Genomic DNA, 56,233 nt, shown 5'->3' on the forward strand with positions numbered 1-56,233 from the left:
ACGCAGAGCGCCCAGGGCGGCATTCCCACGCAGAGCGTGGGAACGATCAGCAAACAGCGCGGGTTCTGATCCGGCTACTGCCTCAAGAACACTGGAGTTCCCATGTGGGCGCTGGCTTGCCTGCGATAGCGGCGTATCAGCCAGCCATTTGTTGCCTGACCCTCCGCTATCGCGGGCAAGCCCGGCTCACACTTGGGTTATGCGTCGTTTATCGAGGCTGTGGGCACTCCAACGCCTGGCCCACCATCCCCTTCGCCATCTCCACCCAACGCATCTCATCACTCCGTCCGATGCGTGGGCCTGGGCGTCGGACTTGCACGTCCGGTCACCAAGCATTCGATGACAGGGCGAGACTGGCTACCGAATCCGACGCAAACAAGGCACCTGAGCGCTGAATGGTCGGTAGGTCAAATCCGGCTATGAGTTAGGACCTTTCTGGTTTTCTTCTTTACTCATCCATCACGTTTTACTGCGACCTACCATTCTGTGTGTCATTCACGCACAGGGACAAAGAACATGCAGGAAAGCGACCTTCATACAGCGATCATGCGAAGCAAGTTGGAACTTGAATCAAATGGCATTGATCTGGGTTCCAGTTCAAGCATGGCGTTTCATGTGGGCAATACGATGACAAGCTGCCCGGCAGTCATGGTGTTGCCGAGTTTGCCAGGTTGGAGTCATGGCCCTCATTACCAGTTACTCAAGCCGATTCACGCTGACCCAGCTGTGCCCGATACGACGTTTGATGAACTCTGGAAATGTACACAGCAACACTACGGCCTCACGGCAGCCAGAGTGATCGCTGGCGCGGCGGGCATACCCATAAGCAAAATTGTGGTGGGTGCTTGGGTTCACGTCGGCTCCAGCAAAACCACGAACCTGGCTAGCCTGATCGGAATGCGCTTTTTCCCTCGTACGTTGATCAGGCAACCCACCATGGACAGAATGGCAAAGGCAACGTTTGGCACGGTGCGGGTATTCGGCATCATCGGGCGGGGCATGCCCTTCGTCGCTGCCGGGCTTGCAGTCTTTGACCTGGTCAGTATTGGTAAGTGTGCCTATGAGGCGAGAAATGGAAGGTAGCTTGGCAAGAGCCGACATCAGCGAAAAAGTGATCCAGCTATTCGTCGATATCATCGGTTTTATCGACCGAAGCGAAGTGACGGAGCACACCGATTTCATCCATGACTTCGACATCATTGATGACGACGTGACCTGCTTTGTCATGTAGATCAAGTGGCAGTTCAAGCTGCAAGCGACGCAGGAGGATTGGGATCACATCACGACCATCGAGCAGATAGTCGATTTGATCGTCCAGCGTTCGACTCTTCGGTGAGGCCACTGACGCCATCGCAGGCAAGCCAGCTCCCACAGTTGACCGCGTCGCTCGGGCAGTACGCGATCCCTGTGGGAACGATCGCTCAGCCAGCATTTTTGCCATTGGTGTCCAACTGCCCCAACGGCACCCGCCGCTCTATGGCGCTGGACAGAATAATCGAGGTCTTGCTGAAGCCGAACTTCGCTACCCGATTAATCAGGTTTTCCAACTCGGGCATCGAGCCCACCGCCGCTTGCATGATCACGCATGGGTCGCCCGTGACCCGGTGGCATTCGGTGAGTTCGGGTATCTCCGCCAGGGCGTCGTACACCTTTTGGCTGCCATGGTTGGTCAGCCGCAACTCGATCACGCATTGAATCGGCAAACCCACTTTGGATAAATCCACCTTGGCCTGGTAGCCGGTGATCACGCCGCTGGCCTCAAGCTTGGCCACGCGTTCGGCCACGGCGGGTGCGGAGAGGTTCACGGTGCGCGCCAGTTGCGCGTAGGAAGCACGGCCATCTTCAAGCAGGGCGCTGAGGAGCATGCGGTCGTATTTGTCCATGATAAGGCTCCGGTTGCGCATGGCTTTCGAAAACACGGTTTATAGCCTTGATAACCATGGTTTGAGAAGTGTATTGGCGTTTTAAACAGGTTTTGTAACTTAAGTTTATCCACCTTCGTTTCTAGAATAAGTCTCCCATTTCCTGCCATAGAGCCGCCCAATGCCTGGCCCACGTCGCTTTCCCTTACCGTTGATCGCCGCCTTTTTTGCGTTGTATGTGATCTGGGGTTCCACCTATCTGGTGATTCGTATCGGCGTGGAGTACTGGCCGCCGCTGTTGCTGGCGGGGATTAGGTTTTGCACGGCGGGGGTATTGATGTATGGCTTCCTCAGATGGCGCGGGGTGCCGGCGCCGACCTGGCCGCAGTGGAAGGCGGCCGGGATGATCGGCATTTTGTTGCTCACCGTGGGCAATGGTGGCGTCAGCGTGGCGGAACATATGGGCGTGTCGTCCGGCGTCGCGGCGCTGGCGGTGGCGACGGTGCCGCTGTTTACCTTGCTGTGTGGGTTTTTCTGGGGCGCGCGTAATACGCGGTTGGAATGGGCCGGGGTGCTGCTGGGGATCATCGGCATCGCCATGCTCAACATGGGCAGCACCTTGCAGTCGAGCCCACTGGGCGCGGTGTTGCTGTTGATGGCGGCGGCGTCCTGGGCCTTCGGCTCGGTGTGGAGCCGCCATTTGCCGCTGCCCCAAGGCGCCATGGCCAGCGCCGCGGAAATGCTCGTGGCCGGTGTGGCGCTGCTGATCGTCAGCGCGCTGTCCGGCGAGCACCTGCAGGCCATGCCGCCGCTGGAAGGCTGGCTGGCCCTGGCGTACCTCACGGTGTTCGGCTCGATCATCGCCTTCAACGCTTATATGTACCTGCTCAAGCACGTACGCCCGGCGGCGGCGACCAGCTACGCCTATGTGAACCCGGCCGTCGCCGTGTTGCTGGGGATTGTGTTCGTGGGTGAGAGCATCGGCCTGGAAGAAGCCTTGGCAATGCTGGTGATCATCAGCGCGGTGTTGCTGATCAGCCTGCCCCAATGGCGCAAGCCCAAACCCGAAATAAGGTAAACTGCCGCGCATTACGCCCTTGCGCTGAATTTTTCCTACGGTAACTACATGACTTTCGCCACCCTTGGCCTGATCGAACCCTTGCTGCGCGCCCTTGAGACGCTTGGCTACCAGACCCCGACGCCGGTGCAGGCGCAAGCCATTCCGGCAGTGCTGGCCGGTCGCGACCTGATGGCCGCGGCCCAGACCGGCACCGGCAAGACCGCAGGTTTCGCCTTGCCGCTGCTGCAACTGCTGACCATGGAAGGGCCGAAAGTCGCCGCCAACTCGGCGCGTGCGCTGATCCTGTGCCCCACCCGTGAACTGGCCGAGCAGGTTCATGCCAGCGTTGCCGAGTACGCCCAACACCTGCCGCTGACCACTTACGCGGTGTACGGCGGCGTGAGCATCAACCCGCAGATGATGAAGCTGCGCAAAGGCGTCGACATTCTGGTCGCCACCCCTGGCCGCCTGATCGACCTGTTCCGCCAGAACGCGCTGAAGCTCAACCAGTTGCAAACCCTGGTGCTGGATGAAGCCGACCGCATGCTCGACCTGGGCTTCTCCGAAGAGCTTGCCAACATTTATCGCATGCTGCCGAAAAAGCGCCAGACCCTGCTCTTTTCCGCGACCTTCTCCGATGACATTCGCCTGCTCGCCGGGCAGATGCTCAACGACCCGCTGAGCATCGAAGTCAGCCCGCGCAACGTTGCCGCCAACACCGTCAAGCAGTGGGTGGTGCCGGTGGACAAGAAGCGCAAGCCGGAGCTGTTTGTGCACCTGATGCGCAAGGGCCGTTGGAAGCAAGTGCTGGTGTTCGCCAAGACCCGCAACGGCGTGGATGCGCTGGTGGACAAGTTGCAGGGCCTGGGGATCAACGCCGACGGCATCCATGGCGACAAACCCCAAGCCACCCGCCAACGCGCACTGGACCGCTTCAAGGCCAGCGAAGTGCAGATCCTGGTGGCCACCGATGTGGCGGCCCGTGGCCTGGATATCGAAGACCTGCCGCTGGTGGTCAACTTCGACCTGCCGATCGTGGCCGAGGACTACATCCACCGTATCGGCCGTACCGGGCGTGCGGGCAACACCGGTGAGGCGATTTCCCTGGTGTGTGCCGATGAGGTGAACATGCTCTCGGCCATCGAGATGCTGACCCGTCAGACCCTCACCCGCAAGATGGAACCGGATTTCGAGCCGGAGCACCGCGTGCCGGACACCGATGCCAGCGGGCAGGTGGTGAAGAAACCGAAAAAGCCGAAGAAGCCGAAGGCGTCCGGCGGTGGCGGCAAGCGCAACCTGGGCAAGTGGGTGGACAGTGGGGAAGTAGCCCCGGCTGAGCCGTCGATCAAGCCGGTGCGCAAGGTGCCGGTGTTTAATACTGGGCCGCGTAAGAAGAAGTGATTGATCGTTCCCACGCGCGTGGGAACGCATCCTGTGACGCTCTGCGTCACGAACCTAAAGCGGGACGCAGAGCGTCCCTGGCGGCATCCCCACGCAGAGCGTGGGAACGATCAGCGTTGGAGCCATTCCAACATCCCCATCCCAGCCGCCCGGCCACTGGCAAAACACCCGGTCAGCAAATACCCACCGGTCGGCGCTTCCCAATCGAGCCTTTCCACTGCACAAAACACCCCAGGCAATGGCTTGAGCATTTGATCGTTCCCACGCTCCGCGTGGGAGCGCATCCTGTGACGCTCTGCGTCACGAACCTAAAGCGGGACGCAGAGCGTCCCTGGCGGCATCCCCACGCAGAGCGTGGGAACGATCAGCGTTGGAGCCATTCCAACATCCCCAGCCCAGCCGCCCGGCCACTGGCAAAACACCCGGTCAGCAAATACCCACCGGTCGGCGCTTCCCAATCGAGCATTTCCCCCGCACAAAACACCCCAGGCAACGGCTTGAGCATCAACCGCTCATCCAGCGCTTCAAACGGCACACCACCCGCCGTGCTGATCGCCTCATCCATCGGCCGCGTTTTCACCAACGTCAGCGGCAACGCCTTGATATCCACCGCCAATTGCGCCGGGTCGGTGAAGTGTTCAGCAGGCGTCAGCTCGCGCAACAACGCCGCTTTCACGCCATCCAACCCCAGCTGACTGTGCAAATGCTTGCTCATCGACCGCGAGCCACGGGGCTTGGCCAATGCGGCCTGCACCTTGTCCAGCGGCTTGCTGGGCAGCAAATCGATATGCACCGTGGCCGCACCGTCGCGGTTGATCGCTTCGCGAATCGGCGCCGATAAGGCGTAAATCAAGCTGCCTTCGATACCGGTGGCGGTGATCACGCATTCGCCCAGCCGAGGCTTGTCATCCCCCAGGCCAATGGCGACGTTTTTCAACGGCGCGCCAGCGAATTTGCTGACCATCAACTCGCTCCATGCCGACACTTCAAACCCGCAGTTGCTCGGTTGCAGCCTCACATAGGGCAGGCCTTTGCCTTCAAACAGGTTGAGCCATGCGCCGTCGGAGCCCAATCGCGACCAGCTGCCGCCGCCCAGGGCCAGCAGCACAGCGTCGCTGTGGACAACTTTTTCGCCGTCCGGGCTGTGGATAAGTAAATCGCCCTCGTCATTCCAACCCGTCCAACGATGCCGGGTGTGGATAACCACACCTTGCTCCCGCAGACGCTTGAGCCAGGCGCGCAAAAGTGGCGCGGCTTTCATATCGGTAGGAAATACGCGGCCGGAGGTGCCGACAAAGGTCTGGATACCCAGGCCATGGATCCATTCGCACAACGCCTCGGCGCCAAAGCTGCGCAGCAGCGGCGCCATGTGCGGCGCGCGTTCGGCGTAGCGCGACAGGAACGCCGGGTAAGCCTCGGAGTGGGTGATGTTCATGCCGCCCACGCCTGCCAGCAGGAACTTGCGCCCCACCGACGGCATGCCGTCGTACAGGTCCACGCGCACGCCAGCCTGGCTCAAGACTTCGGCGGCCATCAGCCCGGCGGGGCCGCCGCCGATAATGGAGACGTGGTGGGCAGAAGTCTGAGGCATGGGCAGGGCTACGGTGATGTGAATAGGCCGAGCATTCTACCCGACCACGACGCCGCTGCCTGATCAAAAAACGTACACTTTCCTACAGGCCATGCGGTCAAACGCTTGTAGCCGCTTACGCTCAAGTTATCCACAGGCCGTTCCACAGGCATTGTGGGTAACGCTCACACTTCAATGACAGCCTGATGACGTCCATACCCGCTGCGCGCTGTGGTGCAGGATGCCGTGGCGGCGGGCGAGGGCAGGGCGGTCCTTGCTATAGCCGCCACCGATCACGCCCATCACCGGTATGTCGCGGCCCAGGCAGTGGCGCATCACGCTTTCATCACGGGCGGCGACGCCTTCGTCTGTCAGCTTGAGGTAACCAAGGGCGTCGTCCTTGTGCACATCCACGCCGGCGTCGTACAGCACCAGGTCCGGCTGGTAGAGCGGCAGTAGGTAGTTGAGCGCGTCATCCACCACCTTGAGGTAGTCGGCATCGCCCATGCCCATGGGCAGCGGGATGTCCCAGTCGCTCTGGGCCTTGCGTGCCGGGAAGTTCTTTTCGCAGTGCAGCGACACGGTGATGGCGTCTGGCGTGTTGTGCAGGATGCGTGCGGTGCCGTCGCCCTGATGCACGTCGCAATCGAAGATCAGCACGCGATTGACCCGGCCGCTGGCCAGCAGGTAATGGCTGATCACCGCCAGGTCATTAAAAATACAAAAGCCCGCCGGATAGTCGTAGTGGGCGTGATGGGTGCCACCGGCCAAATGGCAGGCCAGGCCATGTTCAAGGGCCTGTTCGGCCGCCAGTATCGAGCCGCCCACCGCACGCACCGTGCGCCGGGCCAGGGCTTCGCTCCACGGCAGGCCGAGGCGGCGTTGGTCCTCGCGGGACAGTTCGCCGCTCATGTAGCGTTCGATATACCCAGGTTCATGGGCCAGGGCCAAAATGTCTGCCGGGCACAGCGGCGGGCGCAGCAATTGGCTGTCTTCGGTGAGGCCGCTGTCCACCAGGTGGTCACGCAACAGGCGAAACTTGTCCATGGGGAACCGGTGGTCCGCCGGGAACTCAGGGCTGTAGTCTTCGTGGTAGATCAATGGCAAGGGCATGGGATTTTCTGACGGGAACCTGCGACGGATCTTAACAGCGCTGTACACTCACGCACATGGCAAGGCAGGGGGACCCATGGAGCCGATACTGGAATTGGAAAGTGCACGCTTGGTGCTGCGCCAATGGCGCGACAGCGACCTGCCGGACTTTGCGCGCATGTGCGCCGACCCGCAGGTAATGCGTTACTTCCCGGCTCAATTGAGCCACTTGGAGAGCGCAGCGTTGATCGGCCGGATTCGCGGGCATTTTGCTGAATATGGCTTTGGGTTCTGGGCTTTGCAGCGCAAGGACACCGGTGAATTTATCGGCCTGACGGGCCTTGCGAATGTCAGCTTCGAAGCCGGCTTTACCCCTGCGGTGGAAATTGGCTGGCGCCTGGCCCGCGAACATTGGGGCCTGGGTTATGCCAGTGAGGCGGCCTGGACGGCGTTGCGCTGTGGTTTTGACCGCTTGCAACTGGACGAAATCCTGGCCTTCACCACTGAAGCCAATCTGCCCTCACAAAAAGTCATGCAGGCCATCGGTATGCATTACGATCCGCAGGCAGATTTTGAACACCCGAAAGTCGCAGCCGGTGACCCGCTGCGCCCTCACGTGTTGTACCGCATCACCCGCGCCCAATGGTTGGACACGCTGCACGGATAAGCAGGCGGTCATGCTCAACAGAAACCCGTAGGAGCGAGCTTGCTCGCGAAGAACGCAAGAGCGCTGCGGTAAACCAGAAGCGCTGCGTCATCGTTAACGACCTTCGCGAGCAAGCTCGCTCCTACAGGTAGATACCGTTTTGCTTTGAGGAGAGTTTCAATGAGCCAAGTATTGGAAGATCTGGTGGACTTGCTGACCCTGGAGCCGATCGAGGAAAACCTCTTTCGCGGCCGCAGCCAGGACCTGGGCTTTCGCCAACTGTTCGGCGGCCAAGTGCTCGGCCAGTCGCTGTCGGCGGCCAGCCAGACCGTAGAAGAAGCGCGGCATGTGCATTCCCTGCATGGTTATTTCCTGCGCCCTGGCGATGCCGCGTTGCCGGTGGTGTATTCGGTGGACCGCGTGCGCGACGGTGGCAGTTTCAGCACGCGTCGTGTCACCGCGATTCAAAAGGGCAATCCGATCTTCACCTGCACGACCTCGTTCCAGTACGACGAAGCAGGCTTCGAGCACCAGACCACCATGCCGGTGGTAGTGGGCCCGGAAAACCTGCCGTCGGAGCTGGAGCTGACCCAGCAACGTGCGCACCTGATCCCCGAGCACATGCGCGACAAGCTGCTGTGCCCCAAGCCCATCGAAGTGCGCCCGGTCACCGAAAAAGACCCGTTCAACCCGCAGCCGTCCGACCCGGTCAAGTACGTGTGGTTTCGTGCCGACGGTGCCTTGGCGGACACCCCGGCGCTGCATAAGTACCTGTTGGCCTACGCCTCGGACTTCGGCCTGCTGACCACCTCGCTGCTGCCCCATGGCAAGACCGTGTGGCAGAAAGACATGCAGGTCGCCAGCCTCGATCACGCGCTGTGGTTCCACGCCGACCTGCGTGCCGATGACTGGTTGCTGTACGCCATGGACAGCCCGTGGGCCGGCAATTCTCGGGGTTTCTCCCGGGGCAGTGTGTACAACCGCGCCGGGCAACTGGTGGCGTCGGTGACCCAGGAAGGTTTGATCCGCCATCGCAAGGATTGGGCATGAGCCTCGGCGACGTGAAGCACTGGGTGTTCGACATGGATGGCACCCTCACGGTGGCGGTGCATGATTTTGCCGCTATCCGCGTGGCGCTGGACATTCCACCTGAAGACGACATCCTCACGCACCTGGCGGCCTTGCCGGCGCCGGTTGCAGCGGCCAAGCACGCCTGGTTGCTGGAGCACGAGCGTGAGCTGGCCCTGGGTTCGGTGGCGGCGCAAGGCGCGGTGGAACTGGTACGCGAATTGGCCGGGCGCGGTTATCGCTTGGGGATCCTGACCCGTAATGCGCGGGAGCTGGCCCATATCACCCTGGAGGCGATAGGCCTGGCGGACTGCTTTGCCATTGAGGACGTGCTGGGGCGCGATGATGCGCCGCACAAGCCGGATCCCGGTGGGTTGCTGAAACTGGCGGCGGCTTGGGACGTAGCACCCCGCGAAATGGTGATGGTGGGGGATTATCGCTTTGACCTGGATTGTGGCCGGGCAGCGGGCACCAAGACGGTGTTGGTGAACTTGCCGGAGAACCCTTGGCCGGAGTTGGCGGATTGGCATGCCGAGGATTGTGCGGCGCTGCGCCGAATGATCTAAGCCGGGCGACAGAGAGCAAATGTGGGAGCTGGCTTGCCTGCGATAGCGGTGGGTCAGCTGACACTTTATCAACTGACAGTCCGTCATCGCAGGCAAGCCAGCTCCCACATTTTGATGGGGTTCCTTCAGGTGCTACTGAGCGAACAGTACCTTTTCTCCCTCTGGCGAGGTAAACATCTTATCCCCGTCATGCCCCACCCCCGGCACTTCTACCAGCCGGTGGCCCAACTGCGGATGCCGCTGCTTGAGGTAGTCAAAGTAGTTGTGGCCACGAAGCAGCCGATACGCACCCTGGGTTTCGGCTTCGCAGCTTTTATCCAATGCCGGGTGGTTGGGGTCGGTGTCCTGCTGGCCCAACAGGTAAGTGATGTCGCGTGAGACGTAGTCTTGTTCCAGTTGCTGGGCACCTCGGTCACCCACGTAATCCGGCAGGTTTTGCATGCCGTACTTCCAGTCGTTGAAGCCTGGGCAATTGGCGATGTCGAACTTCACCGGGCGTTGCGGACTGAAATACGCATAGGACGACGGGTTAGCCACCACATACCGCAGGCGGATGCCCTCGGAATTCAGCAATGGGTGGTCGTGGCCGGTGAGGGCGAAGCGCTGCACCACTTGGCCGCCACCGGAATGCCCGGCGACCACGATTTCTTTCAGTGCCGGGAACAGTTTGCGGTTGCCCAAGTGCTTGATGATCTGGTCCAGAGTGCCATAAGAGCTGATCTGCCCTGGGCCGGTGGACGCTTCGCCGGCCATCCAGTCGTTACCCTTCCAACGCAATACCTCGTGGCCCAGGTGGTTGCGCTTCACGTCGGCTTGATTGAGAAACTGCGGCGCGATCACCAGCGTACTGCCGCCCACCCCGGCATGCTCGGCGGCGTCGATGCCGCTTTGCAGGTAGGTTTGTGCATTGCGCAGGCGGCCATGCACGATGATCAATGCGCGTGTGACCTTGGGCAGTGGTTGGCGCCAATCCTGGCTCAGGCCCAGGCTGAGGTCTCCGGCCTCCAGATGAAGGCGATCGGGGCTGACCACCTTGACGCCGTGTTCAGCCGCGAAGGTGCAACAGGACACGAGCACACCCAGCAGTAACCCCAACCGTTTGATCATTTAGAGACTCTTGGCCGCGAAGGTATCGCATTGAGTGATCTGGCCCTGGGCGAAGCCGGTCTTGAACCAGCGTACGCGCTGGGCCGAGGTGCCGTGGGTGAACGAGTCTGGTACCACGCGCCCCTGGCCCTGTTGCTGCAAGCGGTCATCGCCGATGGCATTGGCTGCGTTCAGGGCCTCTTCGATATCACCGGGTTCCAGCCAGTTCAGGCGTTTTTGCGCATGGTTGGCCCACACGCCGGCAAAGCAATCGGCTTGCAGTTCCTGGCGAACCAGCAGGCCACCGTCGCCTTCCATCTGCCGACCCTGTTGGCGCGCTGCCTGGATCTTGGACGAGATGCCCAGCAACGTTTGTACGTGGTGCCCGATTTCGTGGGCGATCACGTAGGCCTGGGCGAAATCACCGGCGGCCTGGAAGCGTTGCGACATTTCCCGGAAAAAATCCAGGTCCAGGTACACCTGCTGGTCAGCCGGGCAGTAGAACGGGCCGCTGGCCGAGGTGGCGCCACCACAGGCTGAGTTCACCCGGCCACGGAACAGGATCAGTTTCGGGTTCTTATAGGCCAACCCATTTTCCTGGAACACCTGGCCCCAGGTGTCTTCGGTATCGCCCAGCACGGCGCGCACAAAGTCGGCTTGCTCATCGTTGGCTGGCGGCGCTTGACGCGGCTGGGTGCTGACCGACGGCGCCTGTTCCATCTGGCCGGTCAATTGGCCAAGAATCTGCATCGGGTCCTGGCCGGTCAGCCAGCCAATGCCGACGATCAGCACGATGGCCGTGAGGCTCAGGCCCTTGCCGCCGCCGAAGCGCATACCGCCACCGCCGCCGCCACTGTCGTTACGGGCATCCACCACGTTGTCGCTGCGTCGGCCTTTTTTCCATAGCATGGGAGCAATCCTCTGTGTGCTAACCGTGATTGATTATGGCCGGTATTAACGGCAATAGCCTTCGCCAGTGGCAACGATCAGGCAGTCTTTTTTATCCGCCAGCCACTTCAAACCGGTGGCGGCGCCATCGCCAGCGCGCAACAGCTGCGGGCCGTCGGGGCGGGTGAAGGCGATGCCGTCTTCAGCGGCCTCACCTTTGAAGGTGCCGGCGTCATCGGCGTCCAGGCCATATTGCATGGTGAGAAGGTAGTGGCCGCGGCCAATGCTGTCGTCCTTGGCGATGGTCAGGTGCAAGCCTTCGACGCCGACCCACTTGCCGACCCATTTATCGGTGGGCGGGGTTTCGGGCACCAGAGTCGCTTGCACGGAGGCGGGCGCGGGCTTGGGGGCTTCTTTCGGGGTTTTATCGCAGGCGGCGAGCAGGGCGAGGGCAGACAGGGCAAAGAGGATTTTTTTCATAGCGGCAAGGCCTTGGTTAAAAAGTGTGCAACGCCGGGGCGAGCGTGCAGCGTTGGACTCGGATCCATCGATTTAGTGCGCTGTTCGCCCAGTGTTTGGTTATGCTCTTGGGGCAGACTCCGGCCCGGCTGCTAGATTACCGGGTTGAGCGCGACTTGGTTCAGCGCTCAGCGTCCCGCTCGCCACACAAGAGAATTCAATGACTGTCAGTACCCCGCTCTCCGGCGTCAACCATCCGTTCAAAGGCATCCTGCTGATTGTGCTGGCGACGTTCGTGTTCTCCAGCCACGACGCCTTGTCCAAATACCTGGCCGGGTTTTACCCGATCGTGATGGTGGTGTGGGCGCGGTACATGGTGCACACCTTGCTGATGGCCGGGATCTTCCTGCCGCAATCGGGCTTGCGCGTGTTGCGCAGCAAGCGGCCGGGCATGCAGGTGGTGCGGGCGTTATGCCTGTTGGGCACCAGCCTGTTCTTCACCACAGCGCTGCATTACATCCCGTTGGCCGAAGCTACAGCGGTTAACTTCCTTGCGCCGATCCTGGTGACGGCGCTGTCGGTGCCGTTGCTCGGTGAGCACGTGACCCGTGGCCAGTGGCTGGCGGTGATCTGCGGGTTTATCGGCGTGGTGATCATTATCCACCCCGGCGGCGAGCTGTTTACCCCGGCGGTACTGCTGCCGCTGTGCTCGGCGCTGTTCTTCTGCTTCTACCAGTTGCTCACGCGCATCCTCAGCCAATACGACAGCCCGACTACCAGCAACTTCTTCGCCGGCCTGTGCAACACCTTGGTGATGAGTGCGATGGTGCCGTTCTTCTGGCAAGTGCCGACGTTGTGGCACGCGGTGATGATGCTGGCGCTGGGCACCTGCGGGATGACCGCGCACCTGATGCTCACCCAGGCGTTCCGCTTCGCGGCGCCGGCCTTGCTGGCGCCGTTTGGCTATTGCCAGATCGTGTTTGCGGGGTTGTTGGGCTGGCTGGTGTTCAGCCATACCCCCGATATGACCACGGTGGTGGGTATCGGGGTGATCTGCATGAGCGGGTTGGCCGCTGCCTGGCAGCAGCGGCGGCGTTAGTTAAACGTCTACCGTGGGGATCTTGCGCGGCGCCATGAAGTACATCCACACCAGTGCGATGAAGTACATCGCCGGGATCAGGGTGAACAACACCGTGTAGTTGTTGTTGGTCACCGTGAGGATATGGCCGACGATCTGGGTCATGAACATGCCGCCGATGGCCGCGCACATGCCGCCGAAACCGAACACCGTGCTCATCATGTGCTTGGGCGTGTAGTCCATCACCAGGCTCCAGATGTTGGCGGTCCAGGCCTGATGCGCGCCGATGGCCAGGGAGATGGCGAACACCGCGACCCACAGCTGGCTGGAGCCGGCCGCCATGATTACGCCGACGATGCAGCAGGCGAACAGCAACATCGACAACAGCCGCGCCTTGATCGAGTTCATCCCACGGCCGATCAGGAATGACGACAGGATCCCGCCGCCCACGCTGCCAAAGTCGGCGGTGAGGTAAATGATGATCAGCGGAATGCCCATCTGGGTCACGTTGATGCCCAGGTTGTATTGCTGGTTCAAGAACGGCGGCAGCCAATACAGGTAGAACCAGAACACCGGCGCAGTGAGCGAGTAGGCAAGGGCGAAGGCCCAGGTGCCGCGCATGCGCAGGATGCGGCTGAACGGCACGCGGGGTTGTTCCGGCTCGACTTCCTGTTGCACGTAGTCCAGTTCGGATTGTTTAACGGTGGGGTGGTCTTCCGGGTTGTAGTACTTCAAGCCCCAGAGCACCAGCCAGATACCGCCGAGTGCCGACATGCACAGGAACGCTGCCTGCCAGCCCCACACGTGCAGGATCAACGGCAGCAGCATGGGCGTCATCATCGCGCCGACGTTGGTGCCGGCGTTGAAGATGCCGGTGGCCACTGCCCGTTCACCCGCCGGGAACCACAAGCGTGTGGTCTTGACGCAGGCCGGGTAGTTGGCGGCTTCGGTCAGCCCGAGGACAAACCGGCAGACCATAAAGCCGACCGCCGAGGTGGCCAGGCCATGAGCGCCGGTGGCCAGGCTCCATAGCAGCACGGCGCAGAAGAACACGCGCTTGACGCCAACCCGGTCAATCAGGCGGCCTTGCAGCACAAAGCCGATGGCGTAGCCGACCTGGAACCAGAAGTTGATGTTGGCGTAGTCCATCGCCGTCCAGCTCATTTCCTTGGCGAGGATCGGTTGCATCACGCCCAGGGCGGCGCGGTCGATGTAGTTCAAGGTGGTGGCAAAGAACACCAGGGCCAGCATGCCCCAGCGCGTTTTACCCACGGCCAGGGCACCGCGGATCTTGTCGCCGATGCCGGCGTGCGGGTTGCCCGGGCGCGCGGCCAGGGCTGAATTTTGCAGAGGCATGAGGTTTGTACCCGTTTTTTGAAATTCTTATGGTGTGTTCTGGGTCTTTGTTGCGTGAGCGAATTGCCCGGTCGATGGTGCGCAGTGGTTAAAAAGTCGTCAATTCGCCAAAGAGGCTTAGTGTTCGATAATCGCACCAAAAACTAACCGGTTCGTACATTTTAATTGCTGCCTGTAGGCTGGGGGCGAATAATTTGCCACAAACAACAATTGCCGGGAGTCTTCCATGCAACGTTCTATTGCCACTGTGTCCTTGAGCGGCACCCTGCCGGAAAAACTCGAAGCCATCGCCGCCGCCGGGTTTGATGGGGTGGAGATCTTTGAGAACGACTTGTTGTATTACGACGGCAGCCCTCGGGAAGTCCGGCAGATGTGCGCCGACCTCGGCATCGCCATCACCCTGTTCCAGCCGTTTCGCGACTTCGAAGGCTGCCGCCGTGATCGCCTGGCACGCAATCTGGAGCGTGCCGAACGCAAGTTTGACTTGATGCAGGAGCTGGGCACCGATCTGGTATTGGTGTGCAGCAACGCCTCGGCCGACAGCGTGGGCGACGAACGCATTCTGCTCGATGACCTGAGCCTGCTGGCCGAACATGCGGGCAAGCGCGGCCTGCGCATCGGCTATGAAGCGTTGGCCTGGGGCAAGCATGTGAACACCTGGCAACAGGTGTGGAACCTGGTGCGCCAGGTCGATCACCCAAGCCTGGGCGTGTTGCTCGACAGCTTTCACACCTTGTCGCTCAAGGGCGACCCGAGTGGCATCGCGCAGATCCCCGGCGACAAAATTTTCTTTGTGCAAATGGCCGACGCGCCGATCCTGGCCATGGATGTGCTGGAGTGGAGCCGGCATTTCCGCTGCTTCCCAGGCCAGGGCGAATTTGACCTGGCGGGCTTTCTCGCGCCGATCATCCAGAGTGGCTACACCGGGCCGTTGTCCCTGGAAATTTTCAATGACGGTTTCCGCGCTGCGCCGACCCGCGCGAATGCGGCGGATGGCTTGCGGTCACTGTTGTACCTGGAAGAAAAAACCCGCCAGCGCCTGGCGCAAGAAGCCCCCGCTGCGCACGTGGATATCCTGTTTGAAACTCCGGCGGCCAGCGAATACGACGGTATCGAGTTTCTTGAATTTGCCGTGGATGAGAGCCTCGGCGCCAAACTGACCCACTGGTTGGAGCGCCTGGGTTTCGCCAGGGCCGGCCAGCATCGCTCCAAGAATGTGAGCCTGTTGCGCCAGGGGGACATCAACCTGATCCTCAACTGCGAACCCTATTCCTTCGCCCACAACTTTTTCGAGGCCCACGGCTCGTCGCTGTGCGCCACGGCAATTCGGGTCAAGGACAGTGCCAAGGCCCTGGAGCGGGCGGTGGCCTACAAGGGCCAGCCTTATCGCGGCCTGGTCGGCCCCAACGAGCTGGAATTGGCCGCCGTGCGTGCACCGGATGGCAGCCTGATTTACCTGGTCGACCCCAGCGAAGGCGGGCTGTACGACACCGATTTCAACCTGCAAACGGCCGCACCCGCTAGCGGCGGCTTGTTGCGCATCGACCACATGGCCATGGCCTTGCCGGCCGACAGCCTCGACAGTTGGGTATTGTTTTATAAGAGCCTGCTGGATTTTGAAGCCGACGATGAAGTGGTGCTGCCCGACCCTTACGGCCTGGTGAAAAGCCGTGCGTTGCGTAGCCGCTGCAGCTCGATCCGTCTGCCGCTGAACATCTCCGAAAACCGCAACACCGCGATTTCCCACGCGCTCTCCAGCTATCGCGGTTCGGGCGTGCACCACATTGCCTTCGATTGCGCGGATATTTTCGCCGAGGTACGCCGGGCCAAAGAAGCCGGTGTGCCGTTGCTGGATATCCCGCTCAACTATTACGACGACCTGGCGGCACGCTTCGATTTCGACGATGAGTTCCTCAGTGAGTTGGCGTATTACAACGTGCTGTACGACCGCGACGCCCAGGGCGGTGAGTTGTTTCATGTGTACACCGAGGCGTTCGAGGGGCGGTTTTTCTTCGAGATCATCCAGCGCAAGAATGGCTATGCCGGCTATGGCGCTGCCAACGTGGCGGTGCGTCTGGCGGCGATGGCCAAGTCGCGCAGTGGGGCGGTACGCCAGGCTCGGCTATAACCGCAAGGCAGGTGCTTCCTTCGGGGAGCGCCGCGGCCCATAATCAGCGCCTGCACAACAATGGCCGTGAGCGCACCATGACCTCGAGTCCCGATCTCCCCGCGGTAGCTGACGCACCGCGCAAGAGTCGCAAGAACAATCCGGAAAAGACCCGGGAGAATATTCTCCAGGAAGCCATTGTCGAGTTTGTTCAACAGGGCCTGGCCGGCGCTCGCGTAGACGCCATCGCCGAGCGCATCCATACCTCCAAGCGCATGATCTATTACTACTTCGGCAGCAAGGAGCAGCTATACGTCGAGGTGCTGGAGAAGCTCTACGGTGATATCCGCAACACTGAAACGCGCATGAACCTCACCGCCCTGGAGCCGCGTGAGGCGATCCGCCGGTTGGTGGAATTTACCTTCGATCACCACGACCAGAATGTGGATTTCGTGCGCATCGTCAGCATCGAAAATATCCACAACGCCGAGTACGTCAAGCGCACCGACACCATCAAGGCGATGAACAGCAAAATCCTGGAAGGGTTGGGGGAGACCCTGCGCCGCGGGGCTGAGTTGGGGCTGTTTCGCGAAGGGCTGGAGCCGCTGGATGTGCACTTGCTGATCAACTCGTTCAGTTTCTACCGGGTGTCCAACCGGCACACGTTCAGCGAGATTTTCCAGATCGAACTGTCGGATGAGGCGATCAAGCAGCGCCATCGGGAGATGATTTGCGAGTCGGTGTTGCGCTACCTGCAAGCCTGAGAACTGATCGTTCCCACGCTCTGCGTGGGAATGCCGACATGGACGCTCTGCGTCTGCTGTCAAAGTCGTGACGCGGAGCGTCACGTGAGGCGTTTCCACGCAGAGCGTGGGAACGATCATGATGGGGTTGCATCCCTAGATATTCATGCTCTGGAAGTGCGCCAGCATCCTGTCTGCATCCGCCACTTCGCCGCTGAACAACTCAAACGCCTTCACCGCCTGAAACACCGCCATATTGCCGCCATCCAGGGTACGGCAACCCAAGGCGCGCGCGTCGCGCAGCAGTTGGGTTTCCAGCGGGAAGTACACAATTTCCGCCACCCACAATTCAGCCCGCAACAACGCCGCAGGCACAGGCGTGCCGGGCAGCTTGGCCATGCCCATCGGCGTGGTGTTCACCAGGCCATCGGCCTCGGCCATGGCGCTTTCCAAGTGGCTGCCGACCTGAGCGCGACCGACGCCGAACTGCTGGGCAAGGCTATCAACAAGGTTCTGGGCGCGAGTGCGGTCGACATCGAAGATGCTCAAGTGCTCCACGCCTTCTGCCAACAGTGCATGGGCCACTGCCGCGCCCGCACCACCGGCGCCCATCTGCACCACGCGTTGGCGCGGTACGTTGTGCAAGTTGCGCCGAAAACCTTCGGCGAACCCCAGGCAGTCGGTGTTATGACCGATGCGTTTGCCGCCCTTGAACACCACGGTGTTGACCGCACCTATACCCCTGGCCTCATCGGAGAGCTCATCGAGCAACGGCAGAATCGCCTGCTTGCACGGGTAAGTAATGTTCAAACCGGTGAAGTGCATCAGCTCGGCGGCCCGTAGTAATTCCGGCAGGGCGTTGAGGTCCAGGTGCAGCGGCTCCAGGTCGATCAGGCGATACAGGTAGCGCAAGCCCTGGGCGTCGCCTTCCTGCTCATGCAGTGCCGGTGTGCGTGAGGCCTGGATGCCGGCGCCGATCAGGCCAGCGAGAATGCGTGGTTTCATCACGTGCGTCCCTTCAGCGTCAGGCTGAAATGTTTCAGTGCCAGGTGGTAGCCATGGCTGCCAAACCCGGCCAGCACGGCCTGGGCGATCGGTGACACAAACGAGTGATGACGAAAGGCTTCACGGGCATGCACGTTGGATAAATGCACTTCGATCACCGGCACTTCACTGGCCACCAGGGCATCGCGGATCGCGACCGAAGTGTGAGTCCAGGCGGCCGGGTTGATCACAATACCCGCGCAGCGGTTGCGGGCGCCGTGGATCCAGTCGAGCAATTCGCCCTCGTGGTTGGTCTGGCGAAACTCGATCTTCAGCCCGAGCTTGTCGGCGCTGCGACCACACAGGGCGGCAATGTCGGCCAGGGTTTCATGGCCATAAGTGGCAGGCTCGCGGGTGCCGAGCAGGTTGAGATTGGGGCCGTTGAGCACCAGCACAATGGGCGGCATAGAGGCTTCTCCACAGTTCTTATTGGTTGTGGAGTCAAAATGTACTGGTTGGTTAATTTGGTCAATGGATGGCTGCGGATCTGTTCGGTGATCGAACGTTTAATCAATGCAATTGCTGGATCACCGGCTGATGTGCATTCGGTTGAAGTATTGCGCGAGGTTGCTGAACGAGGCGGACTTTCGAGCATTGGCCGGGTCGTTCCAGTCGTTGGCATCACTGGTTACAACCCGGCATTCGCCGGTTTTTTTGTGGTTACTAATCTGTGAATCAGCTTCGGGAATAGGAGCCGGTTGTCGGGTGTGCAGAGGGAAATTGTTACCTGACGGAAAATAACCTAACGGATGGGTTACGATGAGAGTAGGTGCTTACAAAGGCTATGTCATTTCGGTGTTTATCAGGGATGAGCATTGCCCGCCCCATGTGCATGTCAGGGGCAAGGGATGGGATGCGCGGTTTCGTTTCAGTTTCCTGGATGGGGAAGTTGAGTTGTGGGATGTAGAGCCTGAACGGAGGCGGCCACCCACAGCACTTCTGAAGGAGATACGCGTGGCGATCATGCAGCGGCACTACTTGGCGCGGGCACGCAGGATCTGGTGGGAAAAACTGCAGACGGTTTGCCTGGAGAATCATTCCTGGAATTGGGACGCTGGTGAGTTGGTTCCAGGATTGGTCATTCGACACGGCGTCTATGTCATCGCCAGCGCCAGGCACGATGTCATAGCGCAACGGACTATTTTGAATCTGGTAAGAGCGCCAGATTGCGTGGGGATTAATTTATGAAAATCATAAAAGCCAAAGTCACACCTTATGTACCTCTCACTGAAGCCGACGTTGACAAGGCAATCGCCCGAGGACGCAGGTTGAAACGCCTGTACGCCAACGCCAGTAACGTACGTTATGAAAACGATTGCCTCTCCATTGGCTTCAGCGATGGCAGCCGCGTTGTGTTGCCGGTGGCTGGCCTGCCGGAGTTCGAAGGGTTTTCAGAGAAGGATTTCCAGCAACTGGAAGTGACGTTCGGTGGCAAGGCGATTAGCTGTGAAGCGCAGGACCTGGATGTTTCGATCACAGGGTTGATCGCTACAAGCCAGCCGCTGATGGACCTGGCAACCAGCCTGGTGGCATCGCGCAATGGTCGCAAAAGCAGCGCGGCCAAGACCGCAGCGGCCCGGGCCAATGGCAAGAAGGGTGGCCGGCCACGCAAGGAAGTACCGCAGCCCCCAGAGACAACAGACACTTGAATAAACAGTAGGAGCGAGCTTGCTCGCGAAAACCCCACAGGCACCGCGTTCATCCAGGAAGCACGCGTTATCGTTGACGTTTTTCGCGAGCAAGCTCGCTCCTACAACCCACAGGTTTATCGGCGGGTCAGCAACACACCCGACTCCATATGGTGCGTCCACGGGAACTGGTCAAACATTGCACACTGGGTGATCCGGTGCGTGTCGTGCAGTTGCGCGATATTCGCCGCCAGCGTCTCCGGGTTGCAGGAGATGTACAGGATGTTGTCGAAGCGCCGGGTCAGCTCGCAGGTGTCCGGGTCCATGCCAGCGCGGGGCGGGTCGACGAAGACGCTACCGAACTCGTAGCTTTTCAGGTCGATGCCGTGCAGGCGGCGGAACGGGCGCACTTCGTTCAGGGCTTGGGTGAGTTCTTCGGCAGAGAGGCGCACCAGGTTGACGTTATCCACGCCATTTTCATCCAGGTTGCTCAGGGCCGCATTCACTGAGGTCTTGCTGATCTCGGTGGCCAGCACCTTGCGCACGCGGGTCGCCAGCGGCAGGGTGAAGTTGCCGTTGCCGCAGTACAGCTCCAACAAATCGTCCGGGCGATCGCCCAGCGCTTCGTAGGCCCAGTTGAGCATCTTCTGGTTCACCGTGCCGTTGGGCTGGGTGAACGCGCCTTCGGGTTGGCGATAGCTGAAGGTGCGCCCACCGATGTCGAGTTTCTCCACCACGTAGTCGTGGCCGATCACATCGCGCTTGCCCTTGGAACGGCCGATGATGCTCACATTCAGCTCAGCGGCCAATGTGTTCGCGGCGGTGTGCCAATGTTCGTCCAGCGGGCGGTGATAGCACAGGGTGATCATCGCGTCGCCGGCCAGGGTGGTGAGGAACTCCACCTGGAACAGCTTGTGGCTCAGGGCAGCGCTGGCTTGCCAGGCGGCCTTGAGTTGCGGCATCAACTGGTTGATGCGCTGGCTGGCGATGGGGAAGTCTTCGATGAGGATCGGCGTGCGCTTGTCCTCCTGGGAGAACATCGCGTAGTGGCGCTCGCCGCCTTCGCGCCACAGGCGGAACTCCGCGCGCAGGCGGAAGTGCTGCAGCGGCGAGTCGAAGACCTGCGGCTCGGGCGCGTCGAACGGTGCCAGCAGGTCACGCAGGCGCGTGACCTTGTCTTGCAGTTGAGCGGTGTAGCTTGCGGCGTCAAAAGTCATGCGTTGAACCAGCCCAGCTTGATCACGAACAGGATCGACAGGATCACCAGTGCCGGGTTCAGCTCACGGTAGCGGCCCGAAAGCAGCTTGATGGCGGTCCAGGCGATGAAACCGAAGGCGATGCCGTTGGCGATGGAGTAAGTGAAGGGCATCGCCAGGGCGGTGATCACCACCGGCGCTGCCACCGTAATGTCGTCCCAGTCGATTTCGGCCAGGCCTTGGCTCATCAGCACCGCCACAAACAGCAAGGCTGGCGCGGTGGCATAGGCCGGCACGCTGGCGGCCAATGGCGAGAAGAACAGCGCCAGCAAAAACAGAATCGCGACCACGATGGCGGTCAAGCCGGTCCGGCCACCGGCGCTCACGCCTGCAGCCGATTCGATGTAGCTGGTGGTGGTCGAGGTGCCCAGCAGGGAGCCGGCCATGGCGGCGGTGCTGTCGGCAATCAGCGCGCGGCCCATTTTCGGCATATGGCCGTCCTTGCCCATCAGGCCGGCGCGCTTGGCGACGCCGATCAGGGTGCCGGAGTTGTCGAACAGGTCAACGAACAGGAAGGCGAAGATCACGCTGACCAGGCCGATGTCCAGCGCGCCCTTGATATCCAGCTGCAGGAAGGTCGGCGCCAGGGACGGCGGTACCGAGGTCACACCGATGAACGGCGTGAAGCCCAGGACGATGGAGGCGACGGTCACCGCCAGGATGCCGATCAGCACTGCGCCGCGTACGGCCAGGGCTTCCAGCGCGACGATCAGCACGAAACCCAGGGTGGCCAGGATCGGCGCCGGTTGTTTCAGGTCGCCCAGGCCCACCATGGTGGCCGGGTTGCTCACCACGATACCGGCGTTATGCAGGGCGATCAGCGCCAGGAACAGGCCGATGCCGGCGGCAATCGCCGAGCGCAGGGGCAGGGGGATGGCGTTGATGATCCACTCACGAATGCGGAAGATCGACAGCAGGAAAAACAGCACCGCCGAAATGAATACCGCGCCCAGCGCCACCTGCCAGGTGTGGCCCATGTGCAGGACCACGGTGTAGGTGAAGAAGGCGTTGAGGCCCATGCCCGGTGCCAGGGCAATCGGGTAGTTGGCGATCAGGCCCATCACGGTCGAACCGATGGCCGCCGCCAGGCAGGTGGCGACAAACACCGCGCCCTTGTCCATGCCGGTCTCGCCGAGGATGCTCGGGTTCACGAACAGGATGTAGGCCATGGCCAGGAAGGTGGTGATCCCCGCGAGAATCTCGGTGCGCACATTGGTGTTGTGGGCTTTGAGTTGAAACAGCTTTTCCAGCATGCCGGCTCCCTGTGACGCTAGTGTGCGTCGTGATTTGTTGACCTCTAAGTCAAAGCACAAACTGCGCCAAACGCTTGTGGTTTCAGAGAGGATCGGAAAAAGCGGCGCATCATACCAGCAGCCGAGGCTGTGTGGCGCATGGGCTTGAGGCATACTGCGCCGACGTTCAACAGCCGGTCATCGACAGCATGAAAAAAGCCAACCCGTGGAGTCTAGCTCTGATCGCCAGTATCAGCCTGTGGCTGGGCGCGGCACCGGCATGGGGCGCGGCTGCACCGGCCTTGAGCGAGGTGCGGGTGTTCAAGGTGGAATCGGCCAACTGCAGCGAAGCGATCCCGGAGCGGGTCAACACCACCCAGATGTGCGAGCACCGCGGGCCCACCCAGGTCTCGGTGATGGAAGTGGGCCTGGGCAACAGCCCCATGGGCCGCTTCAACGGCGCAGAGTTGAATGGGCAACGCACAGCGGTGTGCCAGGTCGGCAACATCAGTGAGGCGTGCAACGGCGTGGGCACCTTGATGGGCTACATCTATGTGTTCGACCTGAACGTCCAGGCCCAGGGCTGGTTCGAATTCACCAATACCTCGATCAACCCGCCGCAAAACACCCTGAAAGCCCAGCTCAATATCCGCTGATCAATCATCTTGAACGCTCAAAACCCCGGGAAGTCGTACCCCTAAGACGGCGATTTTTCTGAACGCCGCGGACGTACACCAACCCGTGAGGTGTTTATGAGCGCGACCCCCAATGGCGCGGCGGCCCAGCCGTTCGTCGCCCACCCGATACGCCTGACACTCAACGGCCAGGATCGCCAACTGAACGTGTTGCCCTGGACCACCTTGCTGGACTTGCTGCGTGAACAGTTGGACCTGGTGGGCAGCAAAAAAGGCTGCGACCACGGCCAGTGCGGCGCCTGCACCGTGTTGCGTGACGGCAAACGCGTGAATGCCTGCCTGACCCTGGCCGTGATGTGCGACGGCGCCGAATTGACCACCGTCGAAGGCCTGGCCGACGGCGACCAACTGCATCCCATGCAACAGGCCTTTATCCAGCACGACGCTTTCCAGTGCGGCTATTGCACCCCCGGGCAGATCTGTTCTGCCGTGGGCCTGGCCAATGAAGGCCGCGCCCACGACCGTGCGCAGATCCAGGAATTGATGAGCGGCAACCTGTGCCGCTGCGGCGCCTACAACAACATCCGCGATGCCATCGAAGACGCGCTGCCGGCCTGCCGTCGCCAGGGAGGTGAGTCATGAATCCCTTCCACTACAGCAGGCCGACCGATGTGCAGCAGGCCGTTCAGATGAGCAGCGCCGCCTCGCGCTTTATCGCCGGTGGCACCAACCTGCTGGACCTGATGAAGGAAAACATCAGCCATCCCGAGCACCTGATCGACATCACCGGCTTGCCGCTGCATGACATTCAAGAGACCGCCGAGGGTGGCCTACGTATCGGTGCGCTGGTGAGTAACGCAGACCTGGCCTGGCACCCACTCATTGAGCAGCGTTACCCGTTGCTGTCCCAGGCCATCCTCGCCGGGGCGTCCCCGCAGTTACGCAACATGGCCAGTACCGGCGGCAACCTGTTGCAGCGCACCCGTTGCTATTACTTCTACGACGCCGCGGTGCCGTGCAACAAGCGCCAGCCCGGCAGCGGCTGCCCGGCGCGCAACGGTTTGAACCGTATCCATGCGATCCTCGGCGCCAGTGAACAGTGCGTGGCCACCCATCCATCGGACATGTGCGTGGCCCTGGCGGCGCTTGCGGCGCGGGTGCATGTAGAGGGACGTGGCGGTGCGCGGGTGATCGAGTTCGCCGACTTCCATCGCTTGCCAGGCGATGCGCCGCAACGTGACAACCAATTGGCCGACGATGAGCTGATCACGGCCATTGAGCTGCCCGCCGATCACCTGGCCCGCCACAGCCATTACCTGAAGATCCGTGACCGTGCCTCCTATGCCTTTGCCTTGGTTTCGGTGGCCGCCGCCTTGGAACTGGACGGCGATGAAATCATCGACGCCCGCCTGGCCTTGGGCGGTGTGGCGCATAAACCTTGGCGTGACCGCGCAGTGGAAGCCTTGCTGATTGGCCGCACGGTCAGCCGCGAAACCTTCAGCGCCGCCGCCGACGCCCTGCTGCAAGACGCCGAACCGTTGGAACACAACGGCTTCAAGGTCAAGCTGGCGCGGCGAGCAATCATTCGTGCCCTGAGCGACGCCGCCGTCGCAGGAGAACAGCCATGAGCGCCATCGGCAAACCCCTGGACCGCGTCGACGGTCTGCTCAAGGTCACCGGCCAAGCGCGCTATGCCGGTGAATTTCCCGAGGACGGCCTGCTGCATGGCAGCGTGGTGTCGAGCACTATCGCCAAAGGCCGGGTGGTGCGCATCGATGCGTCCAAGGCATTGGCCTTGCCCGGTGTAGTGGACGTGATCCATCACCTCAACCGGCCGAAAATCGCCAGCTATGACGAGGCGTTCGCCGATGCCGATGCGGCCGATGGCTCGCCTTTTCGCCCGCTGTATAACGATCGCGTGCTCTACAGCGGCCAGCCCCTGGCCCTGGTGATTGCTGATAACCTCGAACTGGCGCGGCACGCCGGCTCGCTGGTGCAGATCGACTACGCGCCCGAAGCCTTCGAAACCGACCTGCTCACCCAGCAAGCGGCGGCGCACCCGTCGCCCCAGACCCCACCCGAACCGCGAGGCAACTTCGAGGCTGAATGGGCCGGTGCCGCAATCAGTCTGGACCTGCACTACAGCACGCCCATCGAGCATCACAACCCGATGGAACCCCACGCCAGCACCGTGCTGTATCAGTCCGACGGCACTCTGCATATCCACGACAAGACCCAGGGCCCGCAGAACTGCCAGGCCTATGTGCAAAAAGTCTTCGGCCTGGACAAGCGCCAGGTGCGCATCTTCGCCGCTTTCGTCGGTGGCGCCTTCGGTTCGGGCCTACGCCCGCAATACCAATTGCCGCTCGCGGTGATGGCGGCCATGGCGCTCAAGCGCTCGGTGCGCGTTACCCTGACGCGCCAGCAGATGTTCACCTTCGGCTATCGCCCGCGCACCTTGCAGCGTTTGCAGATGGGCGCCGCCGCCAATGGGCGCTTGCTGGCGTTGGGGCATACCGCGATTGGCCAGACGTCGCGCTTTGAGGATTTCAGCGAGCACGTGGTGGAGTGGAGCGGCATGCTCTATCACTGCGACAACGTGCAACTGACGTACAAGTTGGCGCCGTTGGATGTGTTTACCCCGCTGGACATGCGTGCCCCCGGCGCCGCACTAGGCGTGCTCGGCCTGGAGTGCGCCATGGACGAACTGGCGTGTGCCCTGGCCATCGACCCGGTGCAATTGCGCCTGATCAACTACGCCGAACGTAACCAGAACGAAGACAAACCCTGGTCGAGCAAGGCCCTGCGCGAGTGCTACAGCGAGGGCGCTGAACGCTTCGGCTGGCACCAGCGCAACCCGGAACCGCGCAGCATGCGTGACGGCCGCCAACTGATCGGCTGGGGCATGGCCGGCGGCGTGTGGGAGGCCATGCAGATGAAAGCCAGCGCCAAGGCGCGCCTCGACGCGCAGGGCAAGCTCACCGTCAGCAGCGCCACCACCGACATTGGCACTGGCACCTACACGGTGATGACCCAGATCGCCTCCCAGGCCAGCGGCGTGGCGATGGCCGACGTGCGTTTTGTGCTGGGCGATTCGTCGTTGCCCACCGCGCCGTTGCAGGGCGGCTCGTTTACCGTGTCCTCGGTGGGTACGGCGGTGCAGCAAGCCTGTGAAGCGCTGAATGCCAAGTTGTTGCAGGTCGCCCGGCAGACCTACCCGGTGTTCAAGGACGCCGAAGCCGTGCGGTTTGAAGAGGGCCAACTGCATGCCGGTGATGTGAGTGTGTCGTTGGCGCAACTGGTCAAGGACAGCGGTGAAGAGGTGCTGCAAGCACAGGTTGACAGCGAGCCGGACCAGAAGCGCCAGGGCTATGCCTGCGCGACCCATTCGGCGGTGTTTGTCGAGGTGCGGGTCGACGAAGACCTGGGCACCATCAAGGTCAGCCGTGTGGTCAGCGCCGTTGCCGCCGGACGCGTGGTCAACCCCAAGATGGCCCGCAGCCAGATCCTTGGCGGCGTGGTGTGGGGCATTGGCATGGCCCTGCATGAAGAGACCCAGGTCGACCATGAACTGGGGCGCTACATGAACCACAGTCTGGCCGAGTACCACATCCCGGTGAACGCCGATATTGGCGAGATTGACGTGCTGTTTGTCGAAGAGCACGACGAGATCGTCAATGCGCTCGGGTCCAAGGGCGTGGGGGAAATCGGCATTGTCGGGGTGGCGGCGGCGGTGGCGAATGCGGTTTACCATGCCACCGGCAAGCGGGTTCGGGAGTTTCCGATTATCTTGGATAAGGTGCTATAGCCCAAACCGTCAGACCAATGAAGTTCCAGTGTGGGAGCTGGCTTGCCTGCGATAGCGGTGTATCAGCCACCAGAAAGTTGCCTGATACACCGCTATCGCGGGCAAGCCCGGCTCCCACAGGGTATGGCGGTGAAGCCTATGGCTTGGTTTCTTCCACCGGCACATGCATGCGATCCCGGTTGGCCAGGGTCGGGAACAGCTTGATCCACACCCCGGTCACCACCAGGGTGCCAACCCCGCCCATCACCACCGCAGGCACGGTGCCAAACCAGTGGGCGGTAATCCCGGATTCGAATTCGCCCAATTGATTGGACGCACCGATAAACAGGCCATTGACCGCACTCACTCGCCCGCGCATTTCATCTGGCGTTTCCAACTGCACGAACGATGCACGGATCACCATGCTGATCATGTCTGCCGCGCCCAGTACCACCAGCACCGCCAGTGAAAACCAGAACGAAGTCGACAGGCCGAAGGCGATGGTTGCCACCCCGAACACGCCGACGGCGGTGAACATCACGCGGCCCACCTGGCGGTCCACCGAAAAGCGCGCCAGCCACAGTGACATCAGCAATGCGCCCACAGCCGGGGCCGACCGCAGCAGGCCCAGGCCCCAGGCACCGGTCAGCAGGATGTCCTTGGCGAACACCGGTAACAGCGCTGTGGCGCCGCCCAGCAGCACGGCAAACAGGTCCAGGGAGATGGCGCCGAGAATGTCCGGGCGGCTGCGGATAAAGCGTATGCCGGCCAGCAGCGAGTCCAGGGTGGCCTTGGCTTTGTTGAGCGGCGTCTGGCGGGCGGGCAGGTTCAGGGTCAGCACGCAGGCAATCAGGTACAGCGCCACGGTTGGGCCGTACACCCACACGCTGCCAAACGCATAGAGCAAACCGCCCACGGCCGGTGCGACGATGGTCGCCAGTTGCTGGGCCGATTGCGAGGCGGCCACAGCGCGGGGGAACAGCGCGCTGGGCACGATGCTCGGCAACAGTGCCTGGGTGGTGGGCATTTCAAATGAGCGCGCAGCGCCGAGCAGGAAGGCGAGGATGAAGATCATCTCGCGAGTCACGTTGCCGGTCAGGCCGCCGATGGCCAGGGACAAGGCGATCAGCGCCTGCAAGGTCTGGCAGATGGCAGCGACCCGGCGGCGTTCATAGCGATCAGCCACGTGCCCGGTGTGCAGCATGAACAGCACGCGCGGCACGAATTCCACCAGGCCGACCAGGCCCAGGTCCAAGACGTTGCCGGTCAACTGGTAGAGGTTCCAGCCGATCGCCACGGTGAGCATCTGGAAGCCACTGGCGGTAAAGATCCGCGCCAGCCAGAACGCGATGAAAGGGCGGTGGTGACGTAACAGCAACGCAGGTTCACTGGGCATCGGCAATCAGGTCGGCAACGGGAGAACGGCGAGATTAGCATCAAGCTGTAACAAATAGTTGCAAGAACTGAGCTGAGGCAAGCTGTCACGCGGCAAAAGACCACACAGTCCTACAGCAAAAATGGGACTACTCTTTCAACGATGCTTGATCCAGATCAAAACCTGCCCCGGGATTGTTCTGGTGGTCGAAAGGCCAGATTCCCCACGCGATGGGTAATAAAAGAAACGAATTGAAATTCGCCACACTCCATATCCGTGGGGGCAGTGGGTGCAGGCTCCCAGCCAGCAGCCGGTATTACCTGACAGAGGAAGACTTATGTTCGGTTTGGAGGCGCTAGATCTCGCCCGAATTCAATTCGCGTTCACCATCTCATTCCACATCCTGTTCCCGGCGATCACCATCGGCCTGGCCAGTTACCTTGCGGTGCTGGAGGGCTTGTGGCTCAAGACCCACAACGACACCTACCGCGACCTCTACCATTTCTGGTCGAAGATCTTTGCCGTCAACTTCGGCATGGGCGTGGTATCGGGCCTGGTCATGGCCTACCAGTTCGGTACCAACTGGAGCCGCTTCTCGGACTTCGCCGGCGCCGTCACCGGGCCGTTGCTGACGTACGAAGTGCTCACGGCCTTCTTCCTCGAGGCCGGCTTCCTGGGTGTAATGTTGTTCGGCTGGAACAAGGTGGGGCGCAAGCTGCACTTCTTCGCCACGGTGATGGTGGCCGTGGGTACGTTGATCTCCACGTTCTGGATTCTTGCCTCCAACAGCTGGATGCAGACGCCCCAGGGCTTTGAAATCATCGATGGCCGCGTAATACCGACCGACTGGCTGGCGGTGATCTTCAACCCGTCGTTCCCCTACCGCCTGATGCACATGGCCACGGCTGCTTTCGTTGCCACGGCGTTCTTCGTCGGCTCGTCGGCGGCCTGGCATTTGCTGCGCGGCAAGGACAACCCGGCGATCCGCAAAATGCTCTCGATGGCGATGTGGATGGCCTTGATTGTTGCGCCCATCCAGGCGGTGATCGGCGACTTCCACGGCCTCAATACCCTCAAGCATCAGCCGGCCAAGATCGCCGCGATTGAAGGCCACTGGGAAAATATCGGCAACGAGCCCACGCCGCTGATTTTGTTTGGCTGGCCGGACATGCAAGCCGAGAAAACCAAATACGCGGTCGAGATTCCGTACCTGGGCAGCCTGATCCTGACTCACTCCCTGGACAAGCAGGTGCCGGCGCTCAAAGAGTTCCCACCTGAAGACCGCCCCAACTCGACCGTTGTGTTCTGGTCGTTCCGGGTCATGGTCGGCCTGGGGTTCCTGATGATCTTCACCGGTTTGTTCAGCCTGTGGCTGCGCCGGGGCGACAAGATGTACACGTCCAAACCGTTCCTGTACCTGGCGCTGTGGATGGGCCCGTCTGGGCTGATTGCGATTCTTGCCGGTTGGTTCACCACCGAAATCGGCCGCCAGCCCTGGGTGGTCTACGGGTTGATGCGCACGGCGGATGCCTCCTCCGGGCATAGCCTGACGCAGATGACCATTACCCTGGTGTTGTTCGTGGTGGTGTACTTCGCGCTGTTCGGCGCGGGCCTGGGCTACATGATGCGCCTGGTGCGCAAAGGCCCCGTGACCCACGACAGTACCGAGCCCGCCCACGGTGGCCCCGGCCAGAAACGCACCCCCGCGCGTCCGTTGTCTGCTGCCGACGATGGCAGTGATAACGACCACGACCACATCCAGCACAAGGGGAATTGAGATGGGTATTGATCTTCCGCTGATCTGGGCCGTGATCATCATCTTCGGCATCATGATGTACGTGGTCATGGACGGCTTCGACCTGGGGATCGGCATTCTTTTCCCGTTTGTTCCGGGCAAAGTCGACCGTGATGTGATGATGAACACCGTGGCGCCCGTATGGGACGGCAACGAAACCTGGCTGGTACTCGGGGGCGCGGCGTTGTTCGGCGCGTTCCCGCTGGCCTATTCGGTGGTGTTGTCGGCGCTGTACCTGCCGCTGATCCTGATGCTGATCGGCCTGATCTTCCGCGGCGTGGCCTTTGAGTTCCGCTTCAAGGCCAAGGACCACAAGCGTCACCTGTGGGACAAGGCGTTTATTGGCGGCTCGCTGGCGGCGACTTTCTTCCAGGGGGTGGCGTTGGGCGCCTTTATCGACGGTATTCCGGTGGTGGATCGCCAGTTCGCCGGCGGCTCACTGGACTGGCTCACACCCTTCACGATGTTCTGCGGCGTGGCGCTGATCGTGGCGTATGCCTTGCTCGGCTGCACCTGGCTGATCATGAAGACCGAAGGCAAGTTGCAGGAGCAGATGCACAACTTGGCGCGGCCTTTGGCGTTTGTGGTGTTGGCGGTGATCGGCATCGTCAGCATCTGGACGCCGCTGACCCACCCGGAAATCGCCTCGCGCTGGTTCACCTTGCCGAACCTGTTCTGGTTCCTGCCGGTGCCGATCCTGGTGCTGGTCACCATGTACGGGCTGATCCGCGCCGTGGCGCGTAACGCGCACTACACGCCGTTCCTGTTGACGCTGGTGCTGATTTTCCTCGGCTACAGTGGCTTGGGGATCAGCCTGTGGCCGAACATCATCCCGCCGTCCGTGTCGATCTGGGATGCCGCCGCGCCGCCGCAAAGCCAGGGCTTCATGCTGGTGGGCACGCTGTTCATCATCCCGTTTATCCTGGGCTATACCTTCTGGAGCTACTACGTGTTCCGCGGCAAGGTCACCCACGAAGACGGCTATCACTAGGAGGGTTGAAACATGTCAAAACCTTCGTTGCATGAGATTGAACAGGCCGAGAAGCAGCCGTTGTGGCGGCGCCTGGGGTGGCTGGCGATGATCTGGACCGGCAGCGTGCTGGCCCTGTTCGTGGTGGCCAGCCTGATGCGCATGTTCATGAATGCGGCAGGCCTGAGCACGCATTGACACTGTAGGAGCGAGCTTGCTCGCGAAAAACGTCAACGATAACGCGTGCTTCCTGAATAAACGCGGCGTCTGTGAGTTTTTCGCGAGCAAGCTCGCTCCTACGAAAAAGCCCTGCTTTTCTTGATCGAAAAGCAGGGCTTTTTTATTTACGCGCCTTGAGGATGACGAACTTGGGCGTGGCCGCTACTTGCTCGACACCACGGAACAACCGCGCCAGCTTGCTGTGGTAGCCCAGGTGACGATTCCCGACGATGTACAAGGCGCCACCGACCACCAGCGCTTCGCGTGCCTGCTGGAACATGCGCCAGGCGAGGAAGTCGCCGACCACTTGTTGTTGGTGGAACGGTGGGTTGCACAACACCACTTCCAGCGATTGCGCCTCCTGGCCGGCCAGGCCATCGTCGGCACGTACGCTGACGTCCCGCTCTCCCAAGGCGGCTTGCCAGTTTTCGGCGGCCGATTGCACTGCCATATACGACTCATCCACCAAGGTGTAGTGCGCGTCGGGGTTCTGCAGGGCGCTGGCAATCGCCAGTACGCCGTTGCCGCAGCCCAGGTCCGCCACGCGTGCACTGCCCAGGTTTTTTGGCAGGTGCGGCAGGAAGGCACGGGTGCCGATGTCCAGGCCTTCGCGGCAAAAGACGTTGGCGTGGTTACACAACTCGATGACCGGCGCATCCAGGGTATAGCGGGTCGGGTAGGGCGAGACCGCGGCAGGGCGCGGCTCGACGCTGGCAATCAGCAACCGCGCCTTTTTGACCGCCAATGAGGCGTGCATGGGCCCGATGTAACGCTCCAGCAATTCGCCCGCAGCCCGTGGCAAATGCTTGACCATTGCACCTGCGATCACCTCGGCGCCGGGCGCCAGTTGCCCTTGCAGGCGGATCAGTTGTTCTTCCAGCAACGCCAGGGTTTTCGGCACGCGGATCAACACGCGATCGAACGGCCCGGTCGCGAGCTGGCTGGCCGGTATGAAGGGCACGGCATCAAAGGGCTTGCCGTTGCGCACCAGGTTTTTCTCCAGGCCCTGAGCGGCGAGGAACGAGTCACCGCTGGAGGTCACTTGCACCTGGCCTTGAAGGCTGGCTGCCAGGGCGCCGAAGCTGTCATTGAGCACCAGCACGCGGGTGGCGGCAGTGGGCTGTTGCGCGGCGAGGTGGCTGAGCAGGTATTCGTCGGCGGCATCGAAGGCTTGCAGCGGATCATTGTGTTGCTCTGGCTGACGAATCAGGTCGAGCTGGGCGAAAGGGCTGTCAAGCAGGGGCATGGCGGGGCGAGGCTCTGGGTAATCGACGGACCGTCTGAGTGAACGGCGGGGCCACCGTGGAAAGCGCACCCTCAACACTCAGAATTGGCCGTAAATGTTACGTTTTTTTCAATGCGATGACATGCGGTGTTTTACGTGGGCTAAAACAGCCCGGCTTTAGCGGCGCGCAGCACCGCCTGGATCTTGTTATGCACGCCCAGTTTCTTGAAGGTACTGCTGATATGAAACCCCACGGTGCGCTCGGACAGGCAAAGAATCGCGGCAATCTCCGAGGCGGTCTTGCCCATCGCCGACCACTTGAGGATTTCTGTTTCCCGGGCAGTCAATTTGCTGGGCGCTTTGATGTCGGGGGCGTCGGCGTACTTCTGCGCGACGACCGCATGCATCGCATGGCAAAGCCACAACACCTGGCCGGCTTTTTCGTAAAGCTCTTCAGGGCTGACCTCGCCCTTGCTGCGAACCAGGGTCAGCATGCTGAATACACCCTGGAAGTCATGCACGGCTTGGGTCCAGCCTAAATGCACCCCGCATGACTGGGCCAATTCCCACAGCTTGGGGGTGTTGGCAAAGGTTTTTTGTTCCCAGAGAATAGGCAGTACCGAGGTTTTACAGTGGGTTACAACGGGGTCTACATCGAAGAAGTGCGCTTGTTTATAAATGCTAAGCCATTCATTTGGATAGTTATTAAACAGAATGGGTTTTGTTTGGGGGCTTTGTGATTGGGAACTCATGGTAAAGGAGCAATATTCGAAACCTAGTTCATAAGTGTGGTTTATCACCATCTCAAACACACTGGTGATTTCACTCTCGCCGTCCAGCTTGGGCAGCCGGGTATTATGCCAATTGACCATCGGTGACTCTCCATGCGCGTATATGTGACCTGGGTACGTCCTGATCCCCCATTGCAGCTCGAAAACAAGTGTAGGGTAAGTCCTACAACTGAGCTTGAAAAATATTTTACTTCCAGGGTTTGTTTAGTTGGCGGGTTTTGTACAAGGCTTGAAGTTTTGTATAAGGGCGCTTGGCAAGTTACTTTTTTTCAATATTATTAATATCTTGAAAGTAGTATCAAAATGATGTCGCTGTACGTGCCGTTTCATCTCGGGAGGTATTCGGGGCGCGTTAATAGCCAAATAGTTAGTGCTAGTGGTGAACCCATGGTTTACCCCTGGACTTGGTTGAAAAACGCGCAGGCCAGCCGCGTGAACCTTGAGTGACGGCAAAGCCAGTACCAATCATCAGTGTTTGCGCGGTCTGTTTTGAGGGACACTAACGGCCTGTGCAAAACGGAGCCCCCCATGACGGCCAGTGCTGAGAAATTTACCCGCCAGACCCTGCTCGATGTGCAGTCGCTGACCCCCAGCCTGTTCACCCTGCGCACCACCCGCGATGCCGGTTTTCGTTTTACCGCCGGCCAGTTCGTGCGCCTGGGCGTTACCAAGGCGGATGGCAGCACCGTCTGGCGTGCCTATTCCATCGTGTCTTCGCCGTTTGACGAGCATCTGGATTTCTTTTCCATCGTGGTCCCCGGTGGTGAGTTCACCAGTGAACTGAGCCGCCTGAAGGTGGGCGATACCTTGCTGGTCGAGCGCCAGGCCACCGGGTTTCTGACCCTCAACCGCTTTGTCGACGGGCGTGACTTGTGGTTGCTGGGAACCGGAACGGGCGTCGCGCCGTTCCTGTCGATCCTGCAGGACTTCGAAGTGTGGGAAAAATTCGAGCGCATCATCCTGGTGTACAGCGCCCGGGAAGCCAAGGAACTGGCCTACCAGTCGCTGATCGACACGCTGGGTGAGCGCGAGTACCTGGCCGAGTACGCCCACAAGCTCACCTACATTCCCATCGTCACCCGCGAGCAGCATCCGGGCGCGTTGAATGGGCGTATTACGGCCTTGATCGAAAATGGCGAATTGGAGCGGGCCGCCGGCGTGGAGCTGACGGCGCAGGATTCGCGCGTACTGATTTGCGGCAACCCGCAGATGGTCGATGACACGCGCCAGTTGCTCAAGCAGCGGGACATGCAACTGAGCCTGAGCCGACGACCTGGCCAGGTGGCGGTAGAAAATTATTGGTAGAAAAAAGGCGCCTTGCGAGGCGCCTTTTTTGCATCCGCAGGTTAAAGCGGCTTGTTGTTCTGTGCCTTGAGCAGATCGCGGATCTCGCCCAGCAGCACTTCTTCCTTGCTTGGCGTGGGCGGCAAGCTTGGGGCCACGGCTTCTTCGCGCTTCAGACGGTTGATCGCCTTCACACCCATGAAGATTGCAAACGCGACGATTATAAAGTCGATGATGCTCTGGATGAACTTGCCGTAGGCCAGGACAACAGCGGGTACATCACCTTGTGCTGCCTTGAGCGTGACGGCCAGATCGGCAAAGTCCACGCCACCGATCAGCAGGCCGATGGGAGGCATTATCACGTCGCCTACAAATGAGGAAACAATCTTGCCGAAGGCAGCACCGATGATGATACCGACGGCCATGTCGACCACATTACCTTTGACCGCGAAGGCCTTGAACTCACTGATCACGCCCATAGGTTATTCCTTGTTACAGTTGAGGAGGGTGGAGGTCAGTGTAATTCAGTCGAACAGCGCTTGCTCGACACAACTGTTAACACTGTCGGTTTTTATCGACACATCAAATCGCAAATAGTTTGCAAAGTGCCATCAATCGCGCGCGAATTAGCCGCTATTTCAGCGGGTTACCAGATTTTTTTCTTAATCGGGTCTGTGGTGTTTTTCTATTTATCTTCTGACTCGCAGGTCACTAGCCTCTGGCAAGCACAACTGAATGTGCATTAAAAAAACCAGAGGAAACCTCGATGAATACTCCAATCAGCCGCAGGCCCGTGTCGGCGCGCCACGCGCTGGCACTGGTGACCGCCAGCCTGCTTTCCCTCTCTGTGCAAGCCGCCAACCTGACCCGCGATAACGGGGCCAACGTCGGTGATAACCAGAACTCCCAGACCGCCGGCGCAAATGGCCCGGTGTTGCTGCAGGATGTGCAACTGATCCAGAAGCTGCAGCGCTTCGACCGCGAACGCATCCCGGAGCGCGTGGTGCACGCGCGCGGCACGGGCGCCCATGGCACCTTCACCGTGACCGACAACCTCAGCGACCTGACCAAGGCCAAGGTGTTCGCCGCCGGTGAAACCACGCCGGTGTTCGTGCGCTTCTCGGCGGTGGTGCATGGCAACCACTCCCCGGAAACCCTGCGGGACCCACGGGGCTTCGCCACCAAGTTCTATACCGCCGAAGGTAACTGGGACCTGGTCGGTAATAACTTCCCCACGTTCTTTATTCGCGATGCCATCAAGTTCCCGGACATGGTCCATGCCTTTAAACCGGACCCGCGCACTAACCTGGACGATGACTCGCGCCGTTTCGACTTCTTCTCCCATGTTCCAGAGTCCACTCGTACACTGACCGAGTTGTACTCGGACTCCGGCACCCCAGCCAGTTACCGCGAAATGGACGGTAATGGCGTACATGCCTACAAGTTGATTAACACTAAAGGTGAAGTGCACTACGTCAAGTTCCATTGGAAGAGCCTGCAGGGCATCAAGAATCTTGATCCCAAGCAAGTTACCGAGGTGCAAGGGCGTGATTACAGCCATATGACCCATGATCTGGTCACGCACATCAACAAAGGCGACTTCCCTAAGTGGGACCTGTATGTGCAGGTGCTCAAGCCTGAAGACCTGGCCAAGTTTGATTTCGACCCACTGGATGCCACCAAGATCTGGCCGAATGTGCCCGAGCGCAAAGTCGGGCAAATGGTGCTGAACCGCAACCCGGCCAATGTGTTCCAGGAAACCGAGCAAGTCGCGATGGCCCCGGCCAACCTGGTACCGGGTATCGAGCCGTCGGAAGACCGCTTGCTGCAGGGGCGCGTGTTCTCCTACGCCGATACGCAAATGTACCGCCTGGGCGCGAACGCCCTGCAGTTGCCGATCAACGCTCCACGGGTCACCGTCAACAACGGCAACCAGGACGGCGCGATGAACGTCGGCAAGACCACCACCGGCGTCAACTACCAACCAAGTCGCCTGTTGCCGCGGGAAGAGCCGCAAACCGCACGCTACAGCCAGTCGCCGCTGTCGGGCAGCACCCAGCAGGCCAAGATTCAACGTGAGCAGAACTTCAAGCAGGCCGGTGACCTGTACCGCTCCTACACCAAGAAAGAGCGCGAAGACCTCATCAACAACTTTGGCGGCTCATTGGCCACCACCGATGACGAGAGCAAGCACATCATCCTGTCGTTCCTCTACAAGGCGGATCCGGAATACGGCACCGGCGTGGCCAAGGTCGCCAAGGGCGACCTGGCTCGCGTGAAGGCGCTGGCGGAAAAACTGACTGACTGATTCGTTGGTTGCGGTCGGCGCCTTCACGGGCGTCGACCTTTGGCAGGAGAACACCCTATGCGTATCTCTATCGGCTTACTGATGGCCATGCTGGCCTTTACCGCTCATGCCGAGTCCCCCGACCCGGTGGCGCTCAAGGCGCAGTTGCAGGATTACTATTTCGACGCCGCCCGTCGTGGCGACCTCGACATGCTCAACACCTTCATAGAGTCCGGCTACGGCCTCAATGCCCAGGATGACAAGGGCTACACCGCGTTGATCCTGGCTGCTTATCACGGCCAGGGCCCGTATGTGGAGCGTCTGCTCGATGCCGGCGCCGACGCCTGCGTCCAGGATAAACGCGGTAACACGGCGTTGATGGGCGCCATCTTCAAAGGCGAGCTGAAAATCGCCCAGCGCCTGTTGGCCACCGACTGCAACCCTGACCAGCGCAACGGCGCAGGGCAGACCGCCGCCATGTACGCCGGGTTGTTCAAGCGCGTCGAATTGTTGGGCGCGCTGCAAGCCAAAGGCGCAGACCTGAACGCCGAGGACCCCGTGGGTAACAGTGCTTCACGTTTAGCCAAGGGCGAAATCCGGACCCCAGCGTCGCGCTGAGCTATCATCGCGGTTTTTCGGTTGGAGGTTCTCACATGGCAAAGGCCAAGCGCATGTACGGCTGCACAGAGTGCGGCGCGACCTTTCCCAAATGGGCGGGCCAGTGCTCCGAATGCGGCGCGTGGAACACCCTGACTGAAACCATGATCGAGAGTGGCGGTGCCGCGGCCCCCACCGGCCGTGCCGGCTGGACTGGGCAACAGGCGCAGATCAAGACCCTGGCCGAAGTCAGCGTCGAAGAGATTCCGCGCTTTTCCACCGCCTCCGGCGAACTGGACCGGGTCTTGGGCGGTGGCCTGGTGGACGGCTCGGTGGTGCTGATCGGCGGTGATCCGGGCATCGGCAAGTCCACGATCCTGCTGCAAACCCTGTGCAGCATCGCCAGCCGCATGCCAGCGCTGTATGTCACCGGCGAAGAGTCCCAGCAGCAGGTAGCGATGCGCGCCCGGCGCCTGGGCTTGCCACAGGACCAGTTGCGGGTGATGACCGAAACCTGCATCGAAAGCATCATCGCCACGGCGCGCATCGAAAAGCCCAAAGTCATGGTCATTGACTCGATCCAGACGATTTTCACCGAACAACTGCAATCGGCACCCGGCGGCGTGTCACAGGTGCGCGAAAGCGCGGCGCTGTTGGTGCGTTACGCCAAGCAGAGTGGCACGGCGATCTTCCTGGTCGGCCACGTGACCAAAGAAGGCGCACTGGCCGGGCCACGGGTGTTGGAACACATGGTCGACACCGTGCTGTATTTCGAAGGGGAATCCGACGGTCGCCTGCGCCTGCTGCGGGCGGTGAAGAACCGTTTTGGCGCCGTCAACGAACTGGGTGTGTTCGCTATGACCGATCGGGGGCTGAAAGAAGTCTCGAACCCCTCGGCGATTTTTCTCACCCGCGCTCAGGAAGAAGTCCCAGGCAGTGTGGTGATGGCCACGTGGGAAGGCACCCGGCCGATGCTGGTGGAAGTCCAGGCGCTGGTGGATGACAGCCATTTGGCCAACCCACGGCGGGTCACACTGGGCCTGGACCAGAACCGCCTGGCGATGCTGCTGGCGGTGCTGCACCGGCATGGCGGCATTCCGACCCACGACCAGGATGTGTTCCTCAACGTGGTGGGCGGGGTCAAGGTGTTGGAGACCGCGTCCGACCTGGCGTTGATGGCGGCGGTGATGTCCAGCCTGCGTAATCGGCCGTTGCCCCATGACTTGCTGGTGTTTGGCGAGGTGGGTTTGTCGGGCGAAGTGCGCCCGGTGCCGAGTGGGCAGGAGCGCTTGAAGGAAGCGGCCAAGCATGGCTTCAAACGGGCGATTGTGCCCAAGGGCAATGCGCCGAAGGAGGCGCCGCCGGGGTTGCAGATTATTGCTGTGACGCGGCTGGAGCAGGCGTTGGATGCCCTGTTCGAATAATCCGCAGCACCGCTGAACCCCTGTGGGAGCTGGCTTGCCTGCGATGGCGGTGTATCAGGCAAGAATGGGTAAGCTGACCCGCCGCTATCGCAGGCAAGCCAGCTCCCACATTTTGATTGATGTGCGTTTTCAGATCTCCAGCAGGGCGCCCAGCTCGCGCTCCAGTTCTTGCTCATCACCCAGGTTCAACTCAACGAACCTACGCAAATGGCTGATCGAATCCAGATCAATGTGTTTGCACACTAAGCCCAATTGACCCTGCTCTTCATGGGTCAGCCGCGCTTGCATCTTTATATGCGTCTTCTGGTCCAGGCGTATGTCGACGTCAAAGGGCAGCGCTTTATTTCCCTTCCAGTTGTCAGGCCGTTCCACCAGCAATCCCTTGAGTGATAAATCCACCAGTTTTACCGGCCATTCGCTGCCGCTTTGCCGAAGTTCGGCCGTGGCATCAAAGGCGATCCGGCGAAAACGGCGACGTTCGGACGCATGCTCGGTCATGGTAATGCCCTCTGTGAATGGGAGGAGTGTAGCCCGGGGCCATCAAGGGGCGTTTATTTCGGCTTTTTTTAGCGGTTGAAGGCTCTAGACCAACGTAGGGGGCTGGTCTTTGAGGCCAGTAGCGCTAAACTCGGGCTGGCTGTCCTTTCTGTCCACCCTGGCTGGAATATAAAAATGAAAAATAATAATAGCCTGCTACGCCACTTACCCTGGCTGGTGCTGGCAATTGTAGGAGCGTGCGCCCTGGGCGTAGTGGCCTTGCGCCGCGGCGAGGCGATCAACGCCTTGTGGATTGTGGTCGCTGCTGTGGCCATCTACCTGGTTGCGTACCGTTACTACAGTCTGTTCATCGCCAACAACGTGATGCAACTCGATCCCCGGCGGGCAACCCCTGCGGTGGTCAACAACGATGGTCTGGACTACGTACCAACCAACAAACACATTCTTTTCGGTCACCACTTTGCGGCGATTGCCGGTGCAGGCCCGTTGGTCGGCCCGGTGCTGGCGGCGCAAATGGGCTATCTGCCCGGCACCCTCTGGCTGATTGCCGGGGTGGTGCTGGCCGGTGCGGTGCAAGACTTCATGGTCCTGTTCCTGTCCACTCGTCGCAACGGCCGTTCCCTGGGGGACATGGTTCGCGAAGAGATGGGCCGCATTCCGGGGACCATCGCGCTGTTCGGCTGCTTCCTGATCATGATCATCATCCTCGCGGTGCTGGCGCTGATCGTGGTCAAGGCCCTGGCCGAGAGCCCATGGGGCATCTTCACGGTGATGGCGACCATCCCGATCGCGATGTTCATGGGCATCTATATGCGCTACATCCGCCCGGGCCGCATCGGGGAAATCTCGATCATCGGCGTGCTGTTGCTGCTGGGTTCGATCTGGCTGGGCGGGCAGATTGCCGCTGATCCAGAGTGGGCCAAGGCGTTCACCTTCACCGGTATCCAGATCACCTGGATGCTGATCGGCTACGGCTTCGTGGCTGCTGTGCTGCCGGTGTGGCTGATCCTGGCGCCCCGCGACTACCTGTCGACGTTCCTGAAAATCGGCACCATCATCGCCCTGGCGATTGGCATCCTGGTCACCATGCCTGACCTGAAAATGCCGGCACTCACCCAGTTCATCGACGGCACCGGCCCGGTGTGGAAGGGCGGCCTGTTCCCGTTCCTGTTCATCACCATTGCCTGTGGCGCGGTCTCGGGCTTCCATGCGCTGATCTCCTCGGGCACCACGCCCAAGCTGCTGGCCAGTGAAAGCCACGCCCGTTACATCGGTTACGGCGGCATGCTGATGGAGTCGTTCGTGGCCATCATGGCGATGGTTGCCGCTTCGGTGATCGAGCCTGGCGTGTACTTCGCCATGAACAGCCCGGCTGCCATTGTCGGTACCGACGTGGTCACCGTGGCGCAAACCGTCAGCAGCTGGGGCTTTGCAATTACCCCTGAGGCGTTGTCGGCCGTTGCCCACGATATCGGCGAAACCACCATCCTGGCCCGTGCCGGCGGTGCGCCGACGTTGGCGGTGGGCATCGCGCAGATCCTGCACAGTGTGCTGCCAGGTGAAAACACCATGGCGTTCTGGTACCACTTTGCGATCCTGTTCGAAGCGCTGTTCATCCTTACGGCAGTGGATGCCGGTACCCGCGCCGGTCGTTTCATGCTGCAAGACCTGCTCGGTTCCTTCGTGCCTGCGCTCAAACGCACCGAGTCGTGGACTGCCAACCTGATTGCAACCGCAGGCTGCGTGGCGATGTGGGGTTACTTGCTGTACCAGGGCGTGATCGACCCGCTGGGTGGCATCAATACCTTGTGGCCGCTGTTCGGTATCTCCAACCAGATGCTGGCCGGTATCGCGCTGATGCTGGCGACCGTTGTGCTGATCAAAATGAAGCGTCAGCGCTACATCTGGGTGACCATGTTGCCGGCTGTCTGGCTGCTGATCTGCACCACCACGGCAGGCTTCATCAAGCTGTTCGACGCCAACCCGGCGATCGGCTTCCTGTCGCTGGCCAAGAAATACAGCGATGCCCTGGCTAACGGCCAGATCCTCGCCCCGGCCAAGAGCATCGACCAGATGCAACACGTGATCTGGAACGCCTACACCAACGCAACGCTGACGGCGCTGTTCCTGTTCGTGGTGTTCAGCATCCTGTTCTATGCGCTCAAAGTCGGCGTCGCCGCCTGGGGCAACAAAGAGCGTACGGATAAAGAAGCCCCGTTCCAGGCTGTACCGGACGCATAACGAGGATTGCAGACATGTTCAATGACATCAGTCGCCTCGGTAAATACCTCGGTCAGGCCGCCCGCCTGATGGTCGGCATGCCCGACTACGACACCTACGTCGAGCATATGCAAACCAAACACCCGGACAAGCCGGTGATGGACTACAAGGCGTTCTTCCGGGAACGCCAGGAAGCCCGTTACGGCGGCAAGGGTGGGCCCAAGTGCTGCTAAGTTGGTAAAACGGCTGTACCTGTAGGAGCGAGCTTGCTCGCGAAAAACCCAAGGACACCACGTGCAGCCAGACAGCACGCGTTATCGTTGACGTTCTTCGCGAGCAAGCTCGCTCCTACAGTTATTTTTGCGCCCTCATATTTCAGGAGAATCTCTTTGTCCTCTCCCATCCCCGTCACCATCCTCAGCGGCTTCCTCGGCGCCGGCAAGACCACCTTGCTGCGCCACCTGCTCAAAGCCGAGCACGGCTTGAAAATCGCCGTGATCGAAAACGAATTCAGTGACGCCGGTATCGACACCCAATTGCTGGGCGACGAGCCAGTGCAAGTGATGACCCTGTCCAACGGCTGCGTGTGCTGCACCATCCACACCGACCTGACCAAAGCCCTGTACCTGTTGCTGGAACGCCTGGACAGCGGCGAGATCGCCTTCGACAGGCTGGTGATCGAATGCACCGGCCTGGCCGACCCTGCACCGGTGGCCCAGACCTTCTTCATCGACGAAGAGCTGCGCGAACGCTATATCCTCGACGGCATCATCACCCTGGTGGATGCGGCCCACGCCGAGCATCATCTGACCCAGACCATTGCCCAGGCCCAGATCGGCTTTGCCGACCGCCTGCTGGTGAGCAAGCGCGACCTTGTAGACGACGCCAGCTTCGACGCCCTCAGCCAGCGCCTCACCCGCATCAACCGTCGTGCGCCAATTCGTGTGGTGGATCACGGCAAGATTGACCTGGCCGAATTGCTGGATGTGCGCGGCTTCAACCTCAACGCCGGCATGAGCCTGCGCCCGGTCAGTGCAGCGCCTTCGGTCGACCGTATTTCCAGCCTGGTGCTGCGCACCGACCAGCCGCTGGATATCGACCGTCTCAGCGAGTTCATGAACGAACTGCTGGAAGACCATGGCAAGCAACTGCTGCGTTACAAGGGCGTATTGAACATTGCCGGAGAAGACCGACGCATGGTGTTCCAGGGCGTGCTGAAGCTGTATGGCTTCGACTGGGATACCGAATGGGCCGAGGGCGAGGCGCGGGAGAGTGTGATCGTGTTTATTGCCGATGAGCTGCCCGAAGACAAGATCCGCCAAGGCTTTGAGCGGGTCTACCAATAAACCCGACTTGAAATGCACTCCAATGTGGGAGCTGGCTTGCCTGCGATAGCGGCGGGTCAATCACTGATGGGCTGACTGCAAAACCGCCATCGCAGGCAAGCCAGCTCCCACACTTGACCCTGTTTCAAATTGAAATCGGCATAAAAAAGCCCGGCTCATGAGCCGGGCTTCTTATTCACGCAACTGCCATCAAGCGCCGTATACCGGCAGCTTCTTGCAGATGGCCTTGACCTTCTCACGTACCGCGTCGATCACGGCTTCGTTGTTCAGGTCGGCCAGGATGTCGCAGATCCAGCCCGCCAGTTCCTTGCACTCGGCTTCCTTGAAGCCACGGGTGGTCACTGCCGGGGTGCCGAAGCGCAGGCCGGAGGTGACGAACGGCGAACGTGGGTCGTTCGGCACGGAGTTCTTGTTCACGGTGATGAAAGCTTTGCCCAGGGCAGCGTCAGCATCTTTACCGGAAATGTCCTGCTTGATCAGCGACAGCAGGAACAGGTGGTTTTCAGTACCGCCGGACACCACGTCAAAACCGCGCTCGATGAACACGCTGGCCATGGTCTTGGCGTTCTTGACCACTTGTTGCTGGTAGGTCTTGAACTCAGGCTGCAGTGCTTCCTTGAAGCAGATCGCCTTGGCCGCGATCACGTGCTCCAGCGGGCCGCCTTGGGCGCCCGGGAAAACGGCGGAGTTGAGCTTCTTCTCGATCTCGGCGTTGGCGCGTGCCAGGATCAGGCCGCCACGTGGACCGCGCAGGGTCTTGTGGGTAGTGGTGGTGACCACGTCAGCGTAAGGCACTGGGTTGGGGTAAACGCCCGCAGCTACCAGACCGGCCACGTGGGCCATGTCGACGAACAGATAGGCACCGACCTTGTCGGCGATTTCACGGAAACGTGGGAAGTCCAGGATCTGCGAGTAGGCAGAGAAACCGGCCACGATCATTTTTGGCTTGTGCTCGACGGCCAGGCGCTCGACTTCATCGTAGTCGATCAGGCCGTTGGCATCGATACCGTACTGAACGGCGTTGTACAGCTTGCCGGAGGACGAAACCGTGGCGCCGTGGGTCAGGTGACCGCCATGGGCCAGGCTCATGCCCAGGATGGTGTCGCCGCCTTGCAGCAGGGCCAGGTACACGGCGCTGTTGGCTTGGGAACCGGCGTGTGGCTGGACGTTGGCGTAATCGGCGCCGAACAGCTCTTTGGCACGGTCGATGGCCAACTGCTCAACCACGTCGACGTACTCGCAACCACCGTAGTAGCGCTTGCCTGGGTAGCCTTCGGCGTACTTGTTGGTCAGAACCGAACCTTGAGCCTCCATCACCGCAGGGCTGGTGTAGTTTTCCGAAGCGATCAGCTCAATGTGCTCTTCCTGGCGCACGGCTTCTTGCTCCATGGCGGCGAAGAGATCGGCGTCGTACTTGGCAATAGTCAAATCACGGCTGAACATGGCGGTCCTCAAGGATCGGGGGCAGAAAAGGAGGGCATTCTAACTCAATGGGTTTTAGATGGCATATGAAAGGACATCATGTCGCGGACAAGTGGGGTTCATCTGGGGATGATCGTTCCCACGCTCTGCGTGGGAATGCATCCCGTGACGCTCTGCGTCACATTTAAAAGCGGACGCAGAGCGTCCAGAATTGCGTTCCCACGCGGAGCGTGGGAACGATCAGGGACTTCAGTCAAACATGAACAGCGCATCATTACTGAACTGCACCTCAAACCGATTCGCCGGCATCGGCCGCCCGAACAGGTAACCCTGCACCTCATCACAGCCATGCTCACGCAGGAAGTCCAACTGCTCATGGGTTTCCACGCCTTCGGCAATCACCGCCAGGTTCAGGCTGTGGGCCATGGCAATAATCGCCCGGGCGATCTGCGCGTCCTGCTCACCGGAGGGCAGGCCATCGACGAAGGTGCGGTCGATCTTCAGCACATCGATGGGGAATTGCTTGAGGTAGTTGAGCGACGAATAGCCGGTGCCAAAGTCATCCACCGCGATGCTCAGGCCCAGGTTTTTCAGGCTGGCGAGGATCTGCAGGGCTTCGTTGACTTCACGCATCAGGATACTTTCGGTCAGTTCCAGCTCCAGGCACGCCGGCGGCAGGCCGGTGTCCTTGAGGATGGTGGCGATGCGCGTGCCCAACTGGCCGTCGGAGAACTGCCGCGCCGAGATGTTCACTGATACTTTCGGCACGCGCACTTTGTTCTGGTGCCAGGTCTTGAGCTGGCGGCAGGCTTCGCCGATCACCCAGTCGCCCACATCCACCACCAGCCCGAGCTCTTCCAGTACCGGGATAAAGTCCCCGGGCGGTACCAGTCCACGGCGCGGGTGGCGCCAGCGCAGCAGGGCTTCGGCGCCGGTAAGGCGTTTGCCGTCGCCGCTGAATTGCGGCTGGTAATAGAGCACGAATTCGTTCTGGTCCAGGGCGTGGCGCAGGTCGCTTTCCAGTTCCAGGCGCTCCAGGGCGCTGGCGTTCATGTCGGCCTGGTAGAACTGGAAGTTGTTTTTGCCGCGCTCTTTAGCGTGATACATCGCCGTGTCGGCGTTTTTCATCAATTGGCTCAGCTCGTTGCCGTCTTGCGGGCTGAGGGCGATGCCGATACTGGCGGTCACGAAGAACTCGCGGCCTTCCAGCACAAAGGGTTTGACCAGGCTGGCGAGGATCTGCTCGGCCACATGAATGGCGCGGTTCAGCGCCATATCGCGGCTGACCCGTGGTTGGAGGAGCAAGGTGAATTCGTCGCCGCCCATGCGCGCCACGGTGTCGTCCTCGGCCACACAACCGAGCAGGCGCGTGGCCATTTCCTTGAGCATCCGGTCGCCGGCCGCGTGGCCGAGGGAGTCGTTGATCGGCTTGAAGCGGTCCAGGTCGAGGAACATCAGCACCACCCACGACTTCTGCCGTTCGGCGGACTGCAACGCGGTGTGCAGGCGGTCCTGGAACAGGGTGCGGTTGGGCAGGTGGGTCAGGGCGTCGTAGTAGGCCAGGCGGTGGATGCGCTGCTCACTGGCCTTGCGCTCGCTGATATCGCTGAAGAAACACACGTAACTGGCCAGGTCGCCTTCGTCGTCGAACACCGCGGTAATGCCGACCCAGGCCGGGTAATGCTCGCCATTGAGACGCTTGAGCCACACCTCGCCTTCCCAGGTGCTGTGCTGGTGCAATTGCTTGAGCACATAACGCAGATGGGCTTCCTGCTGCTCATCGACGGTGAGCATATTGGGCAACTGGTCGAGCACATCGCTCACCGCATAGCCGCTGACCCGGCTGAACGCCTCGTTGGCCTGCACGATATAACCGGCTGGGTCGGTGATCAGGATCGCCGAAGTGGAATGTTCGAACACCGTGGCTGCCATGCGCAGATCTTTTTCGGCGCGTCGTTGCTGGCTGATATCGCGGCCCACGCCGAGGATGCCTTCAAACGCGCCATGTTCATCCCACACCAGCACCAGGCGCAGTTCGATCGGCACTTTGCGCCCGTCGGCGCGCAGGCAGTCGAACAGAAACAGTTGGGTCTGGACTTCATCGCGCAACGTGTTCAAGGCGTCGGGGTTGCCGAGGGCGCGGCTGACCTGTTCCATCAGGCTGTAAATGCCGGTCAACTGCTGAGGGTTGGCAACGATCGACTGCCAGCCGTTCTTGAACACCCAGTCCACGTCATAGCCCAGGACGGTGTTGACCGAGGGGCTGATGTAGTTGAGGGCCAGTTGGCTGTCGGTGGAGCAGATCACGTCGCTGATGCTTTCGGCCAGCATCCGGTAGCGCTGTTCACTGTCGCGTAGTGATTCACTGGCCTCGATCTGGTCGGTAATGTCCTTGGCCACGCCGATGATCCGGGTGACCACCGTAGAGGTATCGCGGGCCAGCGCCTGTTCGCGGATATCGAAGCGGCGCCACTGGTTATTGCGGTGGCGAAAGCGCAGTTGGCAGTGCAATTGGGTCGTATAGCCGACCTGGCGTTGCTGTTCGCGCGCGTCATGGTAGTGCTCGGCGTCTTCTGGGTGTAGCAGGATTTCCCAGAAGTACTCACCCATTTGCTGCAGTTCGGCTTTGTTGTAGCCCAGGGTGTGGCCCAGATGGTGGTTGCTGAAAATCATGCGCTGGCTGATCACGTCCTGCACATACAGGTGATCGGGCACGGTGCGCACCACATCCGACCAGAAGCTTTCACGCTCCACCAGCGACAACTCGATCAGCTTGCGGCTGGTGATGTCGCTGATGCTGAGAATCACGGCCTTGACGTCATCCTGCTGCTCCGGCAAACGCATCACCAGCCACAGGTACTGTTCGTTGCCGGCCACGTCGTTGAGCTGGATTTCCAGCTCCAGCTGTTTTTGCCGGGTCAGTACCGCTTCCAGCACTTGATAGCCGATGGACGTGGCATTGCGCGGGCAGTCATCGATCAGGCGTTCCCACGCCTGCTCGCAGGACGCGACGTTGAGCAGGCGCACGGCCATCTGGTTGACCTCGGTGACGCGCAACTCCTTGAGCAGTTGCTTGCGCTCCGTGGGGTTGGCCTGCAACCAGGCGTGCAACTGCTCGCGGCTTTGCACCTGGGTCTTGTTGCAAAACGCCTTGAGCCCCGACAGGTCCAACACGCACAACGCGACGCCGGTGCCTTCGAAGATGTCCTGGTAGCGTCGCCGGCCTTCATTCACCTGGCGTTGGCGGCGGCGCATGTTGAGCAGCACGATCACCGGGATCAGCGAAAACGCCAGGCCGAGCAGGCACTTGCCGATAAAGGCGGGTAGTAGTTGTTCCAACACCGCGCTGCGGTCGAACATGCCGCGCAGTTGCCAATCGCTTTTGCTCAAGGGCGTGACCAGCACGCTGCGGTTCAATTCTTCCGGCGTCAGGGCGCCGGACCACTGCGCCGGCATGCCGCTGTCACGGCTGACCACACGATGGTTCAGGCTGTTCTCGATCGCCCACATCGGGCGCTGGCCCTGGACATCCTGGCGCGTGAGGTTGGCCAGATAATTGGGCGCCAGGCGCAAGGCCCAGTACACCTTGGAGCCACCGCTGGGTTGGTGCAGCAACAGATAGATGACCGTGCCGTCATTGTCGTTGCTCAGGTAGTAGGACTGGGCGTGACTGCGCTTGACCAGGTCTTCGAGCAGGGCACTGTCTTGGCTGCCTTCGGCAGTGTCGCTGATCAGTGCGCCGCTGGGGGCGAGCAGGGCAAAGCTGCGCAGGTCCGGCAGTGAGCGCTGCAACGTGCGCATCAGGGCCTGCTGCTGTTCGGGGTTGCGCGGCGGCTCGACAATCGGCAACAGGTTCAGGGCGATCTGCGCGCTCAGGGCCATGCTCTGGCTGATCTGCTCGGCCAGGTCGGCACTGTAGTCGATGGTGTATTGCTGTTGGTTTTTCTGGTTTTGCTGCAATTGGTCCAGCAGTTGCCAGAACAACAAGGCGAGCAACAGCAGGACAAGCGTCGCCAACGCGCCTTTCAAGGTGCCGTGCAGGGGCGCTCCCGGCGCAATATGAGCGGCGCGCAAGGGCGTGGGCGGCGTGACGTTGGACAAACTGTGATCCTGCGGTTTGGCTGGACTGGCGCGCGACGTGCACTATAAGCCGGACGCCCGAAGGGCGGCTAGCATGCCTTGAGTTGTGGCAAAGTGCCAGTCCTGCCTGGCTGGACTGCCCCAGCGCATTCAGGTAGCTTTGCCGGTTACGCGGGGGCGTTCCAGCCCCAGACATTCAGGCTTTTTTTGCTCGCTGGCATTGATGATAGTCAAAGGCCCGCGCGGCGCATGGCCTGGCACGGGCTTCGTCCGCTTAATTCATCAGTCACTGACGCTAGGTTCACCATGGCTCAATACGTCTTCACCATGCATCGGCTGGGAAAAGTTGTTCCGCCGAAGCGGGAAATCCTGAAAAACATTTCGCTGTCCTTCTTCCCAGGCGCCAAGATCGGCGTGCTCGGCCTCAACGGTTCGGGTAAGTCCACCCTGCTGAAAATCATGGCGGGTGTCGACACCGAGTTCGAAGGCGAAGCCCGTCCGATGCCGGACCTGAACATCGGCTACCTGCCGCAAGAGCCGATCCTGGACCCGACCAAGACCGTGCGTGAAGTGGTCGAAGAAGCCGTCAGCGTGATCAAGGACGCCCAGGCCCGCCTCGATGAGGTGTACGCCGCCTACGCCGAACCGGATGCCGACTTCGACAAGCTGGCCGCCGAACAGGCCAAGCTCGAAGCGATCCTGCAGGCGGGCGATGGCCACAACCTGGAGCGCCAACTGGAAGTCGCCGCCGATGCGCTGCGTCTGCCAGCCTGGGACGCCAAGGTTGAACACCTGTCCGGTGGTGAGAAGCGTCGTGTGGCCCTGTGCCGCCTGCTGCTGTCGGCCCCTGACATGCTGCTGCTCGACGAACCGACCAACCACCTGGACGCCGATTCCGTCGCCTGGTTGGAGCACTTCCTCCACGATTTCCCGGGCACCGTGGTTGCGATCACGCACGACCGTTACTTCCTGGACAACGTCGCCGGCTGGATCCTGGAGCTCGACCGCGGCGCCGGTATCCCTTACGAGGGCAACTACTCCGGTTGGCTGGAAGCCAAGTCCGACCGTCTGGCCGCCGAATCCAAGCAGCAATCGGCCCACGAAAAAGCCATGAAGGAAGAACTGGAATGGGTGCGCAAAGGCGCCAAGGCCCGCCAGTCCAAATCCAAGGCCCGTCTGCAACGCTTTGAAGAAATGCAGTCGCAGGAATTCCAGAAGCGCAGCGAAACCAACGAGATCTACATCCCGGCTGGTCCGCGCCTGGGTGACAAGGTCATTGAGTTCAAGAACGTGACCAAAGGCTATGGCGACCGCGTGCTGATCGACAACCTGTCGTTCGCCATGCCAAAAGGCGCGATCGTCGGCGTTATCGGCGGTAACGGTGCGGGTAAATCCACACTGTTCCGCATGCTGATGGGCAAGGAAACCCCGGACTCCGGCAGCATCGAGATCGGTGACACCGTGCAGTTGGCCTGTGTGGACCAGAGCCGCGACGACCTCGACGGCAGCAAGACTGTGTTCCAGCAGATCTCCGACGGTTCCGACCAGATCCGCATCGGCAACTATGAAATCCCGTCGCGCACCTACGTCGGCCGTTTCAACTTCAAGGGCGGCGACCAGCAGAAGTTCGTCAAGGACCTGTCCGGTGGTGAGCGCGGTCGCTTGCACCTGGCCCTGACCCTGAAAGAGGGCGGCAACGTCCTGCTGCTCGACGAACCGTCCAACGACCTCGACGTTGAAACCCTGCGTTCCCTGGAAGAAGCCCTGCTGGACTTCCCGGGCGCCGCCATTGTGATCTCTCACGATCGGTGGTTCCTTGACCGCGTCGCGACCCACATCCTGGCGTACGAAGATGACTCCCAAGCGGTGTTCTTCGAAGGTAACTACACCGAGTACGAAGCCGACCGTAAAAAGCGCTTGGGTGAGGCCGCTGCCCAGCCGCACCGCGTACGCCACAAAAAACTGGCCTGATGCTGCAATAGCCGCAACAGCCTGTTGAAAAAATACCCCTCACGCAGGGGTATTTTTTTGCCCGCGTTATGCCGGGAGCGTCGTGGGCGCCAGCGCTGGGCGGCTGCGCAGCAATTCTTCGACCACCCCCATGAACGCCTCGACCAACAATGAGCGTGACGGTGAGCGCGTGAGTATCAGCAGGTGTACCCAGGCTTCGGGGTCTGCCAAGGGGCGGTAGACCACGCCTTTCCTGGCCAGGGTTCGGGTGCACTGTGGCACGAGCGAGACACCTTGGCCTGCCGCCACCAGGGCGATGATCGAGGTGATCTGGCGCCCCGCAGGGCCCGGGCGCAGCGCCAGGCCACGGCGTTGATACAGGTGCTCGATGGAGCCGTTGAGGCCCGAACCGTAATCGCTGGGGAACAGAATCAACGGGTACTCACTGAGCTGGGCGAGGGTGACTTCGTCCTGGTCCGCCAGCGGGTTGTCGCTGCAAAGAGCCGCCACCAGCGGTTCTTGCCCCAACGACAAAGCCTCGACGCCGGTTTGCCCGGCCTCAGGCAGCAGGCGGCTCATGCCGACGTCGATGCGCCCGTCCAGCACGTGCGTGTGCAGGCTGCCGGAAGCGCTCTCCACCAGGGTCAGTTGCACATCGGGAAAACGCTGGGCGAAGGCTTGCAGGGTTTGGCTGAAGAGTTCCGACAACGCGATCGAGCTGGCATAGCCTACGACCAGTTGGCCGGTCGAGCCGGCAGCCAATTTGGCGGCGATGTCTTGTGCAAGCCTGGCGTGTTCCAGCGCTGCGCGGGCATACGGCAAAAAGTGCTGGCCTTGGGCGGTCAGTGTGACCGTACGACTGGTGCGGTCGAACAGGCGAAAGCCAAGCTCGGTTTCCAGGGCCGAAATCTGCCGCGTCAGGGGCGGCTGGGCAAGGTGCAGGCGCTGGGCCGCGCGGCCGAAGTGCAGCTCTTCGGCGACCGTCAGGAAGTAACGTAACTTGCGTAGATCAAGCATTCTGTTTCCTGGGTATTGATCGGTCCGAATTCGGTATTGGTGTTCGCTGCGCTGGGTATTCTATAAACATCCTCGACTATAAGACGAGAGGCCACATGAACCCGCGCATGCATCACGCCCGCTTCGCCGTGTTCCTGTGTGGCTGTGCGGCGTTTCTGAATCTCTATGCGACACAGAGCATCCTGCCTGCGTTTGCCGAAAGCTTCCAGGTGAGTGCCCGGCAGGCAGGGTGGAGCATTACGGTGACCACGCTGGCGGTGGCGGTGACCGCGCCGTTTGTCGGGCGCCTGACCGGCCGTTTCGAGCAGCGCACGGTGATTGCCGTGGCCGCGTTGCTGCTGGCGCTGCCGACGCTGCTGACGGCCTATGTGGACAGTTTTGCCGAGCTGCTGGTGTGGCGTTTTGTCGAAGGGATGTTGATTCCCGTGGTGTTCGCCACCAGCGTGGCTTATATCGGTGATCGCTGGCGTGCGGCCACGGTCACCGAGATCACCAGTTTGTACGTCGCGGGGACGGTGCTCGGTGGGTTTGCCGGGCGCTTTGTTTCGGGTGTCATGACCCAATATGTGGGCTGGCGCGAAGCCTTCGAACTGTTGGCGGTGATCAGCCTGCTGGTCGGCCTGCTGATTGTGTGGCTGTTGCCGGCCAATCCGGTGGCGCGGCCCGGCGTTGCGGCCGTGGGCATGCACGGGGTGCGCCGCCTTCTGCGCAAACCCTTGCTGGCGGCCTATGGCGTCGGTTTCTGCGTGCTGTTCTCCCAAGTCGCAACCTTTACCTATGCCGGGCTGTATCTCAGCCAGGCCCCGTTCAACCTGGGCGCCGCCGCCTTGGGCACTTTGTATGCGGTGTTTCTGCTGGCGCTGGTGGTCATTCCTGTTGCGGGGCGCTTGAGCAAATCGCGACCACAATCGCAGTTACTGACCGGCGCTGTGGCGCTCGGCATCTGTGGCTCGGCGCTGACATTGTTGCCGTCCCTGTGGCTGATCGTGTTGGGGCTGGCCCTGAGTTCGACCGGCGTATTCCTGGCACAGGCATCCGCCAATGCGTATATCGCCACCACGGCAGGCCCGGACAAGTCCGGCGCCGTGGGGCTGTACCTGACCGGCTATTACCTGGGCGGCAGCGCCGGCGCCGTGGTCCCGGCCATGCTTTGGAATCAATGGGGCTGGCCGGGCTGCGTCGCGTTGGTCGCAGGTTTTCAGCTGTTGTCGCTGGCGATTGCCCTGCTGGGCTGGAAACCGGTAAAGCCCCAGGCCCTGATCGCCGGACAGCGCGGCAAACCAGCCTGATTTTTCATCCAATAAAGGACTATGAGAGGTGAACATGACTAACACCGTGATCAAGCGCAGCCAGTTGTTGAAGCTCATCGAACCGGTATTGAACGACATGCCGGCCGGTGCCTTGCGCCACGCGCTGTTCGAAGCCTTCTGGGCTCAGGAAGACGCACTGGTGGATATCGAAGACGCTTTTGCGCGACTCACCTCGCGTCGGCATTCGCCGGCGGTACTGCGCAAGTTCTTCGCCAGTTGGTCCAAGACCAATAATTCGGCGGCCAGTGTGTCCGGCCTGGCCAACCGCATTACCTTGCTGGCGCGCTCCGATGAAGGCTCCGCCGCCGCCGCGCAGTTGTACCGCGCCTGCGGCAGCCTGCAACGCATCACCGATGAAGATCTGGGCGCGTTGGGTAATACCTTGCACGCGGACCTGTTCTACACCATGGCCACCGCGCTGTGCGGTGATGACCAGTGGATATTGAAGGACAATTGCCTGCCCTCGGCACAGGCGTTCAAGGACTGGACCGACACCCGCCGCCTGCGTGATCGCGACCTGTTGCAGGGGTTGCTGACCACGTTGATCCACGAGGTGTACACCCACGGCGAAGTGGAATTCATCCACCCGCTGTACTCGCAGTGGTTCGTGCGGGACATGGGCGTGCCGCCGGAGAAATCCCGGGCGACGGTGGCCTGGGTCACGGTGCACACCGGCGGTACCGAGAGCAACCATTTCGCCCATGCGGTGGCGGCGGTGAATGAGTTCACCACTGCCATGCAGATTGAAGTGGACCCCGCCACGGCGCGCGACATTTTTGCTCAATACCTGCAGCGTAAAGCCAGTGTGATGAGCGACTGTGCGCAGTTGCTGGGTTAACCCGGCCTTTTTGCCTGAGAGCCTCTGACCCAGATGAACACCCTGAAGCAGACCGCAACGCCATCGTTGTCGCCGCCGGACCCGGTCAGCGTGCGTCGCCGCGCTCTGGTGGCAGGCTGCGGCGCGCATGCCGTGCACGATGGGCTGACCGATGTGATTTATGTGCTGTTGCCGATCTGGCAAGCGCAGTTCGGCCTCAGCTACGCCCAGATCGGCCTGTTGCGTGGTGCTTACGCGGGCATGATGGCCGGTTTTCAGTTACTGGCCAGCCGTGCTGCCGCACGCTGGGGGCGTGAACGCTTGCTGGTAGGTGGCACTGCGTTGGCGGGACTGGCCTACCTGCTGGCCGGCCAGGCTGGCGGGCTGGGCGTGTTGCTGTTGGCGCTGCTGCTGGGCGGGCTCGGCGCGAGTACGCAGCACCCGCTGGCCTCGTCGTTGATCACCGATACGCACGAGGCCGGCGGAGGCGTCAAACAAGCGCTGTCGCAGTACAACTTCAGCGGCGATATCGGCAAGACCTTGATCCCGGGGTTGATCGGCCTGTTGCTGGCGGTCATCAGTTGGCGCGCCAGTGTCACCCTGCTGGGTGTACTCGGGCTCCTGGCGGCAGGCCTGTTGTGGTGGCTGATCCCGGCACGCGCCGAGGCTTCGGCGGCGCCGGTGAAAGCCACCCGTACGGGCGCCGGCGCCGGCTCCGCGAGCGGCCTGCGTGCGCTGATCGTGACCGGCACGCTGGACAGCGCCGTGCGCATGGGTTTCCTCACGTTCCTGCCGTTTTTGCTCAAGGCCAAGGGCGCCGGGCCTGCGGGCATCGGCCTGGCGCTGACGATGCTGTTCGTCGGCGGCGCCTTCGGCAAATTGCTGTGCGGTTACCTCGGTGCGCGCATCGGCATGATGAAAACGGTATGGGCCACGGAGTTCACCACGGCTGTGCTGATTGTCATGGCGGTGTACTTGCCCTACGCCGGCTTGATGGTGATGTTGCCGCTGCTGGGGCTGGCGCTGAACGGCACGTCGTCGGTGCTGTACGGCGCAGTCCCGGACCTGGCAGGGCCGGGCAGGCGCGACCAGGCGTTCGCCGTGTTCTACACCGGCACCATCGGTGGCGGCGCCTTGGCGCCGGTGCTGTTCGGCAGCCTTGGGGATGCCACCGGTGTGCCCATGGCCGTCCTGTTGCTGGCCGCCACCCTGTTGCTGACCTTGCCGCTGTCCTGGCGGGTTCAGCAAGGGCTGGAGGCCCAAGCCCGGTAGGGCGAACGAACGTTCCAACGTGTTCTGGCAGGTATAACAATGAATAACAGTGAACCCTCTGCCGTGTCATTGCCGTTGTCCCAGCGTGCGCAACGTCTCAGCGCACCCGGCACGTCCAGCATGCGCAGTAAAGCCAATGCCTTGAAAGAAGCCGGCATCAACGTGGTCAACTTTGCCGCGGGCGAATTGTCCTTCGATGCCTGCCCGGTGATGAAAGCCGCCGCGACCGATGCGCTCGCCACCGCCCGCAACCGCTATACGCCGCCCATCGGCCTGCCCCAGCTTCGCCACGCGCTGGCGCAGCAGGTCACTCAGCGCTGCGGGGTGAATTACGCCGCCGATGAAATAGCGGTGACCGCGGGTGCCAAGCAGGCGCTGTACAACGCTGCAATGGTGCTGCTCAATCCGGGGGATGAAGTCATCGTCGCGGTGCCGTACTGGGAAACCTTCCCCACCCAGATCCAACTGGCCGGTGGCGTTCCCGTCTATGTCGACACGGCTGCGGATGACTATCGCCTCACCTGCGCAGCGGTCCAGAAGGCCCTGACCCCGCGTACCCGGATGATTGTGATCAACACCCCGAACAATCCGACAGGCACGGTTTATCAGCGCGAAGAACTGTTGGGTATTGCCCGGCTCGCCTTCGCACACAGGCTTTGGGTAGTGTTCGACGAGTGTTACCGCAAACTGGTGCGCGCGCCCCATGAACATCACAACATCGTGTCGCTGTTTGCGCCGCTCAAACATCAGACGGTACTGGTCGATTCGTTTTCCAAGAGCCACGCGGTCACCGGCTGGCGGGTAGGGTATGCGTGCGCGCCGGCCCCAGTCATCGCCGCCATGCACAACCTGCAAGGGCATACGACGTCCAACCCCAGCAGCCTGTCCCAATATGCTGCGCTCGGCAGCCTGATGGCGGACGCGCCGCACTTTACCCGCCAGGTCAATGCCTTCCTCGACCAGCAATTGCTTGCGGCCTGCACCTGCCTGGGGCATGTCGACGGCATTCGGTGCGCCCCGCCGGAAGGGGCGTTTTATCTGTTTATCGATGTGTCCCGCAAGTTGGGGGGCCGCTACCTGGGCAGCGTTATTCGTGACGTCGACCACTTGGCCGATCTGTTATTGACCGAGGCCCATATCGCGGTAGTGCCAGGCTCTGGCTGTGGTGACGGCAATAGCATCCGTATCTCCTACGCCGTTGAGCGTGAAGCGCTGATTGAGGGCCTCACGCGCTTCGCTCGTTTCATGTCAGAAATCGTTACGCATTAACCCCACCTTAAAAGGATATAAGCCGTGGAAAATCTGAGCCGTCAATTTATCGGGTACGTGAACCAGGCGCTGGTGGATGTCGAGGACGGACATCTGGCCCAAGCCCTGCTCAGCGGTTTCAACAGTCAAACCGCCGCGCTGGACACGTACTGCGAGACCTATGTCGACATGACCTCCAGTAATTGGAGCGAGTCGTCACTGTGTACGTTCTTCTGTGGCTGGCGTAGCCCGGACGGCGCCGCCCATGCCGTCTCGAGCATCATCGTGCGCATCCTCCAGGAGTCGGCATCGTTGACGGATGACGCCCGGTTGAAAATGCTCGAAGCGGCGGCCCATTGTGGGGAGATCATTGTCGAGGACATCGGGCTGGGTGAAATGCATGGGCATCCGCACCATTCCAAGCTGTATTACCGCATGGCTTCGGCCATCTGCGGCTCCGATGATTGGCGCCTGCAAGACAAATTCCTCAACCCGATTACCAAAGAGTTCTCCGGTTGGGTG

Annotated in this window: 51 protein-coding genes and 2 pseudogenes (1 of these 53 cut by a window edge); 33 read left to right on the forward strand and 20 right to left on the reverse strand. The window is 61.1% G+C overall.

The window, feature by feature from the left end; all coding sequences use genetic code 11:
• The first annotated feature begins 516 nt into the window (after window positions 1-516).
• A complete protein-coding gene (locus JFT58_RS27145) occupies window positions 517-1,083 on the forward strand; it encodes a hypothetical protein (protein ID WP_054896174.1) in 567 nt (188 codons plus the stop codon).
• Window positions 1,073-1,336, forward strand: a pseudogene (locus tag JFT58_RS27150) (acyl carrier protein). Before JFT58_RS27145 ends, JFT58_RS27150 begins: the two are co-directional and overlap by 11 nt.
• A gap of 85 nt (window positions 1,337-1,421) precedes the next feature.
• On the opposite strand, the gene JFT58_RS27155 reads toward JFT58_RS27150, so the two are convergent.
• Window positions 1,422-1,883 carry an Lrp/AsnC family transcriptional regulator gene (locus JFT58_RS27155; RefSeq protein ID WP_044268904.1) on the reverse strand — a complete coding sequence of 154 codons (462 nt, stop codon included), beginning with the start codon at window positions 1,881-1,883 and terminating at the stop codon, window positions 1,422-1,424.
• 160 nt (window positions 1,884-2,043) lie between these two features.
• Here JFT58_RS27155 and yedA point away from each other — a divergent pair, with 160 nt between their 5' ends.
• Window positions 2,044-2,940, forward strand: a complete 897-nt coding sequence (gene yedA, locus JFT58_RS27160) for a drug/metabolite exporter YedA (RefSeq protein ID WP_034126930.1) — start codon at window positions 2,044-2,046, stop codon at window positions 2,938-2,940.
• A gap of 48 nt (window positions 2,941-2,988) precedes the next feature.
• Window positions 2,989-4,323 (forward strand): DEAD/DEAH box helicase, encoded by a 1,335-nt coding sequence (locus JFT58_RS27165; protein WP_034126931.1) that lies wholly within the window; start codon window positions 2,989-2,991, stop codon window positions 4,321-4,323.
• A gap of 110 nt (window positions 4,324-4,433) precedes the next feature.
• Here the strand turns inward: JFT58_RS27165 and JFT58_RS27170 are convergent.
• The 3 genes and pseudogenes from JFT58_RS27170 to JFT58_RS27180 form a co-directional block, all read right to left on the reverse strand.
• Window positions 4,434-4,574 (reverse strand): annotated as a pseudogene (locus JFT58_RS27170) (aminoacetone oxidase family FAD-binding enzyme); the annotation flags it as partial.
• Between the two features lie 113 nt (window positions 4,575-4,687).
• Window positions 4,688-5,914 (reverse strand): TIGR03862 family flavoprotein, encoded by a 1,227-nt coding sequence (locus JFT58_RS27175; RefSeq protein WP_054896173.1) that lies wholly within the window; start codon window positions 5,912-5,914, stop codon window positions 4,688-4,690.
• Window positions 5,915-6,085: 171 nt separating this feature from the next.
• The gene (locus tag JFT58_RS27180) at window positions 6,086-7,006 is read right to left on the reverse strand and encodes a histone deacetylase family protein (protein ID WP_054896172.1); all 921 of its coding nucleotides are present in this window, start codon (window positions 7,004-7,006) and stop codon (window positions 6,086-6,088) included.
• 76 nt (window positions 7,007-7,082) lie between these two features.
• On the opposite strand from JFT58_RS27180, the gene JFT58_RS27185 reads away from it, so the two are divergent.
• The 3 genes from JFT58_RS27185 (at window position 7,083) to JFT58_RS27195 (ending at window position 9,265) form a co-directional block, all read left to right on the forward strand.
• Window positions 7,083-7,652, forward strand: a complete 570-nt coding sequence (locus JFT58_RS27185) for a GNAT family N-acetyltransferase (RefSeq protein ID WP_054896171.1) — start codon at window positions 7,083-7,085, stop codon at window positions 7,650-7,652.
• Window positions 7,653-7,811: 159 nt separating this feature from the next.
• Window positions 7,812-8,681: an acyl-CoA thioesterase II gene (gene tesB / locus JFT58_RS27190; protein ID WP_054896170.1), complete on the forward strand. Its 870-nt coding sequence runs from the start codon at window positions 7,812-7,814 to the stop codon at window positions 8,679-8,681.
• Complete coding sequence (locus tag JFT58_RS27195) at window positions 8,678-9,265, forward strand: HAD family hydrolase (RefSeq protein WP_054896169.1); 588 nt, start codon at window positions 8,678-8,680, stop codon at window positions 9,263-9,265. Before tesB ends, JFT58_RS27195 begins: the two co-directional genes overlap by 4 nt.
• A gap of 132 nt (window positions 9,266-9,397) precedes the next feature.
• Here JFT58_RS27195 and JFT58_RS27200 read toward each other — a convergent pair whose 3' ends face one another.
• From JFT58_RS27200 to JFT58_RS27210, 3 genes are read right to left on the reverse strand one after another with little or no spacing between them, the layout of a single operon-like run.
• On the reverse strand, window positions 9,398-10,372 hold the full coding sequence (locus tag JFT58_RS27200; protein WP_054896168.1) for a hypothetical protein: 975 nt from the start codon (window positions 10,370-10,372) through the stop codon (window positions 9,398-9,400).
• Window positions 10,373-11,260: a KPN_02809 family neutral zinc metallopeptidase gene (ypfJ, locus tag JFT58_RS27205; protein WP_014720040.1), complete on the reverse strand. Its 888-nt coding sequence runs from the start codon at window positions 11,258-11,260 to the stop codon at window positions 10,373-10,375.
• A 45-nt stretch (window positions 11,261-11,305) separates the two neighbouring features.
• Complete coding sequence (locus tag JFT58_RS27210; protein WP_034126935.1) at window positions 11,306-11,719, reverse strand: lipoprotein; 414 nt, start codon at window positions 11,717-11,719, stop codon at window positions 11,306-11,308.
• A 199-nt stretch (window positions 11,720-11,918) separates the two neighbouring features.
• On the opposite strand from JFT58_RS27210, the gene JFT58_RS27215 reads away from it, so the two are divergent.
• Window positions 11,919-12,797 (forward strand): DMT family transporter, encoded by an 879-nt coding sequence (locus JFT58_RS27215; protein ID WP_198834790.1) that lies wholly within the window; start codon window positions 11,919-11,921, stop codon window positions 12,795-12,797.
• On the opposite strand, the gene JFT58_RS27220 is transcribed toward JFT58_RS27215, so the two are convergent.
• The gene (locus JFT58_RS27220; protein WP_014720038.1) at window positions 12,798-14,132 is read right to left on the reverse strand and encodes an MFS transporter; all 1,335 of its coding nucleotides are present in this window, start codon (window positions 14,130-14,132) and stop codon (window positions 12,798-12,800) included.
• Between the two features lie 226 nt (window positions 14,133-14,358).
• Between JFT58_RS27220 and quiC the strand changes: the two genes are divergently transcribed.
• The gene (quiC, locus tag JFT58_RS27225) at window positions 14,359-16,260 is read left to right on the forward strand and encodes a 3-dehydroshikimate dehydratase QuiC (protein WP_054896167.1); all 1,902 of its coding nucleotides are present in this window, start codon (window positions 14,359-14,361) and stop codon (window positions 16,258-16,260) included.
• Window positions 16,261-16,337: 77 nt separating this feature from the next.
• Entirely contained in the window at window positions 16,338-17,003 is a 666-nt protein-coding gene (locus JFT58_RS27230; protein ID WP_054896166.1) for a TetR/AcrR family transcriptional regulator, read from the forward strand.
• A gap of 135 nt (window positions 17,004-17,138) precedes the next feature.
• Here JFT58_RS27230 and JFT58_RS27235 read toward each other — a convergent pair whose 3' ends face one another.
• Entirely contained in the window at window positions 17,139-17,987 is an 849-nt protein-coding gene (locus JFT58_RS27235; protein ID WP_054896165.1) for a shikimate dehydrogenase, read from the reverse strand.
• On the reverse strand, window positions 17,987-18,433 hold the full coding sequence (aroQ, locus tag JFT58_RS27240) for a type II 3-dehydroquinate dehydratase (protein ID WP_054896164.1): 447 nt from the start codon (window positions 18,431-18,433) through the stop codon (window positions 17,987-17,989). Before aroQ ends, JFT58_RS27235 begins: the two co-directional genes overlap by 1 nt.
• A gap of 39 nt (window positions 18,434-18,472) precedes the next feature.
• Between aroQ and JFT58_RS27245 the strand changes: the two genes are divergently transcribed.
• The 3 genes from JFT58_RS27245 to JFT58_RS27255 all read left to right on the forward strand — a co-directional run bounded on the left by JFT58_RS27245 (window position 18,473) and on the right by JFT58_RS27255 (window position 19,675).
• Window positions 18,473-18,700 carry a hypothetical protein gene (locus JFT58_RS27245; RefSeq protein WP_127881444.1) on the forward strand — a complete coding sequence of 76 codons (228 nt, stop codon included), beginning with the start codon at window positions 18,473-18,475 and terminating at the stop codon, window positions 18,698-18,700.
• Between the two features lie 85 nt (window positions 18,701-18,785).
• Entirely contained in the window at window positions 18,786-19,214 is a 429-nt protein-coding gene (locus JFT58_RS27250) for a DUF4160 domain-containing protein (RefSeq protein ID WP_054896163.1), read from the forward strand.
• On the forward strand, window positions 19,211-19,675 hold the full coding sequence (locus JFT58_RS27255; RefSeq protein WP_034126939.1) for a DUF2442 domain-containing protein: 465 nt from the start codon (window positions 19,211-19,213) through the stop codon (window positions 19,673-19,675). Before JFT58_RS27250 ends, JFT58_RS27255 begins: the two co-directional genes overlap by 4 nt.
• 116 nt (window positions 19,676-19,791) lie before the next feature.
• Here the strand turns inward: JFT58_RS27255 and trmA are convergent, their stop codons facing one another.
• Window positions 19,792-20,871: a tRNA (uridine(54)-C5)-methyltransferase TrmA gene (trmA, locus tag JFT58_RS27260; protein ID WP_054896162.1), complete on the reverse strand. Its 1,080-nt coding sequence runs from the start codon at window positions 20,869-20,871 to the stop codon at window positions 19,792-19,794.
• Window positions 20,868-22,163: an NCS2 family permease gene (locus JFT58_RS27265; protein ID WP_003194342.1), complete on the reverse strand. Its 1,296-nt coding sequence runs from the start codon at window positions 22,161-22,163 to the stop codon at window positions 20,868-20,870. The genes trmA and JFT58_RS27265 overlap by 4 nt, the downstream gene beginning before the upstream one ends.
• 188 nt (window positions 22,164-22,351) lie before the next feature.
• Between JFT58_RS27265 and JFT58_RS27270 the strand changes: the two genes are divergently transcribed.
• The 4 genes from JFT58_RS27270 (at window position 22,352) to JFT58_RS27285 (ending at window position 26,585) form a co-directional block, all read left to right on the forward strand.
• On the forward strand, window positions 22,352-22,798 hold the full coding sequence (locus JFT58_RS27270) for a DUF4879 domain-containing protein (RefSeq protein ID WP_034127050.1): 447 nt from the start codon (window positions 22,352-22,354) through the stop codon (window positions 22,796-22,798).
• Window positions 22,799-22,894: 96 nt separating this feature from the next.
• Complete coding sequence (locus JFT58_RS27275; protein ID WP_054896161.1) at window positions 22,895-23,419, forward strand: (2Fe-2S)-binding protein; 525 nt, start codon at window positions 22,895-22,897, stop codon at window positions 23,417-23,419.
• Complete coding sequence (locus JFT58_RS27280; RefSeq protein ID WP_020301733.1) at window positions 23,416-24,405, forward strand: FAD binding domain-containing protein; 990 nt, start codon at window positions 23,416-23,418, stop codon at window positions 24,403-24,405. Before JFT58_RS27275 ends, JFT58_RS27280 begins: the two co-directional genes overlap by 4 nt.
• Window positions 24,402-26,585 (forward strand): xanthine dehydrogenase family protein molybdopterin-binding subunit, encoded by a 2,184-nt coding sequence (locus JFT58_RS27285; RefSeq protein WP_054896160.1) that lies wholly within the window; start codon window positions 24,402-24,404, stop codon window positions 26,583-26,585. Before JFT58_RS27280 ends, JFT58_RS27285 begins: the two co-directional genes overlap by 4 nt.
• A gap of 136 nt (window positions 26,586-26,721) precedes the next feature.
• Here the strand turns inward: JFT58_RS27285 and JFT58_RS27290 are convergent, their stop codons facing one another.
• Window positions 26,722-27,960: an MFS transporter gene (locus JFT58_RS27290; RefSeq protein WP_032895226.1), complete on the reverse strand. Its 1,239-nt coding sequence runs from the start codon at window positions 27,958-27,960 to the stop codon at window positions 26,722-26,724.
• A gap of 316 nt (window positions 27,961-28,276) precedes the next feature.
• Between JFT58_RS27290 and JFT58_RS27295 the strand changes: the two genes are divergently transcribed.
• The 3 genes from JFT58_RS27295 to JFT58_RS27305 are packed head-to-tail and all read left to right on the forward strand — an operon-like array spanning window position 28,277 to window position 30,902.
• Window positions 28,277-29,716 carry a cytochrome ubiquinol oxidase subunit I gene (locus tag JFT58_RS27295; RefSeq protein WP_019818027.1) on the forward strand — a complete coding sequence of 480 codons (1,440 nt, stop codon included), beginning with the start codon at window positions 28,277-28,279 and terminating at the stop codon, window positions 29,714-29,716.
• A 1-nt stretch (window position 29,717) separates the two neighbouring features.
• Window positions 29,718-30,725, forward strand: a complete 1,008-nt coding sequence (gene cydB, locus JFT58_RS27300; RefSeq protein WP_034126946.1) for a cytochrome d ubiquinol oxidase subunit II — start codon at window positions 29,718-29,720, stop codon at window positions 30,723-30,725.
• A gap of 12 nt (window positions 30,726-30,737) precedes the next feature.
• Window positions 30,738-30,902: a DUF2474 domain-containing protein gene (locus JFT58_RS27305; protein ID WP_003194328.1), complete on the forward strand. Its 165-nt coding sequence runs from the start codon at window positions 30,738-30,740 to the stop codon at window positions 30,900-30,902.
• A 142-nt stretch (window positions 30,903-31,044) separates the two neighbouring features.
• Here JFT58_RS27305 and JFT58_RS27310 read toward each other — a convergent pair whose 3' ends face one another.
• Window positions 31,045-32,169, reverse strand: coding sequence for a methyltransferase (locus JFT58_RS27310; protein ID WP_054896159.1), 1,125 nt, complete (start codon window positions 32,167-32,169; stop codon window positions 31,045-31,047).
• Window positions 32,170-32,309: 140 nt separating this feature from the next.
• Window positions 32,310-33,020 (reverse strand): helix-turn-helix transcriptional regulator, encoded by a 711-nt coding sequence (locus JFT58_RS27315; protein WP_054896158.1) that lies wholly within the window; start codon window positions 33,018-33,020, stop codon window positions 32,310-32,312.
• 447 nt (window positions 33,021-33,467) lie between these two features.
• Between JFT58_RS27315 and JFT58_RS27320 the strand changes: the two genes are divergently transcribed.
• Complete coding sequence (locus JFT58_RS27320) at window positions 33,468-34,244, forward strand: ferredoxin--NADP reductase (protein WP_019818025.1); 777 nt, start codon at window positions 33,468-33,470, stop codon at window positions 34,242-34,244.
• Between the two features lie 41 nt (window positions 34,245-34,285).
• On the opposite strand, the gene mscL is transcribed toward JFT58_RS27320, so the two are convergent.
• Window positions 34,286-34,702, reverse strand: a complete 417-nt coding sequence (mscL, locus tag JFT58_RS27325; RefSeq protein ID WP_014720019.1) for a large-conductance mechanosensitive channel protein MscL — start codon at window positions 34,700-34,702, stop codon at window positions 34,286-34,288.
• 287 nt (window positions 34,703-34,989) lie between these two features.
• On the opposite strand from mscL, the gene katB reads away from it, so the two are divergent.
• Genes katB through radA form a run of 3 tightly spaced genes read left to right on the forward strand, consistent with a single transcriptional unit; the run spans window position 34,990 to window position 38,531 of the window.
• Window positions 34,990-36,531, forward strand: a complete 1,542-nt coding sequence (gene katB, locus JFT58_RS27330; protein WP_054896157.1) for a catalase KatB — start codon at window positions 34,990-34,992, stop codon at window positions 36,529-36,531.
• Between the two features lie 57 nt (window positions 36,532-36,588).
• Window positions 36,589-37,128, forward strand: coding sequence for an ankyrin repeat domain-containing protein (locus tag JFT58_RS27335; RefSeq protein ID WP_054896156.1), 540 nt, complete (start codon window positions 36,589-36,591; stop codon window positions 37,126-37,128).
• A gap of 35 nt (window positions 37,129-37,163) precedes the next feature.
• Window positions 37,164-38,531, forward strand: a complete 1,368-nt coding sequence (gene radA, locus JFT58_RS27340; RefSeq protein WP_003194313.1) for a DNA repair protein RadA — start codon at window positions 37,164-37,166, stop codon at window positions 38,529-38,531.
• Between the two features lie 129 nt (window positions 38,532-38,660).
• On the opposite strand, the gene JFT58_RS27345 is transcribed toward radA, so the two are convergent.
• Complete coding sequence (locus JFT58_RS27345) at window positions 38,661-39,029, reverse strand: PilZ domain-containing protein (protein WP_054896155.1); 369 nt, start codon at window positions 39,027-39,029, stop codon at window positions 38,661-38,663.
• 174 nt (window positions 39,030-39,203) lie between these two features.
• Here JFT58_RS27345 and JFT58_RS27350 point away from each other — a divergent pair, with 174 nt between their 5' ends.
• The 3 genes from JFT58_RS27350 to yjiA all read left to right on the forward strand — a co-directional run bounded on the left by JFT58_RS27350 (window position 39,204) and on the right by yjiA (window position 42,595).
• Window positions 39,204-41,270, forward strand: a complete 2,067-nt coding sequence (locus JFT58_RS27350) for a carbon starvation CstA family protein (RefSeq protein ID WP_054896154.1) — start codon at window positions 39,204-39,206, stop codon at window positions 41,268-41,270.
• Between the two features lie 14 nt (window positions 41,271-41,284).
• The gene (locus tag JFT58_RS27355; protein WP_003194308.1) at window positions 41,285-41,482 is read left to right on the forward strand and encodes a YbdD/YjiX family protein; all 198 of its coding nucleotides are present in this window, start codon (window positions 41,285-41,287) and stop codon (window positions 41,480-41,482) included.
• 156 nt (window positions 41,483-41,638) lie between these two features.
• A complete protein-coding gene (gene yjiA / locus JFT58_RS27360; protein ID WP_014720013.1) occupies window positions 41,639-42,595 on the forward strand; it encodes a GTPase in 957 nt (318 codons plus the stop codon).
• Between the two features lie 189 nt (window positions 42,596-42,784).
• On the opposite strand, the gene glyA is transcribed toward yjiA, so the two are convergent.
• Together glyA and JFT58_RS27370 are read right to left on the reverse strand one after the other, a co-directional pair.
• Entirely contained in the window at window positions 42,785-44,038 is a 1,254-nt protein-coding gene (gene glyA / locus JFT58_RS27365; RefSeq protein WP_003194304.1) for a serine hydroxymethyltransferase, read from the reverse strand.
• Window positions 44,039-44,266: 228 nt separating this feature from the next.
• Window positions 44,267-48,118, reverse strand: coding sequence for a sensor domain-containing protein (locus tag JFT58_RS27370; protein WP_054896153.1), 3,852 nt, complete (start codon window positions 48,116-48,118; stop codon window positions 44,267-44,269).
• 285 nt (window positions 48,119-48,403) lie between these two features.
• Between JFT58_RS27370 and ettA the strand changes: the two genes are divergently transcribed.
• Complete coding sequence (gene ettA, locus JFT58_RS27375) at window positions 48,404-50,068, forward strand: energy-dependent translational throttle protein EttA (protein ID WP_014720011.1); 1,665 nt, start codon at window positions 48,404-48,406, stop codon at window positions 50,066-50,068.
• A 66-nt stretch (window positions 50,069-50,134) separates the two neighbouring features.
• On the opposite strand, the gene JFT58_RS27380 is transcribed toward ettA, so the two are convergent.
• Window positions 50,135-51,064 carry a LysR family transcriptional regulator gene (locus tag JFT58_RS27380; RefSeq protein ID WP_054896152.1) on the reverse strand — a complete coding sequence of 310 codons (930 nt, stop codon included), beginning with the start codon at window positions 51,062-51,064 and terminating at the stop codon, window positions 50,135-50,137.
• Between the two features lie 95 nt (window positions 51,065-51,159).
• Between JFT58_RS27380 and JFT58_RS27385 the strand changes: the two genes are divergently transcribed.
• The 5 genes in view from JFT58_RS27385 to JFT58_RS27405 are tightly spaced (at most 39 nt apart) and all read left to right on the forward strand, a layout consistent with a single transcriptional unit that may run on beyond the window.
• Complete coding sequence (locus JFT58_RS27385) at window positions 51,160-52,353, forward strand: MFS transporter (protein WP_054896151.1); 1,194 nt, start codon at window positions 51,160-51,162, stop codon at window positions 52,351-52,353.
• 34 nt (window positions 52,354-52,387) lie between these two features.
• Entirely contained in the window at window positions 52,388-53,212 is an 825-nt protein-coding gene (locus JFT58_RS27390) for a hypothetical protein (RefSeq protein WP_019818016.1), read from the forward strand.
• Window positions 53,213-53,245: 33 nt separating this feature from the next.
• A complete protein-coding gene (locus JFT58_RS27395) occupies window positions 53,246-54,463 on the forward strand; it encodes an MFS transporter (protein WP_054896150.1) in 1,218 nt (405 codons plus the stop codon).
• A 39-nt stretch (window positions 54,464-54,502) separates the two neighbouring features.
• Window positions 54,503-55,732, forward strand: a complete 1,230-nt coding sequence (locus JFT58_RS27400; protein ID WP_054896149.1) for a pyridoxal phosphate-dependent aminotransferase — start codon at window positions 54,503-54,505, stop codon at window positions 55,730-55,732.
• 24 nt (window positions 55,733-55,756) lie between these two features.
• Window positions 55,757-56,233: the 5' portion of a hypothetical protein gene (locus tag JFT58_RS27405; protein ID WP_054896148.1), read on the forward strand. It continues 369 nt past the right edge of the window; 477 of the gene's 846 nt are visible here — the first part of the coding sequence; the start codon lies at window positions 55,757-55,759; the stop codon falls past the right edge of the window.

The sequence above is a fragment of the Pseudomonas sp. MF6767 genome (assembly GCF_016405475.1).
Taxonomy (GTDB): Bacteria; Pseudomonadota; Gammaproteobacteria; order Pseudomonadales; family Pseudomonadaceae; genus Aquipseudomonas; species Aquipseudomonas paracarnis.

Excerpts from the sequence above, each read along its gene's own strand:
- JFT58_RS27145 (WP_054896174.1), top strand. The coding sequence starts at position 517 with ATGCAGGAAAGCGACCTTCATACAGCGATCATGCGAAGCAAGTTGGAA.
- JFT58_RS27155 (WP_044268904.1), bottom strand. The coding sequence starts at position 1,883 with ATGGACAAATACGACCGCATGCTCCTCAGCGCCCTGCTTGAAGATGGC.
- yedA (WP_034126930.1), top strand. The coding sequence starts at position 2,044 with ATGCCTGGCCCACGTCGCTTTCCCTTACCGTTGATCGCCGCCTTTTTT.
- JFT58_RS27165 (WP_034126931.1), top strand. The coding sequence starts at position 2,989 with ATGACTTTCGCCACCCTTGGCCTGATCGAACCCTTGCTGCGCGCCCTT.
- JFT58_RS27175 (WP_054896173.1), bottom strand. The coding sequence starts at position 5,914 with ATGCCTCAGACTTCTGCCCACCACGTCTCCATTATCGGCGGCGGCCCC.
- JFT58_RS27180 (WP_054896172.1), bottom strand. The coding sequence starts at position 7,006 with ATGCCCTTGCCATTGATCTACCACGAAGACTACAGCCCTGAGTTCCCG.
- JFT58_RS27185 (WP_054896171.1), top strand. The coding sequence starts at position 7,083 with ATGGAGCCGATACTGGAATTGGAAAGTGCACGCTTGGTGCTGCGCCAA.
- tesB (WP_054896170.1), top strand. The coding sequence starts at position 7,812 with ATGAGCCAAGTATTGGAAGATCTGGTGGACTTGCTGACCCTGGAGCCG.
- JFT58_RS27195 (WP_054896169.1), top strand. The coding sequence starts at position 8,678 with ATGAGCCTCGGCGACGTGAAGCACTGGGTGTTCGACATGGATGGCACC.
- JFT58_RS27200 (WP_054896168.1), bottom strand. The coding sequence starts at position 10,372 with ATGATCAAACGGTTGGGGTTACTGCTGGGTGTGCTCGTGTCCTGTTGC.
- ypfJ (WP_014720040.1), bottom strand. The coding sequence starts at position 11,260 with ATGCTATGGAAAAAAGGCCGACGCAGCGACAACGTGGTGGATGCCCGT.
- JFT58_RS27210 (WP_034126935.1), bottom strand. The coding sequence starts at position 11,719 with ATGAAAAAAATCCTCTTTGCCCTGTCTGCCCTCGCCCTGCTCGCCGCC.
- JFT58_RS27215 (WP_198834790.1), top strand. The coding sequence starts at position 11,919 with ATGACTGTCAGTACCCCGCTCTCCGGCGTCAACCATCCGTTCAAAGGC.
- JFT58_RS27220 (WP_014720038.1), bottom strand. The coding sequence starts at position 14,132 with ATGCCTCTGCAAAATTCAGCCCTGGCCGCGCGCCCGGGCAACCCGCAC.
- quiC (WP_054896167.1), top strand. The coding sequence starts at position 14,359 with ATGCAACGTTCTATTGCCACTGTGTCCTTGAGCGGCACCCTGCCGGAA.
- JFT58_RS27230 (WP_054896166.1), top strand. The coding sequence starts at position 16,338 with ATGACCTCGAGTCCCGATCTCCCCGCGGTAGCTGACGCACCGCGCAAG.
- JFT58_RS27235 (WP_054896165.1), bottom strand. The coding sequence starts at position 17,987 with ATGAAACCACGCATTCTCGCTGGCCTGATCGGCGCCGGCATCCAGGCC.
- aroQ (WP_054896164.1), bottom strand. The coding sequence starts at position 18,433 with ATGCCGCCCATTGTGCTGGTGCTCAACGGCCCCAATCTCAACCTGCTC.
- JFT58_RS27245 (WP_127881444.1), top strand. The coding sequence starts at position 18,473 with ATGTACTGGTTGGTTAATTTGGTCAATGGATGGCTGCGGATCTGTTCG.
- JFT58_RS27250 (WP_054896163.1), top strand. The coding sequence starts at position 18,786 with ATGAGAGTAGGTGCTTACAAAGGCTATGTCATTTCGGTGTTTATCAGG.
- JFT58_RS27255 (WP_034126939.1), top strand. The coding sequence starts at position 19,211 with ATGAAAATCATAAAAGCCAAAGTCACACCTTATGTACCTCTCACTGAA.
- trmA (WP_054896162.1), bottom strand. The coding sequence starts at position 20,871 with ATGACTTTTGACGCCGCAAGCTACACCGCTCAACTGCAAGACAAGGTC.
- JFT58_RS27265 (WP_003194342.1), bottom strand. The coding sequence starts at position 22,163 with ATGCTGGAAAAGCTGTTTCAACTCAAAGCCCACAACACCAATGTGCGC.
- JFT58_RS27270 (WP_034127050.1), top strand. The coding sequence starts at position 22,352 with ATGAAAAAAGCCAACCCGTGGAGTCTAGCTCTGATCGCCAGTATCAGC.
- JFT58_RS27275 (WP_054896161.1), top strand. The coding sequence starts at position 22,895 with ATGAGCGCGACCCCCAATGGCGCGGCGGCCCAGCCGTTCGTCGCCCAC.
- JFT58_RS27280 (WP_020301733.1), top strand. The coding sequence starts at position 23,416 with ATGAATCCCTTCCACTACAGCAGGCCGACCGATGTGCAGCAGGCCGTT.
- JFT58_RS27285 (WP_054896160.1), top strand. The coding sequence starts at position 24,402 with ATGAGCGCCATCGGCAAACCCCTGGACCGCGTCGACGGTCTGCTCAAG.
- JFT58_RS27290 (WP_032895226.1), bottom strand. The coding sequence starts at position 27,960 with ATGCCCAGTGAACCTGCGTTGCTGTTACGTCACCACCGCCCTTTCATC.
- JFT58_RS27295 (WP_019818027.1), top strand. The coding sequence starts at position 28,277 with ATGTTCGGTTTGGAGGCGCTAGATCTCGCCCGAATTCAATTCGCGTTC.
- cydB (WP_034126946.1), top strand. The coding sequence starts at position 29,718 with ATGGGTATTGATCTTCCGCTGATCTGGGCCGTGATCATCATCTTCGGC.
- JFT58_RS27305 (WP_003194328.1), top strand. The coding sequence starts at position 30,738 with ATGTCAAAACCTTCGTTGCATGAGATTGAACAGGCCGAGAAGCAGCCG.
- JFT58_RS27310 (WP_054896159.1), bottom strand. The coding sequence starts at position 32,169 with ATGCCCCTGCTTGACAGCCCTTTCGCCCAGCTCGACCTGATTCGTCAG.
- JFT58_RS27315 (WP_054896158.1), bottom strand. The coding sequence starts at position 33,020 with ATGGTCAATTGGCATAATACCCGGCTGCCCAAGCTGGACGGCGAGAGT.
- JFT58_RS27320 (WP_019818025.1), top strand. The coding sequence starts at position 33,468 with ATGACGGCCAGTGCTGAGAAATTTACCCGCCAGACCCTGCTCGATGTG.
- mscL (WP_014720019.1), bottom strand. The coding sequence starts at position 34,702 with ATGGGCGTGATCAGTGAGTTCAAGGCCTTCGCGGTCAAAGGTAATGTG.
- katB (WP_054896157.1), top strand. The coding sequence starts at position 34,990 with ATGAATACTCCAATCAGCCGCAGGCCCGTGTCGGCGCGCCACGCGCTG.
- JFT58_RS27335 (WP_054896156.1), top strand. The coding sequence starts at position 36,589 with ATGCGTATCTCTATCGGCTTACTGATGGCCATGCTGGCCTTTACCGCT.
- radA (WP_003194313.1), top strand. The coding sequence starts at position 37,164 with ATGGCAAAGGCCAAGCGCATGTACGGCTGCACAGAGTGCGGCGCGACC.
- JFT58_RS27345 (WP_054896155.1), bottom strand. The coding sequence starts at position 39,029 with ATGACCGAGCATGCGTCCGAACGTCGCCGTTTTCGCCGGATCGCCTTT.
- JFT58_RS27350 (WP_054896154.1), top strand. The coding sequence starts at position 39,204 with ATGAAAAATAATAATAGCCTGCTACGCCACTTACCCTGGCTGGTGCTG.
- JFT58_RS27355 (WP_003194308.1), top strand. The coding sequence starts at position 41,285 with ATGTTCAATGACATCAGTCGCCTCGGTAAATACCTCGGTCAGGCCGCC.
- glyA (WP_003194304.1), bottom strand. The coding sequence starts at position 44,038 with ATGTTCAGCCGTGATTTGACTATTGCCAAGTACGACGCCGATCTCTTC.
- ettA (WP_014720011.1), top strand. The coding sequence starts at position 48,404 with ATGGCTCAATACGTCTTCACCATGCATCGGCTGGGAAAAGTTGTTCCG.
- JFT58_RS27380 (WP_054896152.1), bottom strand. The coding sequence starts at position 51,064 with ATGCTTGATCTACGCAAGTTACGTTACTTCCTGACGGTCGCCGAAGAG.
- JFT58_RS27385 (WP_054896151.1), top strand. The coding sequence starts at position 51,160 with ATGAACCCGCGCATGCATCACGCCCGCTTCGCCGTGTTCCTGTGTGGC.
- JFT58_RS27390 (WP_019818016.1), top strand. The coding sequence starts at position 52,388 with ATGACTAACACCGTGATCAAGCGCAGCCAGTTGTTGAAGCTCATCGAA.
- JFT58_RS27395 (WP_054896150.1), top strand. The coding sequence starts at position 53,246 with ATGAACACCCTGAAGCAGACCGCAACGCCATCGTTGTCGCCGCCGGAC.
- JFT58_RS27400 (WP_054896149.1), top strand. The coding sequence starts at position 54,503 with ATGAATAACAGTGAACCCTCTGCCGTGTCATTGCCGTTGTCCCAGCGT.